Annotated in this window: 47 protein-coding genes and 1 pseudogene (1 of these 48 running past the window's edge); 21 read left to right on the top strand and 27 right to left on the bottom strand. The window is 45.3% G+C overall.

The window, feature by feature from the left end; genetic code table 11:
* The 4 genes from FTV30_RS08305 to htpG all read left to right on the top strand — a co-directional run.
* A protein-coding gene (locus tag FTV30_RS08305; protein WP_005173021.1) for a Na+/H+ antiporter family protein crosses the window boundary here: on the top strand, positions 1 to 476 show its final stretch. It extends 889 nt beyond the left edge of the window; 476 of the gene's 1,365 nt are visible here — the last part of the coding sequence; its start codon lies off the left edge, out of view; its stop codon occupies positions 474 to 476.
* Positions 477 to 807: 331 nt separating this feature from the next.
* The gene (locus FTV30_RS08300) at positions 808 to 1,398 is read left to right on the top strand and encodes an OmpW family protein (protein ID WP_180001403.1); all 591 of its coding nucleotides are present in this window, start codon (positions 808 to 810) and stop codon (positions 1,396 to 1,398) included.
* A gap of 176 nt (positions 1,399 to 1,574) precedes the next feature.
* Entirely contained in the window at positions 1,575 to 1,919 is a 345-nt protein-coding gene (locus FTV30_RS08295) for a lysozyme inhibitor LprI family protein (protein WP_005095291.1), read from the top strand.
* 158 nt (positions 1,920 to 2,077) lie between these two features.
* Positions 2,078 to 3,997: a molecular chaperone HtpG gene (htpG, locus tag FTV30_RS08290; protein ID WP_074383935.1), complete on the top strand. Its 1,920-nt coding sequence runs from the start codon at positions 2,078 to 2,080 to the stop codon at positions 3,995 to 3,997.
* 428 nt (positions 3,998 to 4,425) lie between these two features.
* On the opposite strand, the gene FTV30_RS08285 is transcribed toward htpG, so the two are convergent.
* The 4 genes from FTV30_RS08285 to FTV30_RS08270 form a co-directional block, all read right to left on the bottom strand.
* On the bottom strand, positions 4,426 to 5,547 hold the full coding sequence (locus FTV30_RS08285) for a hypothetical protein (protein WP_180001402.1): 1,122 nt from the start codon (positions 5,545 to 5,547) through the stop codon (positions 4,426 to 4,428).
* Positions 5,548 to 5,639: 92 nt separating this feature from the next.
* Positions 5,640 to 7,034, bottom strand: coding sequence for a hypothetical protein (locus FTV30_RS08280; RefSeq protein WP_159138678.1), 1,395 nt, complete (start codon positions 7,032 to 7,034; stop codon positions 5,640 to 5,642).
* Positions 7,035 to 7,043: 9 nt separating this feature from the next.
* Complete coding sequence (locus tag FTV30_RS08275) at positions 7,044 to 7,223, bottom strand: hypothetical protein (protein WP_005095300.1); 180 nt, start codon at positions 7,221 to 7,223, stop codon at positions 7,044 to 7,046.
* 266 nt (positions 7,224 to 7,489) lie between these two features.
* The gene (locus FTV30_RS08270) at positions 7,490 to 7,657 is read right to left on the bottom strand and encodes a hypothetical protein (protein ID WP_171063334.1); all 168 of its coding nucleotides are present in this window, start codon (positions 7,655 to 7,657) and stop codon (positions 7,490 to 7,492) included.
* Between the two features lie 400 nt (positions 7,658 to 8,057).
* On the opposite strand from FTV30_RS08270, the gene FTV30_RS08265 reads away from it, so the two are divergent.
* The gene (locus tag FTV30_RS08265) at positions 8,058 to 8,258 is read left to right on the top strand and encodes a dodecin family protein (RefSeq protein WP_005095303.1); all 201 of its coding nucleotides are present in this window, start codon (positions 8,058 to 8,060) and stop codon (positions 8,256 to 8,258) included.
* 109 nt (positions 8,259 to 8,367) lie between these two features.
* Here the strand turns inward: FTV30_RS08265 and FTV30_RS08260 are convergent, their stop codons facing one another.
* The 4 genes from FTV30_RS08260 to ompR all read right to left on the bottom strand — a co-directional run bounded on the left by FTV30_RS08260 (position 8,368) and on the right by ompR (position 13,457).
* The gene (locus FTV30_RS08260) at positions 8,368 to 9,018 is read right to left on the bottom strand and encodes a DsbA family oxidoreductase (protein WP_005172996.1); all 651 of its coding nucleotides are present in this window, start codon (positions 9,016 to 9,018) and stop codon (positions 8,368 to 8,370) included.
* A 229-nt stretch (positions 9,019 to 9,247) separates the two neighbouring features.
* Positions 9,248 to 10,765, bottom strand: coding sequence for an acetyl-CoA hydrolase/transferase family protein (locus FTV30_RS08255; RefSeq protein WP_005095307.1), 1,518 nt, complete (start codon positions 10,763 to 10,765; stop codon positions 9,248 to 9,250).
* A 205-nt stretch (positions 10,766 to 10,970) separates the two neighbouring features.
* The gene (locus tag FTV30_RS08250) at positions 10,971 to 12,431 is read right to left on the bottom strand and encodes an ATP-binding protein (protein WP_100329320.1); all 1,461 of its coding nucleotides are present in this window, start codon (positions 12,429 to 12,431) and stop codon (positions 10,971 to 10,973) included.
* Between the two features lie 261 nt (positions 12,432 to 12,692).
* Positions 12,693 to 13,457, bottom strand: a complete 765-nt coding sequence (gene ompR / locus FTV30_RS08245) for a two-component system response regulator OmpR (protein WP_004278590.1) — start codon at positions 13,455 to 13,457, stop codon at positions 12,693 to 12,695.
* 336 nt (positions 13,458 to 13,793) lie between these two features.
* On the opposite strand from ompR, the gene FTV30_RS08240 reads away from it, so the two are divergent.
* A complete protein-coding gene (locus FTV30_RS08240; protein ID WP_005172989.1) occupies positions 13,794 to 16,148 on the top strand; it encodes a Tex family protein in 2,355 nt (784 codons plus the stop codon).
* Between the two features lie 54 nt (positions 16,149 to 16,202).
* Here FTV30_RS08240 and FTV30_RS08235 read toward each other — a convergent pair whose 3' ends face one another.
* The 7 genes from FTV30_RS08235 to FTV30_RS08205 form a co-directional block, all read right to left on the bottom strand.
* Complete coding sequence (locus FTV30_RS08235; protein ID WP_005095313.1) at positions 16,203 to 16,520, bottom strand: hypothetical protein; 318 nt, start codon at positions 16,518 to 16,520, stop codon at positions 16,203 to 16,205.
* A gap of 60 nt (positions 16,521 to 16,580) precedes the next feature.
* Positions 16,581 to 17,660, bottom strand: a complete 1,080-nt coding sequence (locus tag FTV30_RS08230) for a patatin-like phospholipase family protein (RefSeq protein WP_180001401.1) — start codon at positions 17,658 to 17,660, stop codon at positions 16,581 to 16,583.
* A gap of 90 nt (positions 17,661 to 17,750) precedes the next feature.
* Complete coding sequence (locus FTV30_RS08225) at positions 17,751 to 18,173, bottom strand: hypothetical protein (protein ID WP_180001400.1); 423 nt, start codon at positions 18,171 to 18,173, stop codon at positions 17,751 to 17,753.
* A 72-nt stretch (positions 18,174 to 18,245) separates the two neighbouring features.
* The gene (locus FTV30_RS08220; RefSeq protein WP_005095319.1) at positions 18,246 to 19,865 is read right to left on the bottom strand and encodes an AarF/ABC1/UbiB kinase family protein; all 1,620 of its coding nucleotides are present in this window, start codon (positions 19,863 to 19,865) and stop codon (positions 18,246 to 18,248) included.
* A 12-nt stretch (positions 19,866 to 19,877) separates the two neighbouring features.
* A complete protein-coding gene (locus tag FTV30_RS08215) occupies positions 19,878 to 20,555 on the bottom strand; it encodes an SCP2 domain-containing protein (protein ID WP_005095321.1) in 678 nt (225 codons plus the stop codon).
* Positions 20,556 to 20,567: 12 nt separating this feature from the next.
* Entirely contained in the window at positions 20,568 to 21,512 is a 945-nt protein-coding gene (ubiE, locus tag FTV30_RS08210; RefSeq protein ID WP_005095322.1) for a bifunctional demethylmenaquinone methyltransferase/2-methoxy-6-polyprenyl-1,4-benzoquinol methylase UbiE, read from the bottom strand.
* A gap of 146 nt (positions 21,513 to 21,658) precedes the next feature.
* On the bottom strand, positions 21,659 to 22,363 hold the full coding sequence (locus FTV30_RS08205) for a hypothetical protein (protein ID WP_074383941.1): 705 nt from the start codon (positions 22,361 to 22,363) through the stop codon (positions 21,659 to 21,661).
* 205 nt (positions 22,364 to 22,568) lie between these two features.
* Here FTV30_RS08205 and FTV30_RS08200 point away from each other — a divergent pair, with 205 nt between their 5' ends.
* Positions 22,569 to 23,987: a phosphate--AMP phosphotransferase gene (locus FTV30_RS08200; protein WP_373683710.1), complete on the top strand. Its 1,419-nt coding sequence runs from the start codon at positions 22,569 to 22,571 to the stop codon at positions 23,985 to 23,987.
* Positions 23,988 to 24,040: 53 nt separating this feature from the next.
* Here FTV30_RS08200 and FTV30_RS08195 read toward each other — a convergent pair whose 3' ends face one another.
* A complete protein-coding gene (locus FTV30_RS08195) occupies positions 24,041 to 24,541 on the bottom strand; it encodes a hypothetical protein (protein ID WP_005095328.1) in 501 nt (166 codons plus the stop codon).
* 175 nt (positions 24,542 to 24,716) lie between these two features.
* Between FTV30_RS08195 and FTV30_RS08190 the strand changes: the two genes are divergently transcribed.
* From FTV30_RS08190 to pnp, 5 genes are all read left to right on the top strand, one after another.
* On the top strand, positions 24,717 to 28,421 hold the full coding sequence (locus FTV30_RS08190; RefSeq protein WP_180001398.1) for an exodeoxyribonuclease V subunit gamma: 3,705 nt from the start codon (positions 24,717 to 24,719) through the stop codon (positions 28,419 to 28,421).
* 4 nt (positions 28,422 to 28,425) lie between these two features.
* Positions 28,426 to 32,547, top strand: coding sequence for a UvrD-helicase domain-containing protein (locus tag FTV30_RS08185; protein ID WP_180001397.1), 4,122 nt, complete (start codon positions 28,426 to 28,428; stop codon positions 32,545 to 32,547).
* A 71-nt stretch (positions 32,548 to 32,618) separates the two neighbouring features.
* Positions 32,619 to 34,400, top strand: coding sequence for an exodeoxyribonuclease V subunit alpha (gene recD, locus FTV30_RS08180; RefSeq protein ID WP_180001396.1), 1,782 nt, complete (start codon positions 32,619 to 32,621; stop codon positions 34,398 to 34,400).
* Between the two features lie 898 nt (positions 34,401 to 35,298).
* The gene (gene rpsO, locus FTV30_RS08175) at positions 35,299 to 35,568 is read left to right on the top strand and encodes a 30S ribosomal protein S15 (protein WP_004637724.1); all 270 of its coding nucleotides are present in this window, start codon (positions 35,299 to 35,301) and stop codon (positions 35,566 to 35,568) included.
* Between the two features lie 259 nt (positions 35,569 to 35,827).
* Positions 35,828 to 37,915: a polyribonucleotide nucleotidyltransferase gene (pnp, locus tag FTV30_RS08170; protein WP_171063368.1), complete on the top strand. Its 2,088-nt coding sequence runs from the start codon at positions 35,828 to 35,830 to the stop codon at positions 37,913 to 37,915.
* A gap of 211 nt (positions 37,916 to 38,126) precedes the next feature.
* Here pnp and FTV30_RS08165 read toward each other — a convergent pair whose 3' ends face one another.
* From FTV30_RS08165 to FTV30_RS08140, 6 genes are all read right to left on the bottom strand, one after another.
* Positions 38,127 to 38,390 carry a YdcH family protein gene (locus tag FTV30_RS08165; RefSeq protein WP_005095339.1) on the bottom strand — a complete coding sequence of 88 codons (264 nt, stop codon included), beginning with the start codon at positions 38,388 to 38,390 and terminating at the stop codon, positions 38,127 to 38,129.
* A gap of 88 nt (positions 38,391 to 38,478) precedes the next feature.
* Complete coding sequence (locus FTV30_RS08160; protein ID WP_074383946.1) at positions 38,479 to 38,811, bottom strand: chaperone modulator CbpM; 333 nt, start codon at positions 38,809 to 38,811, stop codon at positions 38,479 to 38,481.
* Positions 38,812 to 39,270: 459 nt separating this feature from the next.
* Positions 39,271 to 39,732, bottom strand: a complete 462-nt coding sequence (locus FTV30_RS08155) for a DUF2147 domain-containing protein (RefSeq protein ID WP_005095344.1) — start codon at positions 39,730 to 39,732, stop codon at positions 39,271 to 39,273.
* Positions 39,733 to 40,053: 321 nt separating this feature from the next.
* Positions 40,054 to 40,929, bottom strand: coding sequence for an Hsp33 family molecular chaperone HslO (locus FTV30_RS08150; protein ID WP_005095347.1), 876 nt, complete (start codon positions 40,927 to 40,929; stop codon positions 40,054 to 40,056).
* A gap of 50 nt (positions 40,930 to 40,979) precedes the next feature.
* Complete coding sequence (locus FTV30_RS08145; RefSeq protein ID WP_180001395.1) at positions 40,980 to 42,833, bottom strand: cation:proton antiporter; 1,854 nt, start codon at positions 42,831 to 42,833, stop codon at positions 40,980 to 40,982.
* A 75-nt stretch (positions 42,834 to 42,908) separates the two neighbouring features.
* Positions 42,909 to 45,131, bottom strand: coding sequence for a primosomal protein N' (locus tag FTV30_RS08140; protein ID WP_180001394.1), 2,223 nt, complete (start codon positions 45,129 to 45,131; stop codon positions 42,909 to 42,911).
* A gap of 150 nt (positions 45,132 to 45,281) precedes the next feature.
* On the opposite strand from FTV30_RS08140, the gene gspF reads away from it, so the two are divergent.
* The 3 genes from gspF to FTV30_RS08125 all read left to right on the top strand — a co-directional run bounded on the left by gspF (position 45,282) and on the right by FTV30_RS08125 (position 47,621).
* Complete coding sequence (gene gspF, locus FTV30_RS08135) at positions 45,282 to 46,487, top strand: type II secretion system inner membrane protein GspF (RefSeq protein ID WP_074383949.1); 1,206 nt, start codon at positions 45,282 to 45,284, stop codon at positions 46,485 to 46,487.
* Positions 46,488 to 46,566: 79 nt separating this feature from the next.
* Positions 46,567 to 47,001 (top strand): type II secretion system major pseudopilin GspG, encoded by a 435-nt coding sequence (gspG, locus tag FTV30_RS08130; RefSeq protein ID WP_005095357.1) that lies wholly within the window; start codon positions 46,567 to 46,569, stop codon positions 46,999 to 47,001.
* 284 nt (positions 47,002 to 47,285) lie between these two features.
* A complete protein-coding gene (locus tag FTV30_RS08125) occupies positions 47,286 to 47,621 on the top strand; it encodes a hypothetical protein (RefSeq protein WP_005095358.1) in 336 nt (111 codons plus the stop codon).
* Positions 47,622 to 47,774: 153 nt separating this feature from the next.
* Here FTV30_RS08125 and lnt read toward each other — a convergent pair whose 3' ends face one another.
* The gene (gene lnt / locus FTV30_RS08120; protein ID WP_100329308.1) at positions 47,775 to 49,334 is read right to left on the bottom strand and encodes an apolipoprotein N-acyltransferase; all 1,560 of its coding nucleotides are present in this window, start codon (positions 49,332 to 49,334) and stop codon (positions 47,775 to 47,777) included.
* Positions 49,331 to 50,170, bottom strand: a complete 840-nt coding sequence (locus FTV30_RS08115; protein WP_005095361.1) for an HlyC/CorC family transporter — start codon at positions 50,168 to 50,170, stop codon at positions 49,331 to 49,333. The genes lnt and FTV30_RS08115 overlap by 4 nt, the downstream gene beginning before the upstream one ends.
* 202 nt (positions 50,171 to 50,372) lie before the next feature.
* Here FTV30_RS08115 and tusA point away from each other — a divergent pair, with 202 nt between their 5' ends.
* A complete protein-coding gene (tusA, locus tag FTV30_RS08110; RefSeq protein WP_100329307.1) occupies positions 50,373 to 50,633 on the top strand; it encodes a sulfurtransferase TusA in 261 nt (86 codons plus the stop codon).
* 229 nt (positions 50,634 to 50,862) lie between these two features.
* On the opposite strand, the gene FTV30_RS08105 is transcribed toward tusA, so the two are convergent.
* On the bottom strand, positions 50,863 to 52,575 hold the full coding sequence (locus tag FTV30_RS08105) for an electron transfer flavoprotein-ubiquinone oxidoreductase (RefSeq protein ID WP_100355489.1): 1,713 nt from the start codon (positions 52,573 to 52,575) through the stop codon (positions 50,863 to 50,865).
* A gap of 186 nt (positions 52,576 to 52,761) precedes the next feature.
* On the opposite strand from FTV30_RS08105, the gene FTV30_RS08100 reads away from it, so the two are divergent.
* The 5 genes from FTV30_RS08100 (at position 52,762) to FTV30_RS08080 (ending at position 57,187) form a co-directional block, all read left to right on the top strand.
* On the top strand, positions 52,762 to 53,373 hold the full coding sequence (locus FTV30_RS08100; protein WP_005095365.1) for a DUF1285 domain-containing protein: 612 nt from the start codon (positions 52,762 to 52,764) through the stop codon (positions 53,371 to 53,373).
* 48 nt (positions 53,374 to 53,421) lie between these two features.
* On the top strand, positions 53,422 to 54,294 hold the full coding sequence (gene murI / locus FTV30_RS08095; protein WP_034608802.1) for a glutamate racemase: 873 nt from the start codon (positions 53,422 to 53,424) through the stop codon (positions 54,292 to 54,294).
* 118 nt (positions 54,295 to 54,412) lie between these two features.
* Positions 54,413 to 55,441, top strand: a complete 1,029-nt coding sequence (locus FTV30_RS08090; protein WP_005095369.1) for a DUF4062 domain-containing protein — start codon at positions 54,413 to 54,415, stop codon at positions 55,439 to 55,441.
* Positions 55,442 to 55,506: 65 nt separating this feature from the next.
* The gene (hemH, locus tag FTV30_RS08085) at positions 55,507 to 56,520 is read left to right on the top strand and encodes a ferrochelatase (protein WP_180001393.1); all 1,014 of its coding nucleotides are present in this window, start codon (positions 55,507 to 55,509) and stop codon (positions 56,518 to 56,520) included.
* 22 nt (positions 56,521 to 56,542) lie between these two features.
* Complete coding sequence (locus tag FTV30_RS08080) at positions 56,543 to 57,187, top strand: MBL fold metallo-hydrolase (RefSeq protein WP_180001392.1); 645 nt, start codon at positions 56,543 to 56,545, stop codon at positions 57,185 to 57,187.
* Between the two features lie 38 nt (positions 57,188 to 57,225).
* Here FTV30_RS08080 and FTV30_RS08075 read toward each other — a convergent pair whose 3' ends face one another.
* Both FTV30_RS08075 and FTV30_RS08070 read right to left on the bottom strand, forming a co-directional pair.
* Positions 57,226 to 57,408, bottom strand: a complete 183-nt coding sequence (locus FTV30_RS08075) for a hypothetical protein (RefSeq protein WP_005095373.1) — start codon at positions 57,406 to 57,408, stop codon at positions 57,226 to 57,228.
* Positions 57,409 to 57,561: 153 nt separating this feature from the next.
* Positions 57,562 to 57,671 (bottom strand): annotated as a pseudogene (locus FTV30_RS08070) (IS701 family transposase); the annotation flags it as partial.

Genomic DNA, 57,671 nt, shown 5'->3' with positions numbered 1-57,671 from the left:
ATGATGTGATCATTACCGGTATGCGCATGATGGCGCTAGTTGGCTTTATCATGATTGCGGCACAAGGCTTTGCCGCGGTGATTGAAGCGACTAATCAGGTACCAACCTTGGTTGAAGCATCAGTAAACTGGATTGGTAATAGTCAGGCACTGGCCGCATTTCTGATGCTGTTGATTGGTTTGCTGATCACATTGGGCATTGGTTCGTCTTTCTCGACCATTCCCATTCTGGCGATTATTTATGTTCCGCTGTGTATCCAGTTTGGTTTTAGTCCGGCTGCGACCATTGCCATTATCGGGACTGCGGCGGCTTTAGGCGATGCCGGCTCTCCAGCGTCAGATTCAACTCTAGGCCCAACTTCGGGTTTAAATATGGATGGTCAGCATGACCATATGAAGGACAGTGTGGTTCCAACCTTCATTCACTTCAATATTCCGTTGATGATTTTTGGCTGGATTGCAGCCATGGTTCTGTAAGTCAATTTCAATCTGCTCTAATATCTATTGGAGCAGATTTATCTGGATTTAAAATAAATAATAAGATGTATTTGAAATATATGTTTAAATAAAAATTAATATAAACCTGATTATTTTAGTCTGAATAAAACCATATTTATCTGATTAATATACTTGGTATTTAAAACCAACCAATCTAGTCAATTTAAAATAAATTATTTTATAAATCATAATGTTAAATAATGATTAAAAATTAGTTTTATAATGCTTATTGCATATTATTTTCCCTCGTGTTTATTATTAATTAAGATTTATTTTCTCAATAATTATTCTTCCTGTGGGGTATTTTAAAATGTTAAAGCAAGCTGCTCTAATTGCATTAATGGGTCTTTCTGCATCTGCGATGGCAGGTCAATGGCAGGTGAAAGTTGGTGCCAGTTCTTTAGCACCATCAAGTGACACTGAAATTGCAGCAGGCTTAGTCGTAGAAGCCGATCAGGAATATGGCTTTACGCCTTCGGTTGAATACTTCTTTAATGACAATATCTCGGCAGAATTATTATTGGCTACCCCGTTTAACCATGACATTTCTCTTCAAGGTGTGGGTAAGGTGGCTAAGATCAAACATCTGCCACCCACAATTACCGCTAAATATAACTTTAAAAATGCAACAAGCTTTACACCATATATTGGCGTAGGTGGCACAGCTTTTATTGCTTGGGATGAAGAAGGTCTGGCTAAAGACGTGAAAGAAGAGTTTGGTTTGGCAGGTCAAGTCGGCTTTAATTATCAGCCAGCCGATGCCAAAAACTGGGGAGTATTTGCTGACGTGCGCTATGCAGATTTGAGTCCTGAAGTGACTTTAGATGATGCTGATAATACTAAATTCGACTTGAATATTGATCCTTGGGTTTACACGATCGGTTATAGCTACAAGTTCTAAATTCTAGTCTTGCTTAATAAAAAAGCCTCATCTTGAATGAGGCTTTTTTTTTCAAAATAACAACGATTTATAACCTATTGAAATTGAGCAGATTGGCAATGTTCAAATATATTAAAACGAATAAAGTAAATATTAATTGAATACGACTTAATAATTGAATAATAAGGAAGATCAGCATGAGATTTTTAATGAAGAGTATTGTGATCTTCTGCGGCCTATTGGTCGCACCTGCCTATGCCGCAAGTTTTGATTGTCAGAAAGCTGAAACCGTGACCGAAAAAGCTATTTGTGAACATCGTCTGCTTAATGATGCCGATGTCAAAATGAGTACCAGCTATCATATCTTACGGCGTATGGTTCCGATGGGCACGCGTTCAGTGATTCAGCGCGATCAGGTCAAATGGTTGCAGTTTCGCGACCAGTGTCTGGAATCGGTCTCTTGCCTGAACCAAGTCTATAATATGCGGCAACAGCAACTGGACTTGCAGTTTCAGCGCATTTATAAGCTTGGGCCTTATTAAGTCTGACAGTCGGTCTGGCAAAGATTAAAACCCTGCCAGATCAAGTGCTCAAAAATATCTTGAGAAAAAATATACAACTGACTATTGAAAATTGAGGAACTCACTCCATTCATATAGGCAACAGTATTGACCTGTATTTAAAATAAAAGGAGTGATTAATGAGCGAGTCTAACGCACAAAAACATAGTTTCCAGGCTGAAGTAGCTCAGTTACTACATCTCGTGACCCATTCGCTTTATTCAAACCCTGAAATTTTTCTGCGCGAACTGATTTCGAATGCCTCGGATGCTTGTGACAAATTGCGTTTTGAAGGGATCAATCATCCCGAATTTTATGAAAATGATCCGGATTTACGTGTTCGTGTCAGCCTTGATGCAGAGAATAAGACCATTACCATTTCAGATAACGGAATTGGTCTAAGCGAACAGGAAGCTATTGATAATTTAGGCACCATTGCCAAATCGGGCACCAAAGACTTTATGTCTAAACTGACCGGTGACCAGAAGGCCGATGCCCAGCTGATTGGCCAGTTTGGGGTCGGTTTCTATTCCGGTTTTATTGTGGCAGACAAGATCACGGTAGAATCACGTCGTGCCGGTGCAGATGCATCTGAAGGCGTACGCTGGATCAGTGGTGGTACTGGTGAATTTGAAGTTGAACAAATTCAAAAAGCAGGTCGTGGTACCGATATTATTCTGCATCTGCGTGACGATGCGCTGGACTATTTGCAAAGCCATAAAGTCAAACAGATCATCAATAAATACTCAGACCACATCAGCCTGCCAATCCAGATGCAAAAAGAAGTCTGGCAGGAAGAAGAAGCAGCTGAAGGGGAAACACCGAAAGGTGGCCAGTATGTCAAGACTGATGAGTGGGAAGCGATTAACTCGGCCAGCGCACTCTGGACACGGAGCAAGTCTGAAATTACTGAAGAACAATATGTCGAGTTCTACAAAAACTTAAGCCATGATTTCACGGCGCCATTGGCCTGGGCGCATAACCGGGTGGAAGGCAGTACTGAATATACCCAGTTATTGTATATTCCAAGCAAAGCCCCACATGACATTTTCACCCGTGAATCAAAAGCCGGTATCAAGCTGTATGTGAAACGTGTCTTTATTATGGATGATGCGGATAATCTGATTCCGAATTACCTGCGCTTTGTACAAGGCGTGGTAGACAGTGCCGATTTACCACTGAACGTCAGCCGTGAGTTACTGCAAGAAAGCCGCGATGTGAAAACCATCCGTGACGGGAATGCCCGCCGTATCCTGACGATTCTGGATCATCTGGCCAAATCTGAAGATGAAAAAGATCAGGAAAAATTCAAGACTTTCCATCAGGAATTTGCTTCAGTGTTGAAAGAAGGCCTGGGTGAAGATTTTGCCAACCGTGAACGTATTTTGAAACTGCTGCGTTATGCAACCTCGAACAATGATGAAGTCAGCACTTCATTGGCAGACTATAAAGCAGGCATGAAAGATGGCCAGAAAGCCATCTATTATGTGACTGCAGACAGCCTGAATGCTGCAAAGAATTCACCGCAGCTGGAACTGTTCAAGAAGAAAGGCATTGAAGTTCTGCTCATGACCGAACGCGTAGATGAATGGGCGATGAACTTTGTGAATGAGTTCGATGGCACGCCGTTGCAAAACGTGTCTAAGGGTGCAGTTGATTTGGGCGATCTTCAGGATGCTGAAGAGAAAAAAGCACTTGAAGAAGCCGCAGCCCAGTTTAAACCGGTGGTCGAGAAGCTGACTGATTCACTCAAAGACAAGACCAAAGAAGTGCGCGTGACTACGCGTCTGGTCGATTCACCGGCCTGTCTGGTGACTGGAGAAGGGGAACTATCTCCACAATTAATCCGTATGCTAAAAGATGCAGGTCAGCCTGTACCGGATATGAAGCCGATTCTGGAAATCAACCCGGAACATCCTTTGGTGAAAAAACTGGATGGCTCAGCGCAGTTTGACGATCTGGCCAATGTGATCTTTGATCAGGCGGTGATTGCAGAAGGTGGATTACCAGAAAATCCTGCTGAGTATGTGAAGCGTATCAATAGCTTGTTGCTTGCTTAACACATGATGCTCTAAGCTAAAAAATCTCTCTACGGAGTAATGCCAGTCAGTTAAGGAATTGACTGGCATTTTCTTTTTCAAATTCATGATTATATCTGATAGATAGAAAAGTCATCCGCAACTGTTTGAGGCATGAGGTGTATTGCACCACAAGATTTAAAAATGATTGTTTCTGCGACAAATTTACTAATCGATGGTGGCTGACGAGTTTTGCGGTGAGGAGTGTTGCTCCGCAAGATGCCTTCCTTGCGAAGCTTCGCTTCTCATTTGGGCGAAACCAAAGTAACAAATTATTTTTAAGTATTTGATTTATAAATTTAAGACTCCGTCGTGAACGACTAAAAAGTTAAAGAGTCTATTTCTAAACTCCTTAACTGATCAGCATTACCTCTACGGAGGGATTTTTTAGCTTTGCACCGCGCTTGAGTTTAAAACAATGCCTCTAAACGCACCAAAGCACCAACATAGTGATCACGATCTTCGCGATGATCATTCAGATAGTTGAGGTCGGTCTGGACAAAAAACCATTCACGTAAAAAAGGCTGTCTCCAGGACACATACGGTCCCCAGCGATTCAGACGCAGATCCTTGTCATTTAGATAACCGCCAGTATAAATACCATAGCTAAAACGGTTGTCCTGAAAAAACTGATGTTGCCTAAAGGTATAGTTGTCCCAGGTCAGATCATCATCTTGATCATCTGCATAGGTCAGACTGAGCTGATTGGAAAAAAATGCCTGATTGGGACGGGCATGGATCAGTTCCAGATTGGTACGCAAATAGTTTTCACTTTGAATCCCGTAGCGATAAATCTGTTCGGCATGAAAAAAGTAGTCATTTTCCAGTGTCCAATCTTTACTGGCTTTGACGCGCAGGTAGATATCATCTCCGGAGCGTAAACCTAGATCCAGATCGGTTTCAAAAGGAATCCGGTCTGACCATTCCGACCAACGTAAGGCGAATGAGCTGTTATCCTGGCGTGCGCGCTTGGTATCGAGACGCTTATCTCCAGATGTTGCCGGATTTTCATTGGTAATCGCGACATTACTGTCTAATTCATTGTCCAGACTGTCATCACCGAAGACCAGACTCAGCTTTTGTTCTAAGGTGGGAAGTTTGATTCTGCCACGGATACGGGGCTTAATCTCATAGCCCTCATATTCATCCCAGCGATTATCCAAAATGACACGCAGTGTGGCGGCAGCCGGCTGATCCGGATCAGTTTCACCGAACCAGTTGTCAATCTTATACGCAGTACGATCTGCCCATTCTCGGATGCCTTTCTGTTTCTGATCGGCCCATGAATGATTTTCCGTTTCTAGCGTTGGCGGGACGATGGCGGTATTCGACTGCTCTGGAAGAATGGTTGGTGTTGCATCAATCAAACGCGGAATTTGATCCAGCAGTCCTGAACGTGCCGGCTCAACACTCTCCGAGTTTTTTTCCTGGTCTGAAGAAGCATCTTTTACTGAATTTGCCCAAGACATGCTACTGCTGATTCCCATGCCAAGAGAGAGCAGGAAGATCTGAGTAATTCGATTTATTTGCATGAGATATTTATTACTCTTGTATTCTTTTATTCAGCTGTAGTTTTCTTAAATATAGCGATAAAAAGCAAGTTAAAGCTACAAAATAACAGCAATTATTCAATGATTTGAGTCTGAATTGCCTGATAAAGCTCCATGACCTGAATGGGTTGCGACATCATTAAAATAATCGTGTGAATTTTTTGCCAGTTTAGCTGTTGATCACGTTGCAGCAAGATAGATGGATAGGCCAGTTCATCCTCTGCGAGAGACAGGCGTTTTTCACCATGAATCACGCGTATTCGCTGATGTTCTTGCAATAAGAGTATCGGTGTAGAGAAATCCGCAAGGGCTTCCTCAAATGAGATAAATTTTTGTTTCTGAATCGAATCTGCCGGAATATAAGGATAATAATCGGGTTGTGTCCAGACTATTTCTGCTTGTTGCAAATAGGCTTTTGACAACAGATGCAATTGCGTGAAACCTGTACTTAATTGAGGCCACGACAGCGATTTAATCGCAGCAGCCTGATACTGATGCTGACTCAACCAATGCTCAATACAATAGTGCGCCTGTAATTGACTTGATGCACCCAAAAGCATCAGATATTTAATAAACTGGCCTTGCAGATTCAGCTGCTCCACCAAATAAACTTGGCGTGCCTGCCAGTGATCTTCTGCGGCATAATACAGCACAATATCCAGATAGGCTGGATGCCCGACATCAGGTTCCAATTCTAAAGCACAAAGCCGCTGGAGATTGGTATCTTCCGGAGTCAAAGGCTGAACCTGCGCAATCACGTCTCCCAGTTGAATCTCAGCGGGAAAATCGATCACTTCTGGGACAATAATTTTTTCCTGCACAATCGCAGTTTCAGTGGGTAATGGATGATCTAGATACTCAGACGTGGCCTGTATCTGAATGTGTGGTTCATCTGAATGATTTAAGCTTAATGAGTTGATTTTTGCTTTTTGTCGGCCACGATGATATCGAGTCGTGGCCGCCGCTTTTAAGCTGGCTTCTGCTTCATTCAGGGATAAGGCCGGTACAGTCAATGGAGGAGCCGCTTGCAGACCGGTTGTCAATTGTTGCTGTGACAGCCAGATAGAACATTGTTGTAACTCATTCCATTCACTGTTTAGTGCAGGATGCTTCGGTGCCGGAATTAGCCAGACCTGCCAGCCACGCTCAGGATGATGTAGAATTGCCCAGCCTATATCTGGCTGGGTATACAGTGCCTTTTCCAGAGCTGGAATTTCAGTGAAATAACCACAAAAACTTAGATGATAGGGGGTACTGGCGGAAAATTGATAGGCAGCAAGTTCAGGCTGGGTCTGGGCTTTAAACGCTAAAATCTGATTTTTAAAAATAGGTTCATCACAAAGATTAAAGATATCACGAATTCTTTTTTTGAAACGGGCCACGTCGTACAGAGGTAGAGCCTGATGCTCCAGTTGCTGGATCAATTCATGTAATTCCTTGACTAAGTGTGCTTTTTTTAAAGCGTTCATTTTATATCTCTAGATATGTTTTAGCGCTTTATCCAAAGTTTGGGCCAGCACCATATTCAGCGCCAACTCGATTAATTTGTATTCAGCAGAATGAGGATCTGTATGGCGTTCTGCCATTTCAATCAGAAAATCAATAGAAATGGACTGAGGTGAAATTTTGCCCTGCACCAATGCCTGAAGTCTGTTCATAACAATGCTTTTGTATTATCAGTATTTTTATATTGCTACAATTATATGCGTAGATCACATGAAATAGTGATTTATTTTAACTGTTTTATATTTATAAACTAGTAAATTTAATGACAAAAAAGCGATCAATATCAATGGAAAATAACAAAATATGAAATGATCGATAATTTTTAAAATACAGATTTTCTTCAGAGAGCAGCTAAATTAAATCGATATAAAAAACAGGCTGAATCAATCAGCCTGTTTGCATAAAAACTTGTTGGGTATTAAGCAGTTTTTTCAGTTGCCGGCGTTGCAGTTTCTGTATTTACAGTTTCAGCAGGTGCTTTGCTTGCCGGAAAGTCTGGCAGATAAACCACTTGTGCCATTTGCGCTGATGCTTGAACAGAAAAAGCCATAACAGTTGCTGCGAAAGCAAATTTAAGAGCATTCATGGGACGACCTTTAATATCAGGGTGTTCAACAACTTGAACAGAGGGGAGAGTATTTAAACTTGATTCGGGTGAAATCATAGCAAATAAGGCTGAATAGAAAATGATAGATTCGGCAAAAGCAGCACCTAAAAATTAGAAAAATTATTCTACAAAACAATATATTAGTGTATTTGCTCTAGTCTGGATTTCGGCTGTTTACGGGGCTTTTATGGTTGTTAGTCACAATGGAAATTTGAATATCATGAACTGCCAAAATAAGGTCAACAGGTTTTCATCTGCTCAGATGAAAGCTTTGTTCAATCCATGTAAGTTTTTGCTGTCGCTTGTTTACGCGCTGCTGCAATCCTGTGGGAATGAACTAAGATGGATTTTCATTCATGTTTACAATGAGAGTTTCATTATGGCAATTGCAAAAGTGGTGGAAGTTAATTCAAGCAGTACGAAAAGCTTTGAAGATGCGATTCAAACCGGTATTCAAAAAGTCACAGAAACCATCAAAAATGTACAAGGTGCCTGGATCAATGAACAGAAGGTGGTCATCAAAGAAAATAAAATCACGGAATATCGTGTAAATTTAAAAATTAGTTTTCTGGTCGACTAAGTCAATGAGTGTAAATGACAGGCAAAAAACATCCCCATCTGAAATGGGGATGTTTTTATAAATTTTCTGAGTTCGATTGCCTAGGCGTATTGCAACTCTCTGTTGAGTATTATTCAGCCGGATTTTCTGCTACAGTCTCCAGCGCTTTCTCAAAAACCTGCAAGAACACTTCTTTAGGCTGCGCGCCTGCCAAGGCCACACGTTGATCAAAAACAAAGAAAGGTACACCAGTCACTTTGAGCTGATCCTGTGCCACTTCCTGATCAAATTTGACAAAATCAGAAAATTCATCAGAGTCCAGTAAGTCATCGACCTCGACCGGATTCAGGCCAATACGTGCTGCGACATCTTCCAGTGTTTCACGCTCTCCAATGGCCAAGCCTTGCGTCATATAGCTATAGAAGAAAGCTTCCTGTGCATCAGTACCCAAACCTTTGCTTTGCGCCAGATGAATAATACGATGCGCATTGAAAGTATTGCCTGAGTTGGCACCTTCCCAGTTAAATTCAATGCCTTCAGCTTTGGCCATCTCGGCAATATTACGCTGCATTTCTTCGACTTCAGCTACGCTACGACCATATTTTTGTGCCAGACGCTCAGAATTGGACACTTCCTGGCGCATTGGTGCTTCAGGGTCGAGCTGGTAACTGTGCCAATGCACTTCAAGCTCAATGCCTGCTTCTTGTGCAGCTGCTTCTAAACGTTTTTTACCAATATAGCAGAAGGGGCAAACCACATCTGACCAGATATCTACGCGCATGTCATGTCTCTAATTTACTCTTGTGTTTAAGTATGAGGGTGAAGAATCAGAATTTAAAGTCCTTGAGCATCAGAAGGGGATTTCTACAGCATATTGGCAGCATGAAGATTGGACGAGAATATGAATGATAGCCTGATGATTTCGTCCAAAGAGTCTGCTTATGGCTATTCAAGAAAGATAAAAATCCCATAAAAAAACGCCCCGTAGGGCGTTTTTCGAATGCAGTCAATTATGCAGTTTTTACTGCAGCTTCAACAGCCAGCATGTGACCATTTTCTTCGAAGTTTGAATGCCAAGACAGCGCTTCACGAAGCAGATGAGGCGTATGGCCGCCTTTTGCAGAAGCACGGTCAAAGTAATCATTCAGGGCATCACGATACATTGGGTGTGCACAGTGATCAATCACTGCACGGGCACGCTCACGTGGCGCTAAACCACGAAGATCTGCCAAACCTTGTTCAGTTACCAGAATATCTACATCGTGTTCCGCATGGTCGATATGTGAAGCAAAAGGCACTACAGAAGAGATGTCGCCACCTTTCGCAATAGATTTGGTCACGAAGATCGCCAGGTGCGCATTACGTGCGAAGTCACCTGAACCACCAATACCGTTCATCATTTTGGTACCGCAGACGTGAGTCGAGTTCACGTTACCGTAAATATCAAACTCAAGTGCCGTGTTGATACCGATAATACCTAAACGACGTACCAGTTCAGGATGGTTCGAAATTTCCTGTGGACGTAATACCAGTTTGTCTTTGTATTGTTCCAGGTTGTTAAATACTTTCTCGCCATATTTAGCAGACAGGGTAATCGAAGAACCTGAAGCAAACTTCATTTTGCCTGCATCAATCAATTCAAAGGTACAGTCTTGTAGTACTTCTGAGTACATGATCAAGTCTTCGAAGTTCGAATCTTTCAGACCGGTCAATACTGCGTTGGCAATTGAGCCAATCCCCGCCTGTAATGGACCTAAGTTTTTCGGTAGACGCTCTTCAGCCACTTCTTTTTCAAAGAAAGCGATCAAATGATTGGCGATGCTTTGCGTCTCATCATCTGGTGCAGTCACTGTAGATGGTGAGTCGTGCAAGTCATTGTTGAATACGATACCGACAATTTTTGCTGGATCAATATTGATCGCATGTGTCCCGATACGCTCATCCACTTGAGTCAAAGGAATCGCTTGACGCGTTGGACGGTATGACGGGATATAGATATCGTGTAAGCCTTCAAATGCCGGGCTTAAGTTGGTATTGATTTCTACAATTACTTTTTCAGCAAAGATTGCAAAGCTTGCAGAGTTACCTACAGATGTGGTTGGAATGATGCCGCCATCTTCAGTGATTGCAACCGCTTCAATGATCGCAACATCTGGTTTTTTCAGCTGTTGGTTACGCATTTGTTCAACAGTTTCAGACAAATGCTGGTCGATGAACATCACTTCGCCGTTGTTGATCGCCTTACGTAAAGTGTTGTCGACCTGGAACGGTAAACGACGTGCCAGTACGCCAGCTTCAGTCAGTTGTTTGTCTAGATCGTTTCCTAGTGATGCACCAGTAATTAACGTGATCTTTAATGGATTTGCTTTTGCTTGTTGAACTAAAGCTAAAGGAACCGCCTTCGCTTCACCCGCGCGAGTAAAGCCACTCATACCCACAGTCATGCCATCTTTGATGAATTCAGCCGCTTGTTCTGGACTGATGACTTTGTTGTGTAGGGAGGCTAAACGGATACGATCTAAAGACATTTTAACTCTCATTAATTCTTAAACTATGAGACGGATTGTACCGCTCAAAAAATGTATTGTGCATAGGTGTTAGGCTAAGGTCTAATTTTTTAGCTAAATGTAGGTATAATAAAAAATGATGATTTTTAAGTGATTGAATTAATGAAATATAAAATGAATTGTATAGAAAAACTACAAAATCATTTGCTCACTGACTGATCGTTTCTTAAAAGCGATCAGTCAGTGTTTGGCGGATTTTATCAAGTGTGGTGGCTGGGGGAGGCGTCTCTGGGTTAAGCTGATTCAAGGGGAGTGAGATGATGGCTTCAAGTCCGCCTTCAGGGCGATTATGAATGCGTAATTGACCTTGGTGAATATCGACAATCCGTTTCACAATGGCCAGTCCCAAGCCACTGCCTTGGACGGTTCGTGCTGAATTTCCCCGTACAAAAGGCTGCATCAGCGCTTCAATCTGGTCTTCCGGAATGCCTTCGCCATGATCTGCAACACAAATTAACAGCTGGTTTTCCTCGACATGTGCAGAGATTTCAATCGGTTCTGAACCATAGCGTTTTGAGTTATTGATCAGGTTGCCAATCAGTCTTTTTAGCGACATGCTGCGCGCCTGAATCAACGGTATTTCTTGCGGGCTGAAACGGATATCGAGCGGTTTAAACTGCTTGACCAGTTCCTGAAGCAATACATTGACATTGGTGTCCTGTGGTTCTTCATCGGAACCATCGCGCATATAGGAAATGAACTGATCCAGAATCGCGTCCATATCTTCCACATCATAAATCAGACCTTCTTTGAGAAAGTCTTCATCGGGCATCATTTCGGCACTGAGACGAATCCGCGTTAAAGGCGTGCGCAAGTCATGTGAAATACCGGCCAGCATGATGCGGCGTTCCCGCTCGGTCTGGTCCAAGGTATAAATCATCTGGTTAAAGGCATGATTGACCTGACGGATTTCCAGTGGGCCATGATTGGTGTCCAGATAAGGTGCTGAACCAATGCGGCTATAACTGTTGGCGGCATTCTGCAAGCGGCGTAAAGGACGGTTGAGCTGACGCACCAAGGTCAGGATAATAATGCCGACAATAATCGGCGTGCCCAGTAACCAGCCCAGAATCAGCTCATTACTATAATTGGCATAGGTTTTTAAAGGCTCTTGCACCCAGTGACCATTCATTTCAGGGGTCTGGATCCAGATGCGCGGGCTTGGTTTAAACTGGAAATAGACCGTGGCCTCTTCAATACGTAGTTCTTTGGCCAGCTTGGTTTCGATCTGCCGGGTAAAAAATTCTGCAATCACTTTTTCCCGGACAGTGGGATACTCTGCCGGATTGGTCACATATTCAATACCAACGCGGTTTTTTAACCAGGTATCAATATCGACTTCCTGCTGTTTATGATACAGGCGCAGATCGGGATTATTGAGAATTTCCAGTTCCATGGCCAGATAGCGCGCATGTTGCTGGATTTCAGGTAAAAATAAGGTACGCCAGAAGAACCACAAAGACATGAACAGGCTGAAACAGACCACAAAGACCACCAGAACTGTGGTACGCATGGCGGCAGAACGCGGTTTGATCTTGTCCAGAAAGCGTTCCCCACGGGTGCGTTTTTTTTCTGAGTAGGTAACAAAATCGGTAAATTTTTGTGGGTCGATGGGGTCGAGTTTCACACTGCGTCCTTTTGCTCAAAAGGGGAGGCTTCCCCCCCGTAGTTGGATACACGTTAAGGTCATCCGCAACTGTTTGAGGCAGGACTCAAGATGGTCAATGATGTTTCTGCGAGAGAATTGCTTGAATGACGGAGGTTGTCGAGTTTTGCGGATGACAATGGTTTTGCTTACTTTTGTCGAAACAAAAGTAAGGCGAACCGCAGGTTAAACCCTATAAATGAGCTTAAACCATCAGACTCCGTCATGAATCAAGGTATTAATTTACTCCGCACCATCTGGAACAAACACATAACCCACACCCCAAACGGTCTGGATATAACGCGCACGCGCCGGATTTTCTTCAACCAGACGGCGTAAACGTGACACCTGAACATCAATCGAACGTTCCATGGCACCCCATTCACGACCACGTGCCAGATTCATCAGCTTGTCACGGGTGAGCGGTTCGCGTGGATGCTGAACCAGAGCTTTCAATACCGCAAACTCACCTGTGGTTAAAGTCACGACTTGACCTTCACGGGTCAATGTACGGGTTGATAAATCCAGTGACCAGGGGCCAAATGAGACCACTTCCATTTGCTGGCTTGGTGCGCCCGGTACTTCACGCACTTGACGACGCAATACCGCACGAATACGCGCCAGCAATTCATTCGGATTAAACGGTTTAGGCAGGTAATCGTCCGCACCGGCTTCAAGCCCTGCAATACGGTCAGAATCGCTGCCGCGCGCGGTCAGCATAATAATGGGCGTATCGATATTGGATTGGCGTAAACGACGACAGATACTTAAACCATCTTCAACCGGAAGCATAAAGTCGAGCACGATCAGAGAAAACAGTTCCCGCTGTAAAAGTCGATCCATCTGCGTGGCATCGTGTGCAGTTTTCACCACAAAGCCTTTATCTTCGAGGAAACGTTGCAATAGGGTACGCAGACGAACATCATCATCAACAACCAAGATGCGTTCGACTCGGTCTGTTTCGGTATGTACGGCATCGGCTTTTTCAGCAGGTACAACTAAACTCATGAGATGCTCCTTTATTCTTTATTGTCGTCATAAACAAAAAATGAAATATGCTTTGAGTATACGATTCATTGATATTAATTGACTATGCTCTAAAGCACCAAATATTGCAGTTAAAATCAAGACATAGATACCAAATATATACATCTAAATGGACAAAAAATATGATTTGGAGCAACATAAAAAGCAAAGTTCATGCAAACTATATTCAGAAAAGCTGAAAACTGTCGCACTTCATAATATAAAGTTGAGACAAATTAATAAAAACAATGGTGGATTTTATAGGCCCGGTCTTTATAATCATGCCATTTAGTACTTATCCTTGTGGGATCAAACACGATGACTGACTTAGTTCAGCAGTTGGCAAAAGAACTTGCCGTACGTCCAAACCAAGTTGAAGCTGCCATCAAGCTTATTGATGAAGGTGCCAGTGTTCCTTTTATTGCACGTTACCGTAAAGAAGTAACGCAAGGCTTAGACGATACGCAACTACGTCAACTCGATACGCGTCTATCATACTTGCGTGATTTGTATGAGCGCCGTGACAAGGTGATTGAATCACTCAAAGAACAAGATAAATTGTCTGATGATTTGTTGGCGCGTGTGAATGCAGCTGAAACCAAAAATGCATTAGAAGAAATTTACGCACCGTACCGTCCAAAACGTACCAGTAAATCATTTAAGGCCAAGGAAGCCGGTTTAGGCCCAATCGCCGAGAAAATTTTTGCTGAAGCGGTAGATCCAAGCGACGCATTGGCCGGTTTTAGCCATGACGATTATCCAGATACTGAAAGCCAGCTTGATGCGATCCAGCATATCCTGATTGATGACTGGGCACAAAATATCGCGCTGACCACTGAACTGAAAGCCACTTTTGCCAAAACTGCAGTGCTGAAAAGTTTGGTTGCTTCTGAAGAAAAGAAAGAAGTCGGTAAAAAATTCCGTGATTATTTCGATTTCTCTGAAAACCTGAACAAAGTGCCTTCACATCGTTTATTGGCGATGCTGCGTGGCCGTCAAGAAAACGTCCTGGGCCTGAAAGTGGATGGCGAAGATGCTGCACCATTGGCACGCATTGAGACTGAATACAATTTAGAAACGATTCAGCCGCAAGCACGTCAGGACTTCTTGAAGCAAACTGCAAAACTGTTCTGGCTTGGCAAAGTGCGTCCAAGCATTGAACATTCATTGCTGACTGAAAAACGTCTGGCTGCTGAAACAGAAGCCATGAACGTATTTGCTGAAAACTTGCGTCATTTACTGCTTTCTGCTCCTGCAGGCGCGCGCACCACTCTGGGCGTTGACCCGGGTATCCGTACCGGTGTGAAACTGGCTGTGGTGAATGCATCGGGTGATGTGCTGGCACACAGCACGATTTATCCATTTGCACCCAAAGATGATAAAGCAGGTTCATTGGCTGAACTGGCACGTTTATGCCGCGAGTTCAATGTTGACCTGATTGCAGTGGGTAATGGGACGGCAAGCCGTGAAACTGAAGCTTTAGTGGCTGAAATGATGGCGGCGAATAGCGATCTTAAACTGACCCGTGTATCTGTGTCTGAAGCAGGTGCCTCGGTATATTCAGCATCAGAACTGGCATCACAAGAACTGCCAGAGCTGGATGTGTCGATTCGTGGTGCAGTGTCAATTGCACGCCGTTTACAGGATCCATTGGCTGAACTGGTAAAAATCGATCCGAAATCGATTGGTGTGGGTCAGTATCAACATGATGTGAACCAGACTGGTCTGGCGAAAACCCTTGAAGCAGTGGTAGAGGACTGTGTGAACTCGGTGGGTGTCGATGTCAACACGGCATCTGCGGCGATTTTGGGTTATATCGCAGGTCTGAATAAATCGATTGCACAGCAAATTGTGGAATTCCGTAAGGAAAATGGCCGTTTTGATAATCGCCAGTCCTTGAAGAAAGTGCCACGTTTAGGCGAGCGTACTTTTGAGCAGGCAGCAGGCTTCTTGCGTATTCAAGATGGTTCTGAGCCATTAGATGCATCTGCAGTGCATCCAGAATCTTATGCACTTGTATCTAAAATTGTTGAAGCGAAAGCGACGACAGTGAAAGATATCATTGGCAATACTGAAATCATTCGTCAGGTCAATGCTGAAGAATTTGCAGATGAGAAGTTCGGTCTGCCAACTATCAAAGATGTTTTAAGCGAACTGGAAAAACCGGGTCGTGACCCGCGTCCAGAATTCCGTACGGCGAAGTTCCGTGATGACATTACTGAAGTTGCGCAATTGTCTGAAGGCATGCAGCTAGAAGGCGTAGTAACCAATGTCACTAACTTCGGTGCATTTGTCGATGTCGGTGTGCATCAAGACGGTTTGGTACATATTTCTGAACTTGCCAATGAATTTGTCGCGGATCCGCATAAAGTGGTGAAACCGGGTCAAATCGTGCAAGTGCGGGTCTTGAATGTGGATGCTGAACGTAATCGTGTGAACTTATCGATGCGTCCTGAAGGTTCTGAAGCGCCGGCAAAAGCACCACGTCAGCCACGTCGTGAAAACAATGAACAGCGCGGTGAGCGTAAGCCTCAAGGCAAACGTCCACAGCAAGCGCGTCCGCAAGGTGAGCGTCCTCAGGGCAAGAAACCGCAAGTGGCTAAACCACAAGAGCAAAAAATTGGTGGTTTAGGCGCATTGTTATTACAAGCAGGGATTAAAGGTTCAAAGTAATCTTTAATTGCTAAAAGAAAACCTCCCATCGGGAGGTTTTTTTATATCTGATTTTTATGAATTGATCATCGGTACAATCCAGCTGGTAATAATCAGCAAAATACCCAGATGCCCCATTTTTCGTGTCACATACACCAGTTTCGACGGTGGCTGTTCCAGTCGTTTGGCATATTCTTCCATGGTAATGCCTGCTTTGGTTTTACTGCTAAATAAAAACACGCCCAAGTCAATACAGATCAGAATCGTACCAATATCAGCGACCAGCTCCATCAGGACAAAATCTTGGTTATACAGCGACATGCTCACGCTATAAGTCAGATAGACGGCAAAGGCCAGACACAGGTATTGCAGGACCACTAAAAACTTCTGCATAAATCTCAACAGTTCACAAAATGAAAGCAATTATACAAATAATCGGGCACTCTCGGTCAATTACAAGCTTTTCATGACCTCAGCAAAATTTTGCTTCTCGACCAGTTCCAAAAATTCATCGCCTAAACGCTGACTTTCAGCAATACAGGCTTTCCAGAATTTGATCCGCTCCGCCTGATCTAAGCCCTTCAAGGTGAAATCCTTACGGTCAGGTAAACGGCCTAAAGGCAGACTTTGCAAATAGTCCTGCGATGGTGAAAGCAGCAAGGTGCGGGATTGATTCTCCGGATTGGCAGTACGTTTAAATAACTTGTCAAACCAGCCCGGAGTAATGCTGTCAGTAAAATGCGGATACAGCACAATGCCTTTGCTCTGGAAGGGCAGGTCAATATGATAGTCAATCAGACCGCCATCCCGATAATAACCCTGCGGTGCATCCGGAATGTCGCGCATTGCCGCCATGACCCCCGGAATCGACGCCGAGGCCATCAGCCAGGACAATACACTCTGCTCGGTCAGGGCATGATAATGTGTAGTAAATCCATCTTCCGCGATTTGAAATTGTTCCCCCATATTCGGCTGGCTAATCACACGTTGCATAAAATGACGGCTGTGTTTACGTGCAACAGCAGTCGTTCCGACAATTCCGGCTACAGAGGCCAGCAAAGGCAGCACTTTGTCACTCTGGAAAATGTGCTGGGCTTTAATTGAAATGACTGCGAGATGATAATCCGGATGATTGACCAGATCATTTTCCTTGCCTTGTACCAGGTCGAGTAGCATGCCGCGGCAAACTTCGCTGACCTCCTGGCGGGTCATTTTTTTATGGAAATAAAGGTTGGTATACAGCTCAGCTAAACGCTCGGTTCCCTGTTGAGCCCCATGTGCAGCCATACTGGCAAAACGCCAACTGCCAATCGAAGAGCCCACCAAAGTTCTACGCTGAGGGGCACGTGGGAAAAACTCGCCAAAAATCGCCTGATCCAGTCCTTGGATCCCAATGCCTTTGGGGCCACCTGCAGCACCGGGCACGATATCGACCTGTTCAGGTTGTAATCCTTGTTGCAGAATCAGCTCACGTGCCAGATGGCCAGCACGAATCGTCAGCGCAGGCGCCCGTTTTTGTAAAATCTGTACCATGATTCAACCCATACCAGCCAAGTGTGTGCTTATTTTAATCGATGCGTCTTTAGACCCAATGGCAAGATATGTCCTAAGGTGACTTGAGAGTCATGGCATCGGGTTGATGTAAGTGTGCATGAGTTCTTTATTGCGTAAATTAAAAAAAGGTAGATTAAATGAAATAATCAAAAGCGTGGTTATAGGATAGCTTGGCCAGTAAAAAGCATGAATTAGAAACAAACTACCTGCAAGACCTATCCATATTTTTAAAGCTAGTATTAGCTGTGTTTGTCGTAGACAGAATGGAAATAACAACGGAAGCAGGTTAAAGCTGACAATGAGCCAGAAATAGTCACTATGAATCAGGAGGTAGAATGTGGTATTGGCAGCAGGGGACCATGCAAGCCAATGGGCTGTTTGGTTGATATAGAAAAAAATATCTATCCATGTTGGGAAGCTGTAAAGTAGTGCAGTGAGAAAGGTTTTTTGTCTATTCTGGCGATACAGTGCCCATAAAAAACTATATTTCATTTGGATATTCTTGTTTTATTTTTTCAATAATTTAAGCATAAAAAAGCCTGACGAATCAGGCTATTTAAAAAATTATTTCGCAATTCGCCAGACGGCAAGAACACTCGCTAGCACAATCAGAAGCACCGACACAAACCATGGTGAAATAATCGCAATCGACAGCAGAATGGCCATGATACTGCCAAACATCCAGCTACGTTTTTGCTGAAGTTCCATTTGCAGGCGCATGCTTTGCAGTTCATTGAGCTGTTTGGCATGCCAGGCTGACTGGTTTTTCAGACCGTTCAGGCTATCAATCATCAAGGTTGGTAGATCCTGTGCCCCTAATAGCAAATCCGGAATTTTTTGTCCCAGTTCTTTCAGGTTTTTCTGCGGATTCATTTGTGCCTTGATCCAGTCCGTCAGGATCGGTTTGGCCAGACTCCAGATATCCAGTTCCGGATACAGGTCGGTTCCCAAGCCTTCGACATGCACTAGTGTTTTGAGTAGCAGCATCAGTTGCGGTGGAATTTCCAGATGGAAACGACGGGCAATGTCCATCACTTCAATCAGAATACCGGCGAAATCCAGTTCATGCATTGGTTTAGAGACCATCGGCCCGACACTGCGGCGCATTTCACGAGCCAAAGCATCCTGATCGGTACCCGGTGGAATCCAGCCAGCTTGATGCACCACCTGAATCAGTTGCATGAAGTCGCTGTTCATGACAGCCAGCAGCATGCGTGCTACGGTCATCTGGTCATGCTTAGACAGCTCGCCCATAATCGCGCAGTCCAGCGCAATAAAACGCGGATTACTCGGATTGATGGTTTCGACAAAAACATTGCCCGGATGCATGTCGGCATGGAAAAAGTTATCGCGAAAGACCTGGGTAAAGAAAATAGTCAGGCCTTTACGTGCCAGATCAGCACGATCCATGCCGAGTCGGTCAAAGGTCGCGATATCTGAAATTGGCACTCCGGTAATGCGCTCGGCCACCAGCACATCTTTGCTGTCCATATACACTTCCGGCACGTACATCATGCTGGAGCCGGTAAAGTGGTGGCGCATGCGGCGGGTATTGTCCGCTTCCAGGGTCAGGTCCAGCTCATTTAAAATGATCTGGCGGTAATCCTGAATGATTTCAGATAAATGTAAGGCACGCGCTGCTTCGAGACGTTTTTCCAGAAAGTCCCCCAGCCATTGCAGAATTTCAAAATCCTGCAAAATCTGCTGGCGAATATTCGGACGGGTCACCTTGACCACCACTTCACGGCCATCATGCAGGGCAGCGGTATGAACCTGTGCAATCGAGGCAGCAGCCAGAGGCTGGGTGTCAAAACGGGCAAACAGGGTATTCACATCGGCTTTCAGTGATTCCTGGATGCGCATCTTGGCCACGTCATTGTCAAAGGGCTTGACCTGATCTTGGAGCAAGACCAGTTGCTGTAAAAGTTCAGGTGCAATCAGGTCGCGACGTGTAGAGAGTAACTGACCCATTTTAATGGCCAGCGGACCCATTTCCTCTAAAGCCAGTTTTAGCTTGAGCGGGTTTTTACGTTCACGACTGGACCAGGCGGCCGGATGCATACGGATCAAAGACAGAATATGCCGGGCCTTTTCTGGTAATTCTTCCGCAGGAAACAACGTGTCGAGTCGATAGTGCGCGGCGATGCGCCAAAGTTCGAGTAAACGTGAAACATGCGGAATCATAAAGCAGCGTACCTAGTCTTGAGTAGAATTGTTTGAGGTATCGATCTGGGCCTGAAGCTGCTGGATTTTCGCTTCAACCCGATCTAAATTTTGATTCAGGATACGGGTGTCCTGATTCAGGTCATCCATTTGCCAGCGTGGGGCAAACAGACCACTGTCTTCTTTTAAGGCATCTTCGGCAAAGAATAGCTGACTTTGCAGGGTACGTTTCAGCTGTTTGGGTAATAGCTGAAATTTACCAATTTCATGTGCCAGTGCCGGGCCAATCCAGGGACTTAAGTGCGCCGCCAGATCCAGCTCTGCCTGTTGCATGATGCGCTGGATTTCCTGCAATAACTTGTAGTCACCTTGCAGTGGAATATTGCCGACTTCATCGGACAGCAGCAGCTTGAGTAATTCCACCACATTGCTGACCTGCAAGGTTGCAGTCGCTTCGGTGACTGTAGATGAGCCAGCATCAAATGGACGCTGTTCAAAGATTGAAGATGCTTCACTATGACCAGTCGCGGTCGGCTCCAGACGAAGCTTGTCTTTATCAAAAAACACATCGACCGAAAGCTGCGGCGAAGCAATCACCACCCGCAGCATTTTACCAGACAAAGCATTTAGCTGGATGCGGGTAATCGCATCCAGATCAATCACATGGTGAATCACGCGTTCAACAGCACCGAGTGCCAGAATTGACCACATAGGGAGTGAACCTTAAAGTTTAAAACCGCGGTGAACTGCAACAATCCCGCCAGTCAGGTTGTGATAGTCACAATTCTGGAAGCCGGCATTTTCCATCATGCCTTTTAAGGTGCGCTGGTCTGGATGCATACGAATCGATTCAGCCAGATATTTATAGCTTTCAGAATCATTGGCAATGATTTTACCCATGATTGGCAAGGCTGTGAATGAGTACAGATCGTAAAGCTTAGAGAATGGCTCAAACACCGGTTTAGAGAATTCCAGCACCAGTAAACGACCACCTGGCTTGAGTACGCGATACATCGATGCAAGTGCGGCATCTTTATCAGTCACGTTACGCAGACCGAAAGAAATCGTCAAAAGATCAAAACTGTTGTCTGCAAATGGTTCTAAGGTTTCAGCATTGGCCAGTACGAAATCGACATTGGTACAGCCGGCATCGATCAGACGGTCACGACCGACATTCAGCATCGATTCGTTAATATCAGACAGCACCACATGACCGGTCGGGCCCACTTCACGGCTAAACACTTTGGCCAGGTCACCGGTACCGCCGGCAATATCCAGCACCTGCTGGCCACGGCGTACACCGGACATATTGATTGCAAAACGTTTCCACAGACGGTGAATCCCGAAAGACATCAGGTCATTCATGATGTCGTATTTGCTGGCCACCGAATGGAACACTTCAGCCACTTTCTGGGCCTTTTCTTCGCTGTTTACGGTTTGATAACCAAAATGTGTGGTTGAACCCACGTTGCCGGTATTGGCACCGCGTGGCAGGTTATATTTCGGCACCGAGCCTGTGACTGGCGTATCAGTCAGGCGTTGTTCGAGGGATTGTTGCTGACCTTGCGGCGTACCTTGTGGAAGAGGTTCAGTTAAGAATGGGCTCACTTTGTCTGTCTGTTGTGCCGACTCAGGGGTAGGGGTAGGCGTTGTATTTTCATTCGACATTGGAGTCACTCCTAACATATCAATCGGGTTAATCTTGCATTGTCTGCATCATGACAGATTCTAAAGGCTTATTCAGCAATCATGATGCAATTGTTATGAATAATATACAGAAAAATGTGCGCTTGGCAGAAATACTGCACTACTATTTATTGAAATGGCAACGCATCGCCAGAGTGCACTTTATCAATAATCTGGCGTTCGGTTGCGGTAAATTCACGGACAAATTTTTCTGCCGATTTCAGCGGCTTCATGGCCAGGAAACCATCCTGCATAAACGCATACATCACCTGAAAGTTATATTTATTGGCCGCGCCTTTACACATCTTGAAGGCCGCATAGACCACAAAGGAGCGCATGTATTTATCCAGACTCATACCGAGCTGATCCAGCAAGGCCAGTTGTTTTAACCGTGCCTGACCCTGATCCAGTTTGAGATAGGTCAGGCGCATCATCTCATCGGTCAGTGTTTCATGCGGATGATAATCCTGTAATAACTGAATCGCGACCTGCTCATCCAGCTGTACCGCTAGAATCGCCAGTTCTACACCCAATGTCCCGGTTTTGATGGCATTTTCAGGAATCACTTTTTCTGCTTTATGGGCATATTTCATCAGCCGGGCAATCTGTGCTGCCAGTGCATCAAATTCGGCACCACCATAGAGACGGTTCAGGAAATATTCGGCCATCAACTGATTGGGTTTTTCCGCAAAATGCGCGCGATGAGTTCGCTGCATGCGAACTTTCTGCCAGGCCTGTACATCCTGTAAACGGCTCAGAATATCCGGTTGGGTATGATAGCTCAGCTGATAATAATGCGCTAACAGATCATCGAGAACGGCAAGTTTGGACATGAGGCTTCAATTATAGTTTGATGATGCAAGAATCTTAGAGGCTGGCGCACAATCCTGCTATGACAAATTGAACAGAGATCGGACATTTGTAGGTCAATCTGTTGTTTAAATAGCCAATTTAATCGTGTGAAAAACGTTGCCAAAGCTATTTTTGCGCCAAAACTCATCGTTATACTGCATATAAAATAAAAGATCAGGGTTGAAGATACGCATGGCACAACCACAATTTCAGTTAATGGATGAAGATCAGTTATCGGTCGAGCTGATTGATGCCCAGTATGATTTAAAAAAAACACGCGGCCGCAAAAATGCCAAAAGCCTGTTGATTCTGGTCAACGGGATTGAGCTGGCCGGTAAGGGTGAAGCGGTCAAGCAGCTGCGTGAATGGGTCGATCCGCGCTATTTGCGCGTGAAAGCGGATGCACCGCAAGTGGCCGGGCCTAAACAGACTTTGTGGCAGCCTTATGCGCGGTTTATTCCGGCCGAAGGACAGATCATGGTCTTGTTTGGCAACTGGTACAGCGACCTGCTGAGCAGCGCCATGCAAGCTTCAGATCCGATCACTAATACACAGTTCAATCATTATCTGCAAGAGATGCAGGCCTTTGAACAGGACCTGAAAAATAATCATGTCGATGTGGTCAAGGTCTGGTTTGACCTGTCCTGGAAAGCCCTGCAAAAACGGCTGGATGCCATGGATCCGAGTGAAGCGCACTGGCATCAGCTGCATGGTCTGGACTGGCGCAACAGAAAACAGTACGACACCTTGCAGCGCTTGCGTCAGCATTTTACCGAAGACTGGTTCATTATTGAGGGTGAAGATGAACAGCAGCGTGACCAGCAATTTGCCCAGCATATTCTGGGTGCTCTCAAGCATTGCCCCAATCATCCGGCCAGAGCCAGTGGACGATGGAAACAGGCCAAGATTCCCGAACTGTTAAAACATCCTGCCGAAACTCGAGCCAAGGCAGAGGATTACAAGCCGGAGCTGAAAAAATTAACAGCTAAGGTGGCCAAGGCGATGCGGTCAGATCCGCGGAATGTGGTGATTCTGTTTGAGGGCATGGATGCTGCTGGAAAGGGCGGCGCGATCAAGCGCATTGTGAAAAAACTGGATCCGCGTGAATATGAAATTCATACCATTGCCGCACCAGAAAAATATGAGCTGAGCCGTCCCTATTTATGGCGCTTCTGGACCAAACTGCAAAGCGATGATGATATCTGTATTTTTGACCGTTCCTGGTATGGGCGGGTGCTGGTAGAGCGGATAGAAGGTTTTGCCAGTGCCGCAGAATGGCAACGTGCGTATGCGGAAATTAACCGTTTTGAGCAAAGTCTGGTCAAGCATCAAACCGTGGTGATCAAGCTGTGGCTGGCCATTTCCAAAGATGAACAGGCTGCACGTTTCAAGGCACGCGAAGATACACCGCATAAGCGTTTTAAAATTACTGAGGATGACTGGCGTAACCGGGAACGTTGGGATGATTATCTGAAAGCAGCAGCCGACATGTTTGAACGTAGCTCGACCGATTATGCACCTTGGCATATCATTGCGACTGATGATAAAAATACCGCACGGGTCGAGGTGTTAAAGGCCATTTTAAAACAGCTTCAGGCAGAATAATCTGCCTGAAGTAGCACGGGCTCAGCTGTTTAAAATATTGAGCTCAAATGTGCTTAACCTTGAGCGACCTGTTTTTGCTGGATATTTTTAGCCGCACGGTAGCATTCCTCGACATGGGCTTCGGCAATTTTTTTCATGACAAAATAGCCCAGACTGGCGGCAATCAATTGACCACCCAGGGGAATGAATTTTGTCACTTGCTTTGTGATCACTTTCGCTGCAACATTGTTCAAAGATTTTTTGACAGCAGTTCGCGCGACCACCAGACCAGAAAATTCTACGCCGCGTTTACGCAGCTCATTCCAGTGCACCTGACGGGTTTTGGGATCATAGACACTGATCTGATCAGGCGCCAGTCCGAAGCGGGCATTGATCTCGGGAATCAATTGCGACAAGATGCCGATGTCAATGACGACATCCATAAACGGCACTGGAATAATGGCGGCACCCGCAGAATAGTAGGCACGTTTTTTGGTGAGTTCCAGGCACTCGGCACGAATTTGTTCCAAATCTAAGCTTGGATCGATACGTTCAGGAATTTTATCTAATTTCATGGGCACTACCTAAGCTCTATGTTGTTTTTTTCTATGAAAGCATCATTAAGGTGCTTTTTTCAAAGAAATTTTTCGACTGAAGTGTGGTTTTAAAGTGTCATACAGCGCTCGAGATGTATAGTAACTAATCTTTATCATTTTGTAGTAAAACTAGTTCAGCAGTTCAGGGGAAACGATGGCAATCCATGTTATTCAGAGTCAACGCATTGATGTGCTTTTGGATAGTATGCTGCGTATTGTCAATCAAACTGCCCGGCATCCGTTTGAAGTGTTACAGCCCCGGTATTTTATTGTGCCGTCTCCGGCCGTAGAAAGCTGGTTGACTCAAAAAATTGCCGAGAAGAAAGGCATCAGTGCCAATAGCCAGTTCCATCACCGGATTCGTGCCTTTCAGTGGACGTCTTATCAGTGGGTGCTGAATGCGCCTAAAGAAGTCGAACAGGTTCGAGAAGCCAATATTCCGCGTATTATCATCAAATGGCGCGTGTTTCAGGCACTGCGTAAATGTATTCTGCCAGAACATATTCCCTTAGACGTCGATCATCCGCTGTATTCAATTGTAAAGCGGATTTACGACAGTGCCGACCGGCTGGAGCAGGGCACGGAAAAACAGCTGAAAAAACAGAGCATGCTGTACTGGGTGGCCGAGCAGGTATCGCGCCTGTTCAGCCATTATATGGATTATCGCGGTTATTGTGCACGTAACTGTCCACCGCAAAGCTGCAGCTGCCCGACCAACTGGCTAGAGGCCTGGGGACAGGATATTGCGCTGGATATCGAGCAGATGATTTATAGTCCCAAAGATGAAAATGGTCACGAAATGCAGGTGGCCGATTTCGTCAAAATTCAGGCGCGTGAGCTGGAAGCCTGGCAACGCTGGTTGTGGCAGCATGTATTTCAGGAGGATTATGCCAAAATTCTGGAGATTGAGCGCCTGTATTGGGAACGGCTGGAGAATCCGGAAACACGAAGCGAAGCCCTGAAACGCTTGCCGGCACAGATAGTGGTATTTAGCCTGCTGGAACTTCCGCCCAGCCAGCTGGACTTTTTACGCCGGCTGGGGCAATACATAGACATTTATATCTTTCATTTTAACCCCTCGCAGGAATACTGGGCCGACAGTGTCGATCCGGACTGGAAAGCCAAATTTGATCTGCAACGGGAAGAGCGCTTTATTCAGCGCTTTGAAAAAACTCGCCAACGTAAACCGAATGATGCTGAACTGAAAGAATTTCGAATCAAGCAGCTTAACTTTAATGCCGAAGATCGTGAATCGCGGCATCCGCTGTTGACCCGATTTGGCAAGCAGGCGCGGGATCATTTCTCTTTACTCTCCAAACTGTCTTCTGGAGAAGAAGGTCTCTGGGCCGATGTTTTTGTCGATGACTATCAGGACAAGCTGCTGGCAAAAATCCAGTCAGATATTTTATATTTACTCGAACCTGAACAGCATCAATATGCTTTAAGTCCGGCCGATGATTCGGTGCAGATTCATGTCTGTCATTCCTCGTTGCGTCAGCTGGAAGTACTCAAAGAACAGCTCATTCACTGGCTGGCACAAGGCACGGAACAGCAGCCACGGCAACCGAGCGACATTCTGGTGCTGAGTCCGAATCTGAAAGAACTGGAACCGGCGATTCGCAGTGTCTTTGCCCCGCCACCACGTGAGCGTGAGATCGGCAGCCAACGGTTGCAAAAAGATAACCTGTATTTACCGATCCAGATTGCCGGGGTGTCGCGTCTGGATGTTAGCAATGCCTGGTGCGCGGTACTGGGCCGGATCCAGTGGGTACGTCGCCGTTTCAGTATTGAGGACTTTGCTGACTGGCTCAGCCTGAATGCCACCCAGCAACGTTATGCGCTGGACTATAGTCAGGTAGAACGGATGTTGCAGTTGCTGACGGATGCTGGCTTCAAGCGTGGTCTGGACCAGCAGCATTTACAGCAAAGCCTGAGCGCAGGCGATGATGATTACCGTTTTAGTTTTAAATTCGCGCTAGACCGTCTGGCTTTGGGCCTGGCCATTCCTGAACATATAATGTTTGAGGATACCTTGAGTTATGCCAAGGTTCTGACCAGTGATTTCCCGTTGATTTCAACCCTGATCCAGATTTATCAGGATCTGGTGCAGCGCCGTGACTGGCTGACTTTGCATGAGACCGGACAGCGCACGCCGGTGAAAACCTGGCTGGAATATCTGCGCGCCGATCTGAATGAATTTCGTGATGCCGGGGTGGAATCGCTCAAAACTGTGGCCGAGATTATCGACAAGCAGATGCGGATGCTGACCCTGGCCGATTATCATGAGCAGGATGATTCACATGCCAGTCAGGAGCTGGTGGCACTGAGTTTGCCTTTGCCTTATGTGCTGGAAGAAATTCAGAATACGCTAGAAATGCAGCTGGATCAGGCCGAACCAACCGGACAGATCACTTTTAGCCAGATTGGCCAGATCCGGCCACTCCCTTATCAGCTGGTGGTGATGCTGAATCTGGATAGCGGTAAGTTTCCGAGCCGGAATCAGCAGGTGCCGTTTGATCTGATGCGCAGCCTGAAGCCGCAACTCGGCGATCGTTCGCGTCTGGATGATGAGCAGGGTGCTTTTCTGGATGCCTTACTATTGGCGCAGGATAATTTATGGCTGTTTTATAATGGCTTTGATCTGGACGATGGCGAGGCCCGAGATCCATCCACTGCCTTGCAGGAACTGATTCAGCATATCGCATTCATCTGTCAGTCGGAACAGCCGGATGCCGAAGTCGATCCTGTGGTGGAAATCAATGGTCTGTCAGTCGCCCAACATATCCAGCAGCTTTATCATGTACATCCCTTGCAGCCTTTTGATCCAGCCGGATTTGCAGATGCGCAAACACCGCGTTATCGGGATCAGTGGTTTGCGGTGGCAGAATATATCCGCAGCGCCGAAGGCAAGCGCAGCAGCTGGATCAATGCGCATTATCCGGCAGTTGAACAAAAAGAACTGCGGGTGCTGAAAGGCGATGAGTGGATTCGGGACATGATTTTCCCGGCACGTTTATTTCTGAAAAGTGTCGGAATTTCCACAATTCGCTATGCAGATTTGCCGAGTTCCCGTGAGCCCTTGTTATTAAACAAGCTGGAACAATATCAGGTGCGGGATTTTCTATTACAACAAGATCAGCAGATTGAGCCGAGCTTGATGCTAGACCGTTTGCCAGTAGGCAAAACCCAGCAAGCCACCTGGCTCAGCAGTCAGCAGGAACAGCAGTTGTTGCAAGAACGTTTGCTACAGCTCGGCAAAGAACTGACGCCGGTGACCCAGCAATCCCTGCAATTTAGTCCTGAACTGATCATTCATATTAACGTGCCTCAGGTTTCATACAGCAGTTACTGGTTAAGTCTGCAATCCTCTTCGGCCTCGGAAAAACGCCGTGCCCAGATCTGGCTGGAATATCTGTTATGGCTGGCTTATCTGAATGATGATGCACGCTCGCCGGAACTGGAACGTATTGTGATTTTCAGTAATAAGACCCTGAAATTTTCCGGCTTGAGTTCAACTAAAGCGCGAGAATATTTACAGTTCTGGTTCAAAGCCTGGGAAATTGGTCAACAGCAGCCGCTGGTGTTGCCAGCGGAATTGTTGATGAAAAAAGAGTGGCAGTGGGCCGAAAATGAACAGGGCAAAATGACCATTGTGGAAATGCCGGAACTGCTAAAAGCCTGGAATAATAGCTATGAAAGTGCCAAGCCTTTGGCTTCGGATGAATCCAGCCTGTTGCATCAGGACTGGCAGTTTATTTTGCAGGATCAGGACCCGGATCTGGCCTTGCAGCGCTGCTGTCATGATTTCGCCCATGCTCTGTATGCGCCGATTCACCAACATCTGGAATGGGTGAAATAGCAATATGACCGTGTTAAAGCAGCAGATGCAAAAAGCCATTTCTACCAATCCGATTCAGGACATGACGTTCCGGGGCTTACACTGGATTGAGGCCTCGGCAGGTACCGGCAAGACCTATACTTTATCCAGTTTGATGGTGCGGATTTTTCTGGATCAGTATTATCCGCATCAGGTGATTGCAACCACCTTCACCCGCAAGGCAACGGCCGAACTGAAAAACCGGGTACGGCTGCGGGTCGAAGAAACTTTGGCCTATATCCAGCGTCATCAGCAGCTCAATTCTGTGGAAATTGCAGCGAAGATTCAGAGCGAAACTGATCCTTTATTTCAGCAGGTGTTGAAAGATTATGGTACACGGATGGACTATGCCCGTCGCCGTTTGCGTCTGGTACTGACCCAGCTGGATGAACTGTTTGTCGGGACGCTGGACAGCTTTAGCCAGAAACTTTTACGTGAATTTGCCTTTGAAAGTGGCAAGATTGAACGTGCTGAACTGACCGAAGATCAGGATTTATATATCCAGCAACTGATTCATGATGTGCTGCGTGACTGGATTCAGCAGCAGCCACAATATATGGTCAATCATTTGTATGTGCAGAATCTGCTGAAACCGGTCGAGCATTATACCGGGCTGGTTCGGGATGCTCTGAATTTTAGCAAGCAGCAATTCCAGAAGGTCGAGCCGGCTGAATGTGATCTAGGTAAATTAGAAGCCTGTATTACCCAATTATTGAATATTCATGAGCATGATCTCGAAGTCATGCGGCGCTATTGTCAGGAAAGTCCAAAGTATTTTCACAAGAGTTTTTTGACCAAGTTAACCGACGTTTGTGAAAACTTTATGACCTGGAGCGCAGCCCTAAAAACTCAGGGTGGCATGAGTTTCTTTGATGCGGAATTGCAACCGATTTTACTGAATCTGTGCCATTTACGCCGTAAAAAAACTGATTTCCAGCCGACCACTCAGGTTTTTAACAAGAGCTGTCCGGAAGCGGAGCAGCAGCTGATTTTGCAACACAGCCTGATTGTGGCAATTGATGCACTGTGTGAGGTCAAACAGGATCTGGATGAGCAGTTGAAGCAGCTCACGACCTATCTGGAATTTCATATTATTCAAAGTGTGCAAACTCGTTTGCCGCAAACCCTGCAACAGCAGGGTGAAACGACTTTTTCCCAGCAAATCCGCACACTGGCAGAAGCACTGCAAGGACAACAAGGCCAGCGCTTTGCCCAGTTTGTACAGGCACGTTATCCGCTGATTCTGGTGGATGAATTTCAGGACACCAATCAGGATCAGGATGACCTGCTGGCCAAGATCTGGCGGGATGCCAGCCGGGTTCAATCCGGCTGCATGATTATGGTCGGCGATCCGAAACAGGCGATTTATGGTTTCCGTGGTGGCGACATGCTGACCTATAACAAGGCACATGCTGACGTGCGGCAGAAGCAGGGCCGCGAATATACCCTGATGCAGAACCATCGTTCGGTCAAAGCGCTGGTCGAAGTGGTCGATGCTTTATTTCAATGCCAGATGGATTTTGGTGAACAGGTGCAGTACACCCTGATTCAGGCCGGTAGTCGGCCACATCCGGATCTCATCGATAGCGCTGTCTGCAATCCGCAGCCCTTACGCTGGATTCAGTTGGGTGAGTCGGATGTAGAAGCCGATCAGGTGGCCTGGAAAATCCGTGCACTCCTCAATCAGTCTGCTCAACAGCAGTTATATTTTCAGCAGCAGAACAGTATTCAAAGCCTGAAAGCCGATGATATTACAGTGCTGGGGTTTGGACATTTTGCCCTTGAGCAGGTCAAGCAGCGCCTACAGCGTATGGGTATTCCTTGTTATAAAGAGTCCAAACAAAGTGTTTTTGCCAGTGCTATTGCGCAGGATGTCGCGGCCGTCTTGACTGCAATCATGGATCCTTTTAATGAAGCCAAGGTCAAACGTGCCTTACTGACCCGCCTGCTGGGTTTCAACCTGAAAAAACTGATTGAGTTACAGGCGCAGAGTGAAGGGCTCAGTCGCTATATTGCCGATCTGGATGCAATTCGGGAAATGTGGTTCGAAAAAGGTTTTCTCACGGCATGGAATTATGCCTTAAACCTGTTTCAGGTCTGGACTCATCTGGTGGCCAGTCAAAGTCTGGACAATGAACGGGTGGTGGTGAATCTGCGTCATCTGACCGAAATTCTGAGCCAGCAAAGTGAATATTATCAGGGTGCCCAAAAACTCTATCACTGGTATTTGCGTCAGTTACAGTCCCCTTCAGGCAAAGACAGTGAAAAAGAACGCAAGCTGTCTGGTGATCATGGGGTACAGCTGATGACCATCCATGCCTCTAAAGGGCTAGAATTTAAAGTGGTATTTTTACTGGGCGCAGATGCTGCTTTTGATGTGAATAAAGGCAATTTGAACTTTTCATTAAGTGGCACACTGTCTGAAAGTATTTTAGAACAATCCCGGGTGATTGCGGTCAATCATAAGAATTTGCACGAGCAGGCGATTTTACAGAATGCAGCGCGTAATGCAGCGGAAAATCACCGGCTTTGGTATGTGGCGCTGACCCGTGCCAGTCATCGGATATATGCCATGTTGCAAGACCACGCTTCACAATCCGATTCGGGCTTGGCGTTCTGGCGTGGGCAGGGCGATGCCATCTTCGAACATGCTTTAACTCTGGTCGAGCAGCCGCTGTCTCAGGAACCGGCACGTCTGGTCGAGCAGTCACACCATCATAAGATCGACATGCTGGCGCAACCTTTGCCAGAGCGACAGTTCTATCCACGCACCAAAACCAGTTTTACCGCATTGTCGCAACATCAGTCACATGCGCCAGTTTTGCAGGATGATCTGGTCAATGCCCAGGAACACCCGGATAGTGCAGCGGATGAAATCAATCTGGATGCTTTAGCAGATCAGCCGGCTGTCACACCGCTGGACTGGATCAAGCTGAATTTCCCCAAAGGTACGGTGGCCGGAACTTTCTTGCACAGTATTTTTGAACATATCAATTTTCAGGACAGCAGTTACTGGAATCTGGAAATTCGCCGTCGTTTTAAAAATACTGCACCGCAAATCTGGCAGGAGCTAAAAGAAAAATTCGAACAGGCCTTTCAACTGCGTACTGTGCTGGAGCAGACCTTTGCGCCGCATTATCAGGCCGCAGCGGTGAATCTGCGTAGCCTTTTTCAAGCCGCAGCGCAGGCAAATTTCAAAGCAGATGAGTTGCAACAGAGTATGCAACGCGTTTTGTCCAGCCTGAACTATAAATTGCTGAGCGGCATTCGCCTGCATGATCAGAGCGAAGCTTATCGTCAACAATGGCGACAGTTATTTCAATCGGCACAGCAAGACCGATCAGCCTTGGTGGTTTTTTTAAGCCAGTTTGAGCGTTATTTCACCGAGCTGGATGATGACAGCTTTATCCTGTTTTTTGAACAGGAAATGGCCCAGATTGCACACCTTGCAAGTCCTGAACAGCTCAATGTCGAAAGCATCTTCCAGACTGCTTTAGATGGATTGCTTGATGAAATTAGGGAAGATATTTTACTCAATCTGATGCATGACTGGGTGCATGACATTCTGGTCACTCCGATTCAGGCAGATTTTGTTTTGGCACAACTGGGTGATCAACAGTATCTGTCAGAATTTCCTTTTTATCTGTCCTTGACCGATGCGCCTTTGCAGATCCGGCAAATCCATCAGCTTTTTCTCGAACATGACATGGTCATGAGCGATTTTAATGAGGCCAAATCGGCACGTTATCTGACCGGTTCCATCGATCTGGTGTATTTTGATGGTCAGCGTTACCATATTGCCGATTATAAAAGTAACTTTCTCGGCCCAGATCAACAGCATTATACCGCTGAGGCGATTCAGCAGAATATGAGCCAGTCCAGTTACTGGTTGCAGGCAGCCTTGTATCTGGTGGCCCTGCATCGTTATCTGAACGCAAATATGCAGGCGTATTCAATGCAGCAGCATCTGGGCGGCGCAAGCTATTTATATTTACGCGGTATGCACGGGCAGATGGAACAAGGTGTATATCACTGGCAACCAGACATCGAATTCGTTGAAAAACTGGATCAGATTTTGGGTTATTTTGAGCAGAAAAAAACAGCATAATTTTGCTGCCTGATAAAATATATAGAGATTAAACAGAAAATTATCCTGTGGATAACTTTGAGGATAACTGTGTGGAAAATGAGCAGAATCACGTGTCGCAACAAAACGCCAGTTTGATGGCCTGGATTGACTATTTATGTCAGCCTCCATTTAGCTCGGCTACATTTGATCCGGCAGCAAAATTACTGATTCAGCAATTGCTTGAAGCAATGCAGGCCGGCGATAGCTGCATTGAAGCGCTTCCTCAACAAATGGCATTATTGCATAATCTGGTGCGTGATCATGCTCAGCAAGGCACGGGTATTGCCCCCTTGGTGTTTGAAGATCAGCATTTATATCTGTACCGCTACTGGCAGCTGGAACAGGCAGTGGCAACGCATATAGCACGAATCAAGACCCAGTCTATTGTAGCCCTGGAGTTAACAGCACGTGACCGCAGCCTGCTCTCAGATCCACAGCAGCAAAAAGCCTTGCAAATGGTGGCAGAGCAAGCCTTCAGTATTATTACTGGCGGGCCGGGAACCGGTAAAACTTATACGCTGGCGCATATTATTGCAGTTTTATATGATACGCTGCCGAATATCCGGATTGCCATGGCCGCGCCGACCGGAAAGGCTGCGCAGCGGATGAAAGAAGCGCTGCAAAAAGCCTTACAGACTGAAGCTTTGCAGCAGTTTGAAATAGCTGCACTACAACAGTTACAACCTGTGACCCTGCATCGTTTATTGGGATTGGGCACGCGCGGACAGCCACGTTTTCATGCCAAACAGCCTTTGCCCTATGACGTAATTGTGGTCGATGAAGCCTCGATGCTGGATTTAAGTCTGTCACAGATGTTGCTGGCCGCTGTACCATCTCAGGCACGTCTGATTTTACTTGGCGATGCAGACCAGTTGGCTTCTGTGGATGTCGGTACCGTTCTGGCAGATCTGCAACAGGTTGCGACTTTGCAGGATAATCGGGTCAACTTAATCACCACACGACGTTTTAAAGCAGGGGCCAAGATTGGGGCAATGGCTGATTTTATTCAGCAGCAGCATGAAGCTGCCAATGTCCTGCAAAAATTTGAGCAGCAGATTGTCACTGCCAGTGAATTACAAGCCATCACCTTGGATCGGGTTGAGATTGACCAGCTCCAGTTGCAATATTTAGCGCCTAGTGCTGAACAGACGGCCACTACATTGAATCAATATTATGATCAGTTGATGTATGGTTATCAGGCCTATACACAGGCTGTCAAAAATAAGCAAGGCTTAGATGATTTCGAGCAATATGTACAACAGGTGGTGAGATCATTTGATGATTACCGTATTTTAACTGCGATTCGTTCTGGTGATCTGGGCTTGTTCAAAATCAATCTACAGATTGAACAACGCTTTTTAGCCGCTCAAGGTCAACTGAAGCAGGGTAACTGGTATGTCGGGCGGCCGGTCATGATGACCTATAACGATTATCAACTGGGTTTATCCAATGGTGATATTGGCATCTGTTTTTTACGTGAGCAGTCTGGTCAGTGCCAGTTTGAAGTCTATTTTCCGAGTCTGGAAAAATGGGTCTTAGCCACCCGTTTGCCAAAGAGTATAGAAACCGCTTTTGCACTGACCATTCACAAATCTCAAGGTTCAGAATTTGCACATACCGCAGTGGTGCTGGATCAATATGCGCAAAATCTATTAAGTAAAGAGTTGATTTATACTGCAATTACCCGTGCTAAAAAAGTGGTCAGTTTATTGGTAGATTGTGACGCTTTTACACAAGCCTTATGCGTACGAACCACACGTAAAAGTGGTTTAAGTCAAAAAATACTTGAACAATCTACTAGTTTATTGGCAAAAAATAATCAGATCTTGTAGGTAAAAGCTTACACGGATTCAAGAAATTGCCGCATAGAGCTTTTAATCAGTTTTTGAGAAGATTGGTCATACAAAATAACTCAACACGGAAAGTTGAGCATAATCGTATAATTATAAAAAGAATGTCAGTAGACAGCGAACTTACAGTGAGGTAAGTAAAAAGAGGAAACTTACAGCCGCTAAGCCTTGTAGTTTTGGGAGAGACTACAAGGCTTTTTTATATTTAATTAATTTATATTTCAAAATACTAGATATTTACCTTAATTCTAAAGTTGGATATTGTTGTGGAATGGCTGGATTTAAGCGAATTAGGTTAAATAAAGTGGTATTAATGTAATATTATGCAACTTTTAGGCTAGTTATTGTACGAAATAGCTTACAGCAAGATACGCTAAATGCCTCTACTTGTCTTTGTAGAATATGGCAAAATCTACCACACAAGGAAGGTGATTTTTCAACAGGATGTTTGAAAATAATAACAAGCGTAAAACGCTATAAAAAACACAATAAATAATAATGATAAGAGAAAGAACTACAGCGCCAAAAAGCCCGACTAAACTCGGGCTTTTTTTTATCTATTTTTTATTCAGACAGACGACGGTACATTAAAACAATAGAAAAAGCGTTCTAATTGCTTAGGTCGATTTCTCTATTTAAGTGGTCTAGACGATCTCGCTTAAAACAGTACAGATCTTGAATAACTCAGGATCAATGGACAACAGCTTCGCTTTAAATAAATCACCGATTGAAAACATTTAAAAGTGCTGATCTATTTTTGCAATTTGGCGCATTTTCCCTTAAAATATACAACTTGCTGTAGTGATGCACGGCAGTCAAAGTTTTGAATTCTCATTACATTGATTTTTATCAAAATATATAAGCATCTCGGAGAAATCGAATGGCTTTAACTAACGCAGATCGCGCAGAGATCATTGCTAAATTCGCACGCGCTGAAAACGACACTGGTTCACCAGAAGTTCAAGTAGCTCTTTTGACTGCTCAAATCAATGACTTACAAGGTCACTTCAAAGAGCACAAACACGACCACCATAGCCGTCGCGGTCTAATCCGTATGGTTAACCAACGTCGTAAGCTGCTTGACTACCTAAATGGTAAAGACCACGGTCGTTATGTAGCATTGATCGGTGCTTTAGGTTTACGTCGTTAATTCGATTTAAACTTTATTTTCGGGTTATTGCATGCTTTGTGCTTTATTGCTGAAAACTAAAGTCGGTTTAGCTTTTGGCTAGGCCAGTGGAAGGGGCGAATGTTTCGCTCCTTCTTTGTGTTTAAAAATAGTATTTAATCTGGTGAGGTCGGCTTCTAAGCTTTGTCATTTGTTCGTCTATATGGTCGTGAATGCCAAACCTTAGGGGTCTCCACTAGAATAATTGTTCACAAGAACTAGGAAAAAATAAAACATGTCGATGTTTAATATTATTCGTAAAGAATTCCAATTCGGTCAACACAACGTGATTCTTGAAACAGGTCGCGTTGCACGTCAAGCAAACACTGTTGTGATTACCATGGGCGGCGTACAGGTTCTTGTTGCTGTTGTAGCGCAACCTAAAGCAAAAGCCGGTCAAGACTTCTTCCCATTGACTGTTAACTACCAAGAAAAGCAATATGCTGCAGGTCGTATCCCGGGTGGTTATGGTAAGCGTGAAGGCCGTCAGTCTGAAGCTGAAACTTTAATTTCACGTCTGATCGACCGTCCAATTCGTCCATTGTTCCCAGAAGGTTACTTCAACGAAATTCAAGTGACTGCGACAGTAATTTCATCTGACAAAACCATGGATGCTGACATTGCTGCAATGCTGGGTACTTCTGCTGCATTGTCGATTGCGGGTACGCCTTTCCGTGGTCCAATCGGCGGCGCGCGCGTTGGTTTGATCAACGGTGAATACATCCTGAACCCGAACCACGAACAGTTAAAAGAGTCTGATCTTGATCTGGTTGTTGCAGGTACTGAAGCTGCAGTATTGATGGTTGAATCTGAAGCGAAAGAACTTTCAGAAGACCAAATGCTGGGCGCTGTATTGTTCGGTCATGACGAAATGCAAATCGCGATTCAAGCGATTAAAGAATTTGCTGCAGCAGCTGGCGCAGTTGAGTCAACTTGGGTTGCTCCAAGCAAAAATGAAGCGCTTCTTGGTCAATTAAAAGATGCATTTGAAGCGAAAATCTCTGAAGCCTACACAATTGCTGTGAAACAAGATCGTTATGCAGCACTTGATGCACTTCACGCAGAAGCGGTTGCTCAGTTCGTTCCTGAAGAAGATGAAACAGGTATTGCTGACGAAGTAAACGAACTCTTTGAAGATCTTAAATACCGCACGGTTCGTGACAACATCTTGTCTGGTAAGCCACGTATTGATGGTCGTGATACCAAAACTGTTCGTGCAATCGATGTACAAGTGGGCGTGTTAGGCCGTGCACACGGTTCTGCATTGTTCACACGTGGTGAAACTCAGGCGTTGGTCACAACAACTTTGGGTAACACCCGTGATGCGTTGATGGTTGATACCCTTGCAGGTACGAAAACTGACAACTTCATGCTTCACTATAACTTCCCTGCATACTCTGTAGGTGAAACGGGTCGTGAATCTGGTCCTAAGCGTCGTGAAATCGGTCACGGTCGTCTAGCGCGCCGTGGTGTTCAAGCGGTTCTTCCTGCAGCTGACCGCTTCCCGTACGTGATCCGTATCGTATCTGACATCACAGAATCGAACGGTTCATCTTCAATGGCTTCTGTATGTGGTGCTTCTCTATCACTTATGGATGCAGGTGTTCCACTTAAAGCACCAGTTGCGGGTATCGCAATGGGTCTAGTAAAAGAAGGCGAGCGTTTCGCAGTTCTTTCTGACATCCTGGGTGATGAAGATCATCTGGGCGACATGGACTTTAAAGTCGCAGGTTCTGCAAACGGTATTACTGCACTGCAAATGGACATCAAGATCGAAGGGATTACTGAAGAGATCATGGAGTCTGCATTGAACCAGGCTTATGCCGGTCGTATGCACATTCTTAATGAGATGAACCAAGTAATTTCACGCGCTCGTCCTGAAATTTCGATGCATGCACCAACCTTCCAAGTGATTAACATCAACCCGGACAAAATCCGTGATGTAATCGGTAAAGGCGGCGCGACGATTCGTGCGATTACTGAAGAAACGAAAGCTGCAATCGATATCGAAGATAACGGTACAGTTCGCGTATTCGGTGAAACTAAAGCGGCAGCCGCTGCTGCAGTTGCTAAAATTCAAGCATTAACTGCTGAGATCGAACCAGGTACAATTTACGTGGGTAAAGTGATTCGTATCGTTGAATTCGGTGCGTTCGTGAATATTCTTCCGGGTACTGATGGTTTACTTCATATCTCTCAAATCTCGAACGAACGCATTGCGAACGTTGCAGATGTATTGAAAGAAGGTCAAGAAGTGAAGGTACAGGTTGCAGACGTTGACAACCGTGGCCGTATCAAATTGACCATGAAAGACATCGAACAAGTTTAATCTACTGAATATTCCCATGAGTTAGCTCATGGGAATGAAATATCAAAAGCCCTGAGCTTGATCAAAGTGCTTACTTTGGCTGTTCAGGGCTTTTTTTATGCTTCGGAAAATCTCCGCACATCTGGCCAAAATGTTTGAATCGGCCCACAGGCTGTCAACGATTGTCGCACGATGGTATTGAACGATCTGAGTCTGTATTAAGCAGTTGATCTTAGGTCAGGGGATCGGCTTCAGAACTTTTTAACAGACGATAAATTTCATCTTTCAATTTTAGCTTTTTACGCTTGATCGCTTCAATATCATTGTTGATATGATTGACCGGGTCGAGTTCAAGCTGACTAATTTTCCTGTCCAGCTCATTATGTTCCTCAAATAATTTGGCAAAGTATGGATTTTCCTCGCGAAGTTGCACAATCAAGTCGCGGTATTCGGGAAACATGTATTTCATTTTTTTATTACAATCTTTGGTTTTCATAGCGCTTTTTATACTCTAATCATCAAATTAAAAATAAATATGCCCTGATCTGCAGCGAAAGATACAGATAGACAGAGCATCAAAGGACTTACTTAAAATGCAAATGTTTGACCTCGCGGCGTAACTCCTGCACTTCATCGATGAGGTCCAGCATCATCGCGACTGCGGTAAATGACGCATCAAAATCGCGTTGCAGGCGATAGGCGCGTTGTGCACGTGAAATATCCTCACCGAGGAAAGTGCTGGCTGGCGTGATAGGAGAACGATCGGGCAGAATTCCATGTTCAATCAATTGCATGACCCATTCCGGGCTTTGTCCGCATGCTTCTGCGAAGTGGATGAGGTCAAATGAGTGATCGTCCATAATTTCTGACGGGGTATAGTCCTGTGAAAAGCTTTCTTGGTACTGAATTGTAGTCATGGCTCTACTCCTTAAACAGCCAAGTGTGCAAAATTGAGAGAATGAAAAGGTGCTGAAGTAAAACGCTTTCTATTCTTCGGATATGCAGACTCAGAGTGATGACTCAAATGATCACGAGAAAAAAATCGATATGTTCCGGTATTCAATGCCTCAGGAACGCGCGAATAAGAGAAGGTGAAAGTGAACGCTGTTTTTATAGTTTTATGTTTTATTGACCGAGTGTGTTCAAACACTTTCCTGTGTTGAATATACGCTGCCCTATGAGGACGGCAAAGCAGACCTGATGACAGAATTGAACAAGGCTGAAGATTGATCATCATAAATGGATAAAAAATAACCGTCTTCGATCCATTATTATGACTTTAGCCGCGCCAAAACAGTTTTTATTTGTACTTTATTGTTTCAAATCATGACAAAGAAAAAGCCCCTGATACAGAGGCTTTGAAAATCTTTCTGAAATTAATGTTTTATCCAGGTTACACTGCGGCCAATTACTGAGACACCGACATAACCACGCAAGGTTAGACGTTTGCCATTGGCGCTTAGGCGTGCTTTGCCTTTGTAAATTTTGCCACTGATCGGATCAAGCACTTTGCCGTCATGGTATTCACGTGGCTTTTTCGGATCTGCTTTAAAATCCCAGATAAACGGCAGGCCTATAAACGGTTTGTCTTTGAGCTGACCTGGACATTTATGACAGATGCCCATTTTCTCCGCGCCAGGCAGGCTACGTGTTGCGACAATTATTCCTTCATAGCTACCATCCGCTTTCTTACGAACTTCTACATCCGCACGAGAATAGCCTGATTGATCATCAATGGTTTTCCATTTACCCACTAATGGATCTTCATAGGCAAAGGCCAAGCTAGAAACCGCAGCCAAACTTATCCCCATCACTAGAGTGTTCAATAATTTTTTCATAACATACCTGTTAAATTTGATACTGTATTCATTTTAGAATTATTACTCTAATTTATTTTAAAAGTATAATTAAATCAATACTATAAAATGTGATTGTATTCTCATTTTTTTTTAAACGATGATTATTTGGTCTTTGTTAATGTGAATAGTCTTATAATTTAAATGGGATTTTGAGGTGGGGTTTATCTGAGGATCTGATTCAGTGAATAGGCAGGTTTTCTACTGGAGGTAAATATGCTCTGTTGAGCTTCGTCATGTAAATTTTAAAACATAAAAAAGCACTCCTGAGGAATGCTTTTTTAAACTCATGCTTAGCACCGTTTAGCTTAGATGTTCACCACATAGACCTAAGGCCTCTTCGGCTGTAAAGGTATATTGGCTATTACAGAACTGACAATCCATTTTGATCGGATTCTGGAATTCCAGTGTTTCACGTATTGATTCTACGCCAATCTGTTGTAAGGCCACTGCACAGCGCTCTTTAGAGCAGGTACAGCCAAATTTCAAGGCTTCAGTTTCTGGTAAGCGCACCTCTTCCTCATTATATAAACGGTAAAGAATGTCAGTGGCTTGCAGGCCGATTAGTTCTTCAGTTTTCAAGGTTTCAGTGAGCATGGTCAGACGCGGCCATAAATCTTCATCAACACGGCGCTGTTCTTCTTCACTATTCCGTGGCAATAGCTGAATCAGTAAACCACCGGCGCGCTGATGGTCGCTTGCCAGTACAATGCGCGTTGGAATCTGTGCAGACAGGTCATAATACTGCATGAGGCAGCCAGCCAGATTTTCTTTGTCCAGCGGCACAATACCTTGATAACGCTCACCAAATTCTGGTTCGATATTGATAAACAGCACTGGAGAAACCAGTGACTTTAAGATGGTGCTGCTGTCTTCACCCACCAGAAAGTGCGGATCTTCTTCATAGTCCGCCAAAGCGCGAACTTCACCCAGGTGGTTGCATTCAGCCATTGCCCATTTAAATGTGCCTGATGCCTGAATTTGCAGGCTGATACGCCCTTTAATCTTCAAGGTGCTGGCAAGCAGTGCAGTCGCAGTGAGCATTTCACCCAACAGAATCTTGACCGCAGGTGCATAGTCACGTTGCGCTAAAATGGTTTGTAAAGCTTCTTCAAGATGCACCACTTCACCACGAACAGGGCTATCTTCAATAAAAAAGCGTTGGCGTAAATCAGACATAAAATTCTCCATAACCCTGCTTTAATGGTGTCATTATTGTAAAACACAAGTTATGACAGATCATCTCTTAACGCATCAATTCCTGCGCCGTTTGTATCCTGTTGCGGCTGTGTATCTGTTTTTTGAACTTTGTTGCGTTGATCCTGCGCAAACAGATGTTCGAGTTCTGCCAAGCTACTGCGGTGATGTTCATAACTTGCGTGTTGATCCGAATCCAGATGGTATTGACTGTTGAGTAATTTTTCATCATGTGCGCGGAAGTATTCAATCTGTTGCTGACTTTCTTCCGGAGCAGTATTCAACTGGCTTAACAAAGCCTCACTCATTTCCAGTGCTGAAAAGTAGTTTTCACGCCAGATTTTCTCTACACCTAAATCCTGTAACAGATGCACATGATGACGATCACGCGCGCGTACCCATAAACAAGTTTCAGGATAATTCAGCCGGATATACCGCACGATCAGCATCGAATCTTCAATATCATCAATGGCAATAATCACTTGCTGGGCCATCGCAATTCCTGCATGTGCCAAAGTTTCTGGCTCTGTCGCATCGGCCTGATAGAAAGGAATTTGATACTGCGCAAGCAGTTCAGTGGCTGGCACATTGCTGTCCATGACACTAAATGCATGCTGTTGTTGCAGTAAAATCCGGGCAATAATTTGTCCAAAGCGGCCAAATCCAATCAGCAAAATAGGGGGGCTGGCTTGAGGACTGGAATCGGTTTCAAAGGTCGCAGCCAGATGATTGTTTTGATCCAGACGCGGTAAAACCTGACTGTGTAATAACCAGTAAAATGCCGGGCTAAGTAATAATGAGAAACTCACCATCCAGAGCAAGGGCGACAGCAGATTGGCTGCGATGATCTGGTCGGATACCGCAATCACCAGCGCCAGCAAGGCAAACTCGCCACCTTGTGCCAGGCTGGCTGCCAGCAAGCTACTGTTGCGCCAGCTATTTTGATGATAACGCGCCAATACCAAACTGATTGCAAACTTGACCAAGATCAAAGTGAAAGTGCCACCGAGAATGATCCAGAGGAAATTCAACAGATCAGATAGCTGTAATGACATGCCCAGACTGATAAAGGCTAGGCCCATCAATAAGCCCTGAAAAGGCCGAATGGTGCTTTCTACCGCGGGCCGGAAATCTGAATCTGCCAGTAAAATCCCGGCAAATAAAGCGCCAAGAAACAGATTCAGTCCAAGCGTATTCATCAAGAGCAGCAGTGCCAAAGTTACCGCAATCGCCACAATGGCATGCAGTTCGTGACTGCCACTTTTTGCAATCCAGCGATATAGTGGCTGCATCAGATAGCGATTACACAGGAACAAGCCGGTAAAAGTGGTGATCATTGCGGCAAAATAAGCCACTCCGTGTTCGGTCGAGGGAATTCCGCTAAATAAAGGAATGGCGGCAATCACAGGAATGGCCAGCAGGGCATGCAGCAGCAGGATTGAATAGGTCTGTTGACCATAGCTGGTGGCAAACTGTTCCTGATTGTGGAGTTGTTGAATCACCAAGGTCATGGCTGACAGACTGCCAGCAAGTCCAATCACAATACTGGCAAGCAGGCTTTGTTGTAGAAAAATCCAGGCCAGCAGGCTAAAAATCAAGGTACTCATTAGTACCTGCAAAGCAGCCGTCATCCACAGAGATTGACTGATCTGGGCGATGCGTTGTGGTCTGAGTTGCAGCCCGATCCAGAACAGCAGTGCCAACAGGCTGACGTTCATGAAACTGTTCATCAGGTCTGGAGTCTGAATCAGATGCAAAACACCCGGACTTAAGATCATTCCTGTTAACAGATAGCCCAGTACGCTTGGTAGTCTGAGCCTTTTACTCAGTGGCACTATTAACAGTGCGATCACCAAAACTAGTGTTATTTGTAACAGTATCGACATTTTCCTGTCCTAAATTTTATGCTTGATCCAGACGTTGATGCGTATGTCCCGGACATGGACTCAGATGCAATTCTCTTAGCTGAGTTCTTGCGGGTCAATGTCCAGTGTCAGCTTCATGCTGGAAGGTTTGTCCTGCAGCATATTCTGCCACCAGCTGCGCACATAGTAATGCAAACGTGGACGATCTGCTGACAAGAGCACCATATGCGACTGATAGCGCCCAGCCTTACGTTCCATCGGCGCAGGAATTGGCCCCCAGATGTCCAGCGCCAGATCAGGATATTGCCTGAGGAATGCCGCATGTTTCTGTAAGAATTCGGTGTTTTGTGCCTGATCCTTGGATTCGCAGCGAATCAGGATGGCATAACGATAAGGCGGCATCTGGGCAATTTGCCGTTCCTTTAAGGACTGCTGGGCAAACACACGATAATTTTCATTGACCAAGGTATTCAGCAGGGCATGATCCGGTCTGAGCGTCTGCAAATAGACATCGCCTTTGTGTTCACCACGTCCAGCCCGGCCTGCGACCTGAACGATCAGTTGTGCGGTACGTTCGGTGGCACGGAAATCCACACTGAGCAGACCGGAATCAATATCCAGAATCGCCACCAGCGTCACATAAGGAAAATGATGCCCTTTGGCCAGCATCTGGGTGCCGAGCAGAATCGCGGGTTCACTTTTTTGAATCTTGTCATAGATTTTTTGCCAGCTACCCACCCGGCTGGTGGAATCGCGATCGACCCGAATCACTTCATGATCTGGAAAAAGTTCATTCAGATGTTCTTCGACCTTGCCAGTGCCCATACCCAGTGTGACCAGTTCCTGATGCTGACACTGCGGACAGTGCTCTGGCATTCGGTGAATGGTGCCACAGTGATGGCAATGCAGATGCTGATAAGGCTGGCGATGCACAGTAAAATTGGCATCGCAGTGCGGACATTGTGCCTGCCAGCCACAACTGCCACAAAGCAGGACGGGGGCATAGCCACGGCGGTTTAAAAAGATCAGTACCTGTTCTTTTTTCTCCAGACGCTTTTTGATGTCCTGAATCAGTTGCAGACTGATGCCATGCTTTTTCTGTGCCACCTTTAAATCCAGAATATGGATTTTCGGCATTAAGGCTGTGCCGGCACGTTGATTCAGCTCCAGCACCTGCATTTTGCCATGTTCAACCAGCGCATAACTGTCGATACTTGGTGTCGCTGATCCCAGCAGCACTGGACATTGCTGTAAATGGCCGCGGTACAGCGCCACATCGCGGGCATGATAGCGGAAACCTTCCTGCTGCTTAAAAGACAAATCATGTTCTTCATCCAGAATGATCAGACCCAAATTCGGTATGGGGGTATAGATGGCGGAACGTGTGCCGAGGATGATTGAAGCTTTGCCAGTCTCTGCTGCCTGCCAGGCTTGCAGACGTTTTGTATCGTTTAGGCCTGAATGCAATAGCGCGATATGACACTGAAAACGCGACTGGAAACGGCTAATCGTTTGCGGGGTCAGACCAATTTCCGGCACCAGCACCAAAACCTGCTTGCCCTGTTTCAGCACCTGTTGCATGATTTGTAGATAGACTTCGGTTTTACCACTGCCGGTCAGACCATCCAGTAAAAAAGCCTGATATTGATTGCGATACTTTAATACCTGATCAATGGCATGTTTCTGTTCAGGATTAGCGGTTAGCGGCATTTGCGCCAATTGCATCGGCTGTGGACTGAAATCTTGTGGCTCCAGCACACAGGTACAAATCTCTTTTTTCTCCAGTGCTTTTAAGGTCGCAGTTTCAATTCCGGCCAAATTCAATACATTTTCAGTGGTGCCAACCGGATGCAGTTTTAAAATCCGGTAGGCTTCCTGCTGCTTTTCCGAACGGCGTATTTTAGCTTCAGCATCAGGGTTCAGAAGTTTCCAGGTGCGGGCCAGCAGGTTATAAGGCTTACCTTGGCGTAACAGCGTTGGCAGGGCACTGTGCACCACTTCACCCATCGGAAACTGATAATACTGTGCCGACCATGTCAACAAACTTAAAACTTTAGGGTCTATGATGGCACGTTCATCCAGCAATTCAGTGACGGGCTTGAGTTTAAAACGTGGGTCGACCGGAGTATCTGCGGAGAGCTTTTCGATAATCACCCCAACCAGATTCTGTCGTCCAAAAGATACCAATACGCGTGCGCCGACCTGGGCCTGCTCAAATTGTTCTGCATTCATACTGTAATCAAAACAATCGAATACATGCACAGGTACAGCAACGCGTACGCGACAAAGTGGACTAGAATCGGTATGAGAATTTTGCATGTCTGGTGCTGGATATCCTGAAGAAATTTCGTCGTGCTTAAAGTTCGATTATGGTAGAGTGAGCAGATAATTTATATCAAAGAATATGAATGATTTCGGTGGTCTGACGCAACAGCGTTAAGCAAAATTTTGGAAAATTAGAGCATTACAATGCCTGCATATCAGTTTATTGCGCTTGATGCTTCAGGAAAGCAGCAAAAAGGCGTGCTGGAGGGGGATTCTGCACGTCAGATCCGGCAACAGTTAAGGGATAAAGCACTTATTCCGGTCTCTGTTGATCCTGTCGAGAAAAAAGACAAACATGATCGGCGGAAATGGTTTGAAAAAAGCATTACCGCTTATGATCTGGCCTTAATGACCCGGCAATTATCTGTCCTGGTCGCCGCCGCGATTCCGCTGGAAGAAGCCATCCGCGCCGTCGGCAAGCAAAGCGAAAAAGTACATGTACAAAATCTGCTGATGTCGGTGCGTTCCAAGGTTCTGGAGGGGCATAGTCTGGCGCAGGGTCTGCAACAGTCCGGGCGGTTTCCAGAATTGTATATTGCCACCATTGCGGCCGGTGAACGTTCCGGGCATCTGGATCTGATTCTGGATCAATTGGCTGACTATACCGAAAACCGTTTTGCCATGCAGAAAAAAATTCAAGGCGCGATGGTCTATCCAATTATTCTGATGCTGATGTCTTTTGCCATCGTGATGGGGCTGATGACTTATGTGGTGCCAGATATCGTCAAGACTTTTGATCAAAGCAAAGATGCCTTACCGTGGATTACGGTCGCCTTGATGAAAGCCAGTGATTTTATTCGTATTGCGTGGCCATTTCTCTTGGTTGGCGGTTTCTTGGGCATCTCCCTGCTGATACGATTCTTAAGAACCACAGCCGGGCATTATGCCTTCGACCGTTTAACCCTGAAACTGCCTTTATTTGGAAAATTATCACGCGGGATTAATGCCGCACGTTTTGCCAGTACCTTGTCCATTTTGACCCAGTCAGGCGTGCCTTTGGTCGATGCCCTACGGATTGGCGCTGCAGTCAGTAATAACTGGGTGATTCGTGATGCGGTCAATCTGGCAGCGGAAAAAGTCACCGAAGGCGGCAACCTGGCAACCCAGCTGGAGCGCAGTGGTTATTTTCCGCCGATGATGGTACAAATGATCAAAAGTGGCGAAGCCTCGGGCGAACTGGATCGCATGCTGGAGCGTGCATCACAGATGCAGGATCGGGAAGTCACCACGCTGATTTCGACTTTACTGGCCTTATTGGAACCTTTAATGCTGGTGCTAATGGCCAGTATTGTTTTGGTCATTGTGATTGCGGTGATGCTGCCAATCGTCAATATGAATAATATGATTTAAACAGAATCAAGTTAAAATTCTCGTGGTATTAAAATTAAATTGAATGTTGTGAATGATGCAAATGAATGAGAGAGATTGAATGAAAAGAAATCAATTAAATAAACAGACGGGCTTTACCTTAATCGAAGTGATGGTGGTGATTGTGATTCTCGGTGTGCTTGCTGCACTGATTGTACCGAACGTGATGGGACGCGGTGAAAAGGCCAAAGTGGATACCACTGTGATCAAGTTACAGAGTATTGCTGGTTCACTGGACCAATATAAGCTGGACAATGGCAAATATCCAAGCATGCAGGAAGGTGGTCTGGATGCACTGGTGAATCAGCCAGCGACTGCGAAAAACTGGTTGCCGGGCGGCTATGTCAAGGGCGGCTATCCTAAAGACAGTTGGGATAATGATCTGCAATATGTGATGCCGGGCACCAATGGTCGTACTTTTGATCTGTATTCATTCGGTGCAGATGGTCAGTCGGGTGGTGAAGGCACCGATGCTGATATTTATTATCAGCCTTGATTGAGAATCAATATAAACTCTCAATAGATGGAATATATCACTTCACTTAATAGACGTTTTCAATACTAAGTGAAGTGATAATAACTCTTAATTATAAATTATAATCTAAGTTTTTGATATTTATTGTAATTAATTAATAGTTTGTATATGCGAGTTATAATAAGAATTATTCCCATATTTATCTATTACAATTATCGTAAAATATGAATAAATATAGACTTTCTATTTACCCAAAAAGGCTCATAATGATCTGAACGGCACTTGACGAGCCAACGGAGAAGAATATGAAAGCATTAATCTTAGGGGATGAAATAAACCAATTTCATTGGTCGATGCTGAAATCTGTTCTTTTGGTTTTAAGCATGTTACCGATTAGTCAGGGCATTCTGCATTTATGGCAGACTACCGAGGGTAGCAGCCAGATTATGGTAGGTTTTTTTGCCATCAGTTTGATGAGTTCATTATTTGCATTGTGCTTCTGGTCGGCATTGAAAGCCTCGGTATTGCAATTAAAACAACGGCAGATGTCTGTATTCGAAAATATGATGGTGCAAACTTACCGCTATCTTCCAATGTTATCCCTCGCCAGTATGATTTCTTATCTAGCAGTTCAGTTCTAAAATTTGAAATATAAAAAACCGAGGCATTGACCTCGGTTTTTTATTGCCTTGAGTGTCCGTCCCTTTCGTAAAGGGAGCTTAGGAGAGATTGATAAGATGTTATATCTAGGAATTCACCTAAATCTCCCTTTGTAAAAGAGGGACTTGAAGAAATTATCTTCTCGACTTAAAACTGACATCCACTTTACGGGGACGGAAGCGCCATCCCACCAGCAAAAGTAAAACTGAAAAGATCATCACAGGCCAATCACTGAGTTTCATATACAACGTTTCACCTTGCATGGCTGGAAGTTCACCCCGCAGTACCGCTTCCTGATCCATCGGGGCTTTTTTCACAATATGGCCATTGTGGTCAATAAAGGCGGTCACGCCGGTATTGGTGGCACGGATAAACCAGCGGCCATTTTCCTTGGCGCGCATTTGCACCATTTGTAGATGCTGCAAAGGTCCTGCCGTGCCGGTAAACCAGGCATCGTTCGAGACCGTAACTAAAAAGTCACTTTGACTGGCATTGCGGCGTGTCAAGTTTGGATAAGCAACCTCATAACAAATTGCGGAACCTAAAGGATGGTTTTTCACATTCAAGGGCTTTTGATTGTCCGCCCCACGGGTAAAGCCGCTCATAGAGGGATCATTCTGTAGACCTGGCAATACCCAGCTTAACCAGCCTGACAGCGGAATATATTCACCAAAGGGCACCAGGCGCTGCTTTTTATACAAACCCTCAGACTCATCACCCGTGGCCATAATGCTGTTGTAATATTTCGGATAACCCGCAGCTTGTGATTCTGGTAAGTCCCAATACGGAATGCCGGTGACCCATGCAGTACCGGATTTTTCAGCCTGTACTTTCATCGCTTCGAGAAAAGCTTCAATATCGGTCTGGAACATCGGAATCGAGGACTCTGGCCAGACAATCAGGTCACGGCCCCATTCGGTCTTGCTCAGATTGGCATAAATCAATAAAGTTTTTACCTGATATTCAGTCAGCCATTTCAGATCTTGCGGAATATTGCCCTGAATCAGAGAAACCGTAAGCGGCTTTTCATTCTTTGGTTGCACAAAACTCAATTGAGCCGCGCCCCAGGCACTGAATAGTAAAATTGCAGCAGGAACCGCCCAGAACAGACGTCGGTTCAGAATTTCGACCAGTGCACAGGCTAGAATAATCACGACAAAAGATACTCCAAACACCCCAAACAGAGGTGCATAGGCATCTAGGTAGCGTTCGGTAAAGGCATAGCCGGCAAACAACCACGGGAAACCGGTAAAGACCCAGGTTTTAGACCATTCAAACAGAACCCAAAGCGGGGCAAAGGTCAAAGGGGTTTCCGGGAAAAAGCGGCGATAGACAAAGGTTTGAACGGCGCTAAACAGGCCCATCACCAGTGCCATGATCAAGATCATTACAACACTGAGAAATGCACTGGTATCGCCGTAGACATGAATTGAGGTATACAGCCAGAATGCGCCCACAAACCATAGGCCAATTCCATAGGCCCAGCCAATTCCAAAGGCCTGTTTGGCACTACGTCCACGCAGGCAGGCATAGAGCAGTGCCGGAGACAGGATGGCCAGCCACCAGTAATGATAGGGAGCCAATGCCAAACTGAAGATAGCACCTGCAAATAAGGCAATTAAAACAGGATAGATCAGCGGCAACGGTTTTTGCTGTTGATCAGAACTCAACAGCTTGTCGAAATACGCTCTCATTGGCGCACGGCTCGAATTAGGTGAATAGAGCGTGAATCTGCTTCAAGAATGGTAAATTGCCAGTTTTCCAGTTCAATGGTCTGACCTTCAAGATCATTGACCAGACCAATTTCCTGTAATAACAAGCCACCCATGGTTTCCACTTCATCGTCAGAAAAATTCGCATCCAGCATATTATTGAAATGCTCAATCGGGGTCAGAGCTTGTACTATCCAGGTATTGGCGGTGTTTGGATCGTTATCCGGAACAATGAATTGTGCCTCTTCATCGGCATTGTCATGTTCATCTTCAATTTCACCAACAATTTCTTCCAGAATATCTTCCAGCGTGACCAGACCCGAGGTGGTGCCGTATTCATCAATCACCACGGCAATATGGGTCTGGGTGTTTTTCAGCATCCGCAGCACCTGATCGGAACGGGCGCTCTCTGGTACAAATAAGGGTTGACGCATCAGTGCGCGAATATCGACTTTGGAGGTTGGTTCGGTCAGAAAAGGCAATAAATCCTTGGCCAATAGAATGCCGACCACATTATCGGTTTGATCGGAGGAAAAGACCGGAAAACGCGAATGCGCAGATTCGACCAACACATGCAGGATATCCAGCAGTTGGTCATCTTCCTGTAAGCTGATCATCGACGTGCGAGGCGTCATGACTTCGCGAATTTTGGTTGCCGGAAGGTCAAGTACACCTTCAAGCATGGCAACAGTATCGGGTTCTAAAAATCGACGTGAATCTTGTACTAATTTTAGCAGTTCGTCGCGAGTTTCGGGTGCAGTTCCCAGCCATTTACGTAAGCCGCGCATACCCCACGACGGGCCTGATTCCTCGTGCATGATTTTTCCTGAAGACTCTTAATATCTAAAAAAACGTGGTTTTATCATACCGCAGAAAATACGCTTGTCTATTGTAAATATGATGTGCAGGCATGATCGTATCAGTCAGGGCTGCGTTTAGTCGTGTGTACTTTGGCAAAGCCGCAATGCCCGAGCGGGATTATGCTAAAATATTTTCAGTCTTCCACTCTTGAGTCTATCGATGCCCCCAACTGAAATTATCCCAAGCCTGCAATTAAATACCCGAGGTTTACGCTGTCCTGAGCCAGTCATGATGTTGCATCAGGCCATTCGTAAATCTAAAGCCGGTGATGTGGTTGAGGTGTTTGCTACCGATAATTCAACCTCTTGGGATATTCCAAAATTTTGCATGCACTTGGGACATGAATTGCTGTTGCAGGAAGAGTGTCTGGATGAAAACGGCAATAAAGAATTTCATTATCTGGTGAAAAAGGGCGGCTAAATTGGCCGAATTTTTTTTGAAATTTATGATCTGATAAGAGTTCCTATTCGATCTTAAAAATAATATTATCGCCATTCTCCAGAAAATAAACCCGCTTTCGAGCGGGTTTATTTTGTTCTCATGAGAGCTTAAATATTCGGATATGAGAACTTGCGGAATATATTCCTCATTCGCAAGATTACCCTAACATTACATGTTAGGGTATGAGCTCACGCAAGGACTATCCGAATTACATGTTAGGGTAATTAGGACCACCGCCACCTTCCGGTGTTACCCAGGTGATGTTCTGAGACGGATCTTTAATGTCACAGGTCTTGCAGTGTACACAGTTGGCTGCATTGATCTGGAAACGTTTTGAACCGTCATTATTTTCCATGATTTCATAGACACCCGCCGGGCAGTAACGCTGCGCCGGTTCATCCCATTTAGGCAGGTTTACTTCAACCGGAATAGAGGCATCAGTCAGCTTTAAATGCGCAGGCTGGTTTTCTTCATGCACGGTATTCGATACAAATACAGAAGATAAACGGTCAAAAGTCAGCTTGCCATCCGGTTTTGGATAGTTTGGCTTGAAGCTTTCAGCGGCTTGGGTTTTCAGTGCAGCATGGTCTTGCACCAGATCATGCAGGGTAAATGGTACTTTGAACACGTTCTGGTCGATAAAGTTAAATGCACCACCCATCCATTGACCGAACTTGTGCATCGCCGGGCCAAAGTTACGTGAATTGTATAACTCTTCTTTGAGCCAGCTGTTGTTGAACTTGTCGGTATAAGCGGTGAGTTCCTTAACAAAGAAATCGTCACCCTCAACCACACGTGCAACCGCCAGATCACCGCCTTTTTCCACACCAGCCGCAATCGCTTCAAATACCGCTTCACCGCAGAGCATGCCGGATTTCATTGCGGTATGTGAGCCTTTGATTTTGGCAAAGTTCAGGAAGCCGGCATCATCACCAATGAGTGAGCCACCCGGGAAAGTGAACTTCGGTAACGAGTTAAAGCCACCTTTGGTCACGGCACGGGCGCCATAAGAAATACGCTTGCCGCCTTCTAAATACTGCTTGATTAAAGGATGGGTTTTCCAGCGCTGCATTTCCATGAATGGATACATATGCGGGTTGGTGTAGGACAGATCCACGATCATGCCCAAAGTCACCTGATTGTTTTCAGCGTGATACAGCCACCAGCCGCCTGAAGAACCGGTTTCATTCAATGGCCAGCCGGCGCCGTGCATCACCAGACCCGGTTTGTGCTTGGCAGGATCAATCTCCCAGAGTTCTTTAATGCCGATCCCGTAATGCTGTGGATCTGCATCTTTGGCCAGATTGAACTGTTCAATCAGACGTTTACCGAGGTGACCACGACAGCCTTCAGCAAAAATCGTATATTTGGCATGCAGTTCATAACCCGGAGTAAAGTTATGCGTCGGTTCGCCATCTTTACCAATGCCCATGTCACCGGTCTGGATGCCTTTTACCGTACCATCTGCATGATACAGAATGTCTGAGGCGGCAAAGCCCGGGAAGATTGAAACTTCCAGTTCTTCAGCTTTTTGGCCTAACCAGCGCACCACGTTGCCGAGCGAGATGACGTAGTTACCATCATTGTGCATGGTTTTTGGCACCATCCAGTGTGGTGCTTCTTGTGATTTTTCATCTGAAAGCAAGAAGAAAGTTTTATCTTCAGTCACCGGCACATTGAGCGGTGCGCCTTGTTCTTTCCAGTCCGGGAACAATTCATTAATGGCACGCGGTTCAAGCACAGCACCAGACAGAATATGTGCGCCAACTTCGGAGCCTTTTTCTACGACACAAACGGACAAATCATTTAAGTTGTTTTCAATTGCAAGTTGACGGATTTTGATCGCAGCAGATAGACCCGCAGGGCCTGCGCCGACGATGACGACGTCAAACTCCATCGATTCACGTTCGATGTGTTCCATGTAGGACTCCTCATATTACTATTCGGTGGCAACCATAATCGGATGATTGGGTGCTGCCATAAGTGTTCTTGGTTCCTAGACACAAAAATACTGGTGTCTTTGATAATCTGGGCTAGTATAGTTTTAAACCGAGTTTTAGCCAATTGGCTGAAACATATTATTTTTCCGTCATTAAGGTCTTCTTTTATGGATAAGCCAGTACCCAGCAAACATCTGACGAAAAAAGTAACTTCTCCTGATGATAAAAATTTAATGGATATCGCGCAATACTTAAAAGATGCACAGGGCGGTCACAAAAGGTCAATTCCCCCTTTGGAGCAATGGCAGCCAAAGCATTGTGGCACAATGGATCTGAAGGTTTTGGCCAATGGAGAATGGTGGCACGAAGGTCAATTGATCAAACGCCAAGCCATGATTGACCTGTTTGCAACCGTCCTTTGGAAAGAGCAGGGAAAATTCTACCTAAAAACACCGGTAGAAATGATTGAAATTGAAGTGGAAGATGAACCTTTATTGGTCAATCAGGTCGATCAGGTCGAGATTAATGGACTGAGCTATTTGCAACTGGGCACCACAACCCAAGACCTGATTATTGTGGATGCTGAACATCCGATCTTTATGCGTGAATATAAAGATGAGTTGCGACCTTATGTGCATGTACGTTTTGGAATCAATGCCCTGATCCAGCGTGCCGCATTTTTGCATCTGGTCGAGATGGGAGAGCTTGATGAAAATCCGGCAGGTGAAGCCGTTTTAAGTTTGAAAAGTGGCGATTTAGACTTGCATTTGAGCACCTGAGGTTTAAGCTTGGTCGCTAGAGTTTTTGACACCGCAATTCAGACCGTTATGAGCGCCATTCAACCCATTTCCCCGCTATTAGACCCGATGCCCAACGCAACAGCAGATGCGCCGATTGGTATTTTTGACTCGGGCGTAGGCGGCTTATCGGTGGCTCTGGAAATTGCCCGCCATCTGCCGAATGAACGCTTTGTCTATTATGCCGATACTGCACATGTGCCTTATGGCCCGAGAGATGATCAGGAAATCCGTAGCCTGACTGCTCAGGCGATTGAATGGCTGTATCGTCAGGGCTGTAAAGTGGCAGTCGTGGCTTGTAATACGGCTTCTGCCTTTAGTCTGGATTATTTGCGTGACTATTATGGCGAGAACTTTCCAATTATCGGTTTGGTGCCAGCACTTAAACCTGCAGTCTTGAATACCCGGTCGAAAACAGTTGCGGTCTTGGCAACACCGGCCACTTTTCGCGGGCAGCTGATTAAAGATGTGATCTCCCGTTTTGCCGAACCGGCTCAGGTTAAAGTCCTGCCTGTGACCAGTCTGGAACTGGTACCTTTTGTTGAGGCCGGAGAGCAGATGAGTGAAGCCTGTTTACAGACATTAATAGAGATTTTACAACCGGTTGTGGATCAAGGCGCTGATTATTTAGTGCTGGGATGTACGCATTACCCCTTCCTAAAAGCGTCAATTCAGTATATTTTTGGTCAAAAGCTGACATTAATTGACTCAGGATTCGCAGTTGCGAGACAAACGGCCCGAATTTTAATTAAAAATGAGTTATTATTTGAGCATGAGTGTAAAGAAAGCATGAAAATTGAATTGGTGGTGAGTGGGCAGAATGCTGAACAGCTCCGGCCGGTTTTGCAGCACCTGATTCCTGCCGGTTTAAAATGGCAGATCAGTAATATGAGTGCAGTTTAAAACTCATTTTTATAATTTTAAAAGAACGATATTTTTTCATTTTGGGGTGGTCATATTGTGTCAAAATGCATGAATTCATGCATTTTTTATGCAAATGTACAGGAGAAGAGGATAGCCCATGCTGGATAAACGATACCAAGTGTTCATCTCAACCTCTGGGGCAGAAATGCAGCCGGAACGTATCATTTTGTCTCAAACATTAGTGGGTATGGGGTTCTTCTCTTGGGGACTGGAACAGCGTACGCCGCTGAATACTGCTTTTTCACGCCGCCAGATTGATGATTGTGACTATGTAGTGATTTTGCTAGGCAGTCAGTATGGGGAACAGTCTGTCTCGGGTGTCGGTTATATGCACCTCGAATACATCTATGCAGTGACCAAGCAAAAACCGATTATTGTGTTTATGCATGACGATCCGGCATCACGTGAAAGCTCATTACATGATACCAAGCCGGAATTACGGGAAAAGTTTAAGGAATTCCGTCAATTATTGCAGCAGGAAGTAGATCAGGTCTTTACTTATCGCAGCTTGCGCGATCTGGAAATGGCAGTACGTTTTAATATGCCGCAAATGCTGGAGCGTTATCCGGTGACCGGATGGGTGCGTCCGCAAAATACCCAGGCGCTGCATGACGAGATTGATCAGCTTAAGGCTAAAGTGAGCCAACTGGAGCGTGATGGTGGAACGGCGGAAATAGATCCGTTCCTGAGCCTGCCTAAAGTATCCATGCATGAAGTTTTTTCTTTTGAATACCGGATGCAGGCTTATCAGGATGGAAACTTTAAGGAAATTAAAGTTCAGAAGAAGCTGACTTGGGCGCAATTATTGGCCCTGCTGGGCTCTACCTTTGTGAACCCGACACCGGAAGAGTTTTTCTCCAAGCGGATGAATGAATATTTAAATGAAAACGGTCTGGAAGATGCACGGGCAGAAATGCCACGTGCACATGCCGTGGCTCGTGCCCAGATGAATATTCGTGCCTTGCATAGCTTGAAAATTCAGATGCGCCAGAATGACTGGATTGTGCCATCAGGTCGGGATGACCGCCAGCGCATGCTCTGGCAGATTACGCCGAAAGCTCAAAAATTACTGGACAGCAGTTTGCTGGATTTAGATCGTACTTTTCAATCTAAGTCAGTGTATTAATCCATATAGAGAATCAATCAAAAACTGTTAAAGTACAGGGGTTGATACCATGACGGATAAACTGAATGTCTTCTCCTGCTAAAGCTAAAGTGACGATTATATTGGCCAACTTGGGTACGCCAGATGCGCCCACGATTCCAGCAGTACGCCGTTTCCTGAAGCAGTTTTTGTCTGATCAGCGGGTGATTGAAATTCCGAAACCCATTTGGCAAATAATCCTGCGTTTATTCATTTTGCCATTTCGGCCTAAGCGGGTTTCACAGGCCTATGCACAGGTCTGGGGAGAGGATTCACCGATGCGTGAAATCCTGTTGCAGCAGGTCAATACAGTCAAAACCCATTTGACCCAGCTCTATCCGCAGTTTGAGTTGAATGTGGTGCCAGCAATGACTTATGGCAATCCGAATATTCAGCAGGTTTTGGCCAGAGTGTCTGAACAGCCGCAGGACCATGTGATCTTATTTCCACTATTTCCCCAATATTCTGCTACTTCGACTGCACCTCTCTATGATGCCCTGGCAAAATGGGTGGTGAAGCAACGCAATTTGCCTGGTTTGAGCATCATTCGGGATTATTATCAACATCCTTTATTTATTCAAGCTCTGGCGCAAAGCGTGCGTGACTATCAGGCAGTGCATGGTCAGCCGGAAAAACTGTTAATGTCTTTTCATGGTATTCCGCAGCCTTATGCCGACAAAGGCGATCCTTATGCCGATCGTTGTCGTATTACCGGACAATTGGTTGCACAGGCGTTAGGGCTGAGTGCAGAGCAATATGCGATTAGCTTTCAGTCACGTTTTGGCAAACAGGAATGGATTAAGCCCTATACCGATGTTGTGCTGGAAGACTGGGCCAAACAGGGGGTGAAATCCGTGCAGGTGATGAGTCCGGCATTCTCGGCTGACTGTCTGGAAACGCTTGAGGAACTGGCCATAGAAAATGCCGAAACTTTTAAATCTCTGGGGGGAGGCAGTTATCGTTATATTCCTGCTTTAAATAGCCGTGAAGATCATTTGCGATTGCTGAACAGTTTGCTACAGGCTAATCTGGATGCATTGACACAAACGCTTACTCATTAATTTTTCCGAGGTTTTTTGCCCTATGTTACAAGTCAAAATTGTTCCGGTTACTGCTTTTCAGCAAAACTGTTCGATCATTTGGGATACGGACACGAAAGAAGCCATTTTGATTGATGCAGGGGGCGAAGCTGAAAAACTCAAAGCTGAGGTCGAAGCTCTGGGCTTAACCGTGAAAGCTTTATGGCTGACCCATGGACATCTGGATCATGCAGGTGCAGTAGGCGCCTTGAAAAAGGCCTGGAATGTACCAGTAATTGGGCCACATAAGGAAGATGCTTTCTGGCTGGACATGATTCAGGAGGTTTCAGCGCGTTATGGTTTTCCTATTCCAGAAAAAGTTGAAGTGACACAATGGCTGGAAGGGGGGGAAATACTGAAGCTCGGTAATGAAGAATTTGAAGTGCGTTTCGCGCCAGGGCATACCCCGGGCCATGTGATGTTTTATAATAGCAATCATGCCCTGTTATGGACGGGCGATGTGCTGTTTAAAGGCTCGATTGGCCGTACGGATTTCCCGCGTGGCGATCATCAGCAGCTCTTGGATTCAATTCAGCGTGAATGTTTTAGCCTGCCGGATGAAACCCAGTTTATTTCAGGACATGGACCGATCAGCACCATTGGTTTTGAAAAGCAGCATAATCCCTTTGTTGCAGGCAAAGCGGGTTAAATATAGACGTGAATAAAAGACCAAGTATCCTTGGTCTTTTATTTTGAAAATGGATCACTGCTAAATTGACGAGTTTGCATGTGAATTAGCCAGGCCATAAAAGCAAAAAGTACACCCAGTACAATAAATAAGCTATCTTGTTGGAAAATACCGACTCCCAGAGAGAGAAGTGCCAGTAGACCAACCCCAACTAATATGACTTTTAAAATAATATAGCTCATATTATTGCTCTAAAAATAATGTGAAGATTTAAAGTAGAACAATAATGCTAAGGCACGATGAATGGTGTTAATTCGTGTTGGCTTTTCAGGGTGATTTTATAAACTTTATGTGATTTTTAGCTAATTTTCTACATAGTTAGGACTTACGCACTATTATTTATAGATTCTCTGTGGTAGCAGATGATTTTTATCGAGAATAAAGTCATCAATGAAGTTTTTGATAACTGGTCTAAATAATTTCTTCTGCCAACGATATACATTTT

The organism is Acinetobacter sp. YH12255 (assembly GCF_013417355.1).
Lineage (GTDB): Bacteria > Pseudomonadota > Gammaproteobacteria > Pseudomonadales > Moraxellaceae > Acinetobacter > Acinetobacter pseudolwoffii.
Note: the sequence above shows the minus strand (reverse complement) of the source record. Positions and strands in the feature narration are given on the sequence as shown.

Coding starts and splice junctions, on each gene's coding strand:
- htpG (WP_074383935.1), top strand. CDS start 2,078: ATGAGCGAGTCTAACGCACAAAAACATAGTTTCCAGGCTGAAGTAGCT.
- murI (WP_034608802.1), top strand. CDS start 53,422: ATGAGCGCCATTCAACCCATTTCCCCGCTATTAGACCCGATGCCCAAC.
- FTV30_RS08225 (WP_180001400.1), bottom strand. CDS start 18,173: ATGAAATATAGTTTTTTATGGGCACTGTATCGCCAGAATAGACAAAAA.
- FTV30_RS08280 (WP_159138678.1), bottom strand. CDS start 7,034: ATGAACGCTTTAAAAAAAGCACACTTAGTCAAGGAATTACATGAATTG.
- FTV30_RS08075 (WP_005095373.1), bottom strand. CDS start 57,408: ATGAGCTATATTATTTTAAAAGTCATATTAGTTGGGGTTGGTCTACTG.
- FTV30_RS08265 (WP_005095303.1), top strand. CDS start 8,058: ATGGCAATTGCAAAAGTGGTGGAAGTTAATTCAAGCAGTACGAAAAGC.
- FTV30_RS08295 (WP_005095291.1), top strand. CDS start 1,575: ATGAGATTTTTAATGAAGAGTATTGTGATCTTCTGCGGCCTATTGGTC.
- gspF (WP_074383949.1), top strand. CDS start 45,282: ATGCCTGCATATCAGTTTATTGCGCTTGATGCTTCAGGAAAGCAGCAA.
- FTV30_RS08285 (WP_180001402.1), bottom strand. CDS start 5,547: ATGCAAATAAATCGAATTACTCAGATCTTCCTGCTCTCTCTTGGCATG.
- FTV30_RS08270 (WP_171063334.1), bottom strand. CDS start 7,657: ATGAATGCTCTTAAATTTGCTTTCGCAGCAACTGTTATGGCTTTTTCT.
- FTV30_RS08260 (WP_005172996.1), bottom strand. CDS start 9,018: ATGCGCGTAGATATCTGGTCAGATGTGGTTTGCCCCTTCTGCTATATT.
- FTV30_RS08190 (WP_180001398.1), top strand. CDS start 24,717: ATGGCAATCCATGTTATTCAGAGTCAACGCATTGATGTGCTTTTGGAT.
- FTV30_RS08185 (WP_180001397.1), top strand. CDS start 28,426: ATGACCGTGTTAAAGCAGCAGATGCAAAAAGCCATTTCTACCAATCCG.
- lnt (WP_100329308.1), bottom strand. CDS start 49,334: ATGAGAGCGTATTTCGACAAGCTGTTGAGTTCTGATCAACAGCAAAAA.
- pnp (WP_171063368.1), top strand. CDS start 35,828: ATGTTTAATATTATTCGTAAAGAATTCCAATTCGGTCAACACAACGTG.
- FTV30_RS08215 (WP_005095321.1), bottom strand. CDS start 20,555: ATGTGGTCAATTCTGGCACTCGGTGCTGTTGAACGCGTGATTCACCAT.
- FTV30_RS08205 (WP_074383941.1), bottom strand. CDS start 22,363: ATGTCCAAACTTGCCGTTCTCGATGATCTGTTAGCGCATTATTATCAG.
- FTV30_RS08195 (WP_005095328.1), bottom strand. CDS start 24,541: ATGAAATTAGATAAAATTCCTGAACGTATCGATCCAAGCTTAGATTTG.
- FTV30_RS08275 (WP_005095300.1), bottom strand. CDS start 7,223: ATGAACAGACTTCAGGCATTGGTGCAGGGCAAAATTTCACCTCAGTCC.
- rpsO (WP_004637724.1), top strand. CDS start 35,299: ATGGCTTTAACTAACGCAGATCGCGCAGAGATCATTGCTAAATTCGCA.
- tusA (WP_100329307.1), top strand. CDS start 50,373: ATGCCCCCAACTGAAATTATCCCAAGCCTGCAATTAAATACCCGAGGT.
- FTV30_RS08150 (WP_005095347.1), bottom strand. CDS start 40,929: ATGTCTGATTTACGCCAACGCTTTTTTATTGAAGATAGCCCTGTTCGT.
- FTV30_RS08300 (WP_180001403.1), top strand. CDS start 808: ATGTTAAAGCAAGCTGCTCTAATTGCATTAATGGGTCTTTCTGCATCT.
- FTV30_RS08125 (WP_005095358.1), top strand. CDS start 47,286: ATGAAAGCATTAATCTTAGGGGATGAAATAAACCAATTTCATTGGTCG.
- FTV30_RS08235 (WP_005095313.1), bottom strand. CDS start 16,520: ATGCAGAAGTTTTTAGTGGTCCTGCAATACCTGTGTCTGGCCTTTGCC.
- FTV30_RS08165 (WP_005095339.1), bottom strand. CDS start 38,390: ATGAAAACCAAAGATTGTAATAAAAAAATGAAATACATGTTTCCCGAA.
- FTV30_RS08080 (WP_180001392.1), top strand. CDS start 56,543: ATGTTACAAGTCAAAATTGTTCCGGTTACTGCTTTTCAGCAAAACTGT.
- gspG (WP_005095357.1), top strand. CDS start 46,567: ATGAAAAGAAATCAATTAAATAAACAGACGGGCTTTACCTTAATCGAA.
- FTV30_RS08115 (WP_005095361.1), bottom strand. CDS start 50,170: ATGCACGAGGAATCAGGCCCGTCGTGGGGTATGCGCGGCTTACGTAAA.
- FTV30_RS08155 (WP_005095344.1), bottom strand. CDS start 39,732: ATGAAAAAATTATTGAACACTCTAGTGATGGGGATAAGTTTGGCTGCG.
- hemH (WP_180001393.1), top strand. CDS start 55,507: ATGTCTTCTCCTGCTAAAGCTAAAGTGACGATTATATTGGCCAACTTG.
- FTV30_RS08105 (WP_100355489.1), bottom strand. CDS start 52,575: ATGGAACACATCGAACGTGAATCGATGGAGTTTGACGTCGTCATCGTC.
- FTV30_RS08230 (WP_180001401.1), bottom strand. CDS start 17,660: ATGGTACAGATTTTACAAAAACGGGCGCCTGCGCTGACGATTCGTGCT.
- FTV30_RS08140 (WP_180001394.1), bottom strand. CDS start 45,131: ATGCAAAATTCTCATACCGATTCTAGTCCACTTTGTCGCGTACGCGTT.
- FTV30_RS08090 (WP_005095369.1), top strand. CDS start 54,413: ATGCTGGATAAACGATACCAAGTGTTCATCTCAACCTCTGGGGCAGAA.
- FTV30_RS08240 (WP_005172989.1), top strand. CDS start 13,794: ATGACTGACTTAGTTCAGCAGTTGGCAAAAGAACTTGCCGTACGTCCA.
- FTV30_RS08255 (WP_005095307.1), bottom strand. CDS start 10,765: ATGTCTTTAGATCGTATCCGTTTAGCCTCCCTACACAACAAAGTCATC.
- ompR (WP_004278590.1), bottom strand. CDS start 13,457: ATGAGTTTAGTTGTACCTGCTGAAAAAGCCGATGCCGTACATACCGAA.
- FTV30_RS08145 (WP_180001395.1), bottom strand. CDS start 42,833: ATGTCGATACTGTTACAAATAACACTAGTTTTGGTGATCGCACTGTTA.
- FTV30_RS08160 (WP_074383946.1), bottom strand. CDS start 38,811: ATGACTACAATTCAGTACCAAGAAAGCTTTTCACAGGACTATACCCCG.
- ubiE (WP_005095322.1), bottom strand. CDS start 21,512: ATGTCGAATGAAAATACAACGCCTACCCCTACCCCTGAGTCGGCACAA.
- FTV30_RS08100 (WP_005095365.1), top strand. CDS start 52,762: ATGGATAAGCCAGTACCCAGCAAACATCTGACGAAAAAAGTAACTTCT.
- FTV30_RS08220 (WP_005095319.1), bottom strand. CDS start 19,865: ATGATTCCGCATGTTTCACGTTTACTCGAACTTTGGCGCATCGCCGCG.